The 57,345-nt window shown below is 46.1% G+C and carries 59 protein-coding genes, 1 tRNA gene and 1 pseudogene (1 of these 61 only partly in view); 38 read left to right on the top strand and 23 right to left on the bottom strand.

What is annotated here, in order from left to right:
• From KCO92_RS01290 to KCO92_RS07335, 8 genes are all read left to right on the top strand, one after another.
• Positions 1-241, top strand: the 3' end of a protein-coding gene (locus KCO92_RS01290; RefSeq protein ID WP_104695875.1) for a DNA repair protein RecN. 1,244 nt of this gene lie to the left of the window's left edge; only the last 241 of its 1,485 coding nucleotides appear in the window; its start codon lies off the left edge, out of view; its stop codon occupies positions 239-241.
• A complete protein-coding gene (locus tag KCO92_RS01285) occupies positions 234-1,559 on the top strand; it encodes an NFACT family protein (protein WP_104695874.1) in 1,326 nt (441 codons plus the stop codon). The genes KCO92_RS01290 and KCO92_RS01285 overlap by 8 nt, the downstream gene beginning before the upstream one ends.
• A 241-nt stretch (positions 1,560-1,800) precedes the next feature.
• Entirely contained in the window at positions 1,801-3,045 is a 1,245-nt protein-coding gene (purD, locus tag KCO92_RS01280; RefSeq protein WP_104695873.1) for a phosphoribosylamine--glycine ligase, read from the top strand.
• Between the two features lie 14 nt (positions 3,046-3,059).
• Positions 3,060-3,509: an RDD family protein gene (locus tag KCO92_RS01275; RefSeq protein ID WP_233710490.1), complete on the top strand. Its 450-nt coding sequence runs from the start codon at positions 3,060-3,062 to the stop codon at positions 3,507-3,509.
• On the top strand, positions 3,510-5,774 hold the full coding sequence (locus KCO92_RS01270; protein WP_104695871.1) for an LPS-assembly protein LptD: 2,265 nt from the start codon (positions 3,510-3,512) through the stop codon (positions 5,772-5,774).
• On the top strand, positions 5,771-6,451 hold the full coding sequence (locus KCO92_RS01265) for a phosphoribosyltransferase (RefSeq protein WP_104695870.1): 681 nt from the start codon (positions 5,771-5,773) through the stop codon (positions 6,449-6,451). The genes KCO92_RS01270 and KCO92_RS01265 overlap by 4 nt, the downstream gene beginning before the upstream one ends.
• Before the next feature lie 55 nt (positions 6,452-6,506).
• On the top strand, positions 6,507-8,309 hold the full coding sequence (locus tag KCO92_RS01260; protein WP_233710489.1) for an AAA family ATPase: 1,803 nt from the start codon (positions 6,507-6,509) through the stop codon (positions 8,307-8,309).
• Positions 8,306-9,868: a VWA domain-containing protein gene (locus KCO92_RS07335; RefSeq protein WP_233710488.1), complete on the top strand. Its 1,563-nt coding sequence runs from the start codon at positions 8,306-8,308 to the stop codon at positions 9,866-9,868. The genes KCO92_RS01260 and KCO92_RS07335 overlap by 4 nt, the downstream gene beginning before the upstream one ends.
• A gap of 9 nt (positions 9,869-9,877) precedes the next feature.
• Here the strand turns inward: KCO92_RS07335 and KCO92_RS01250 are convergent, their stop codons facing one another.
• From KCO92_RS01250 to KCO92_RS01235, 4 genes are all read right to left on the bottom strand, one after another.
• Positions 9,878-11,143: a peptidase U32 family protein gene (locus tag KCO92_RS01250; protein WP_104695869.1), complete on the bottom strand. Its 1,266-nt coding sequence runs from the start codon at positions 11,141-11,143 to the stop codon at positions 9,878-9,880.
• An 8-nt stretch (positions 11,144-11,151) separates the two neighbouring features.
• Positions 11,152-11,898 (bottom strand): protein phosphatase CheZ, encoded by a 747-nt coding sequence (gene cheZ / locus KCO92_RS01245; protein ID WP_104695868.1) that lies wholly within the window; start codon positions 11,896-11,898, stop codon positions 11,152-11,154.
• Between the two features lie 61 nt (positions 11,899-11,959).
• Entirely contained in the window at positions 11,960-13,051 is a 1,092-nt protein-coding gene (gene prfB, locus KCO92_RS01240) for a peptide chain release factor 2 (protein ID WP_104695867.1), read from the bottom strand.
• A 44-nt stretch (positions 13,052-13,095) separates the two neighbouring features.
• A tRNA-Arg gene (locus tag KCO92_RS01235) sits at positions 13,096-13,172 on the bottom strand.
• Positions 13,173-13,270: 98 nt separating this feature from the next.
• Here KCO92_RS01235 and rpsU point away from each other — a divergent pair.
• The 6 genes from rpsU to KCO92_RS01205 all read left to right on the top strand — a co-directional run bounded on the left by rpsU (position 13,271) and on the right by KCO92_RS01205 (position 18,532).
• Complete coding sequence (gene rpsU / locus KCO92_RS01230) at positions 13,271-13,483, top strand: 30S ribosomal protein S21 (RefSeq protein WP_006018650.1); 213 nt, start codon at positions 13,271-13,273, stop codon at positions 13,481-13,483.
• A gap of 9 nt (positions 13,484-13,492) precedes the next feature.
• Complete coding sequence (gene fabG / locus KCO92_RS01225; protein ID WP_104695866.1) at positions 13,493-14,254, top strand: 3-oxoacyl-ACP reductase FabG; 762 nt, start codon at positions 13,493-13,495, stop codon at positions 14,252-14,254.
• A 188-nt stretch (positions 14,255-14,442) separates the two neighbouring features.
• Complete coding sequence (gene acpP / locus KCO92_RS01220) at positions 14,443-14,679, top strand: acyl carrier protein (protein ID WP_104695865.1); 237 nt, start codon at positions 14,443-14,445, stop codon at positions 14,677-14,679.
• Positions 14,680-14,719: 40 nt separating this feature from the next.
• On the top strand, positions 14,720-15,964 hold the full coding sequence (locus KCO92_RS01215; RefSeq protein ID WP_104695864.1) for a beta-ketoacyl-ACP synthase II: 1,245 nt from the start codon (positions 14,720-14,722) through the stop codon (positions 15,962-15,964).
• 8 nt (positions 15,965-15,972) lie between these two features.
• Positions 15,973-16,896 (top strand): acetyl-CoA carboxylase carboxyl transferase subunit alpha, encoded by a 924-nt coding sequence (accA, locus tag KCO92_RS01210; RefSeq protein ID WP_104695863.1) that lies wholly within the window; start codon positions 15,973-15,975, stop codon positions 16,894-16,896.
• 94 nt (positions 16,897-16,990) lie between these two features.
• Positions 16,991-18,532, top strand: coding sequence for a flagellin A (locus KCO92_RS01205; protein WP_104695862.1), 1,542 nt, complete (start codon positions 16,991-16,993; stop codon positions 18,530-18,532).
• Positions 18,533-18,542: 10 nt separating this feature from the next.
• Here KCO92_RS01205 and hemW read toward each other — a convergent pair whose 3' ends face one another.
• Positions 18,543-19,604: a radical SAM family heme chaperone HemW gene (hemW, locus tag KCO92_RS01200; RefSeq protein WP_104695861.1), complete on the bottom strand. Its 1,062-nt coding sequence runs from the start codon at positions 19,602-19,604 to the stop codon at positions 18,543-18,545.
• A 54-nt stretch (positions 19,605-19,658) separates the two neighbouring features.
• On the opposite strand from hemW, the gene KCO92_RS01195 reads away from it, so the two are divergent.
• The 10 genes from KCO92_RS01195 to KCO92_RS01150 all read left to right on the top strand — a co-directional run bounded on the left by KCO92_RS01195 (position 19,659) and on the right by KCO92_RS01150 (position 29,747).
• Entirely contained in the window at positions 19,659-19,961 is a 303-nt protein-coding gene (locus tag KCO92_RS01195) for a c-type cytochrome (protein WP_104695860.1), read from the top strand.
• Between the two features lie 95 nt (positions 19,962-20,056).
• Positions 20,057-20,527: an RNA pyrophosphohydrolase gene (locus KCO92_RS01190; RefSeq protein ID WP_104695859.1), complete on the top strand. Its 471-nt coding sequence runs from the start codon at positions 20,057-20,059 to the stop codon at positions 20,525-20,527.
• Complete coding sequence (locus tag KCO92_RS01185; RefSeq protein WP_104695858.1) at positions 20,528-21,730, top strand: aspartate kinase; 1,203 nt, start codon at positions 20,528-20,530, stop codon at positions 21,728-21,730.
• Positions 21,730-22,242, top strand: coding sequence for a HobA family DNA replication regulator (locus KCO92_RS01180; protein ID WP_104695857.1), 513 nt, complete (start codon positions 21,730-21,732; stop codon positions 22,240-22,242). The genes KCO92_RS01185 and KCO92_RS01180 overlap by 1 nt, the downstream gene beginning before the upstream one ends.
• On the top strand, positions 22,239-22,862 hold the full coding sequence (locus KCO92_RS01175) for a DNA polymerase III subunit delta' (protein WP_104695856.1): 624 nt from the start codon (positions 22,239-22,241) through the stop codon (positions 22,860-22,862). Before KCO92_RS01180 ends, KCO92_RS01175 begins: the two co-directional genes overlap by 4 nt.
• The gene (folP, locus tag KCO92_RS01170) at positions 22,862-24,013 is read left to right on the top strand and encodes a dihydropteroate synthase (protein ID WP_104695904.1); all 1,152 of its coding nucleotides are present in this window, start codon (positions 22,862-22,864) and stop codon (positions 24,011-24,013) included. Before KCO92_RS01175 ends, folP begins: the two co-directional genes overlap by 1 nt.
• A 95-nt stretch (positions 24,014-24,108) precedes the next feature.
• Complete coding sequence (locus KCO92_RS01165) at positions 24,109-25,353, top strand: aromatic amino acid transport family protein (RefSeq protein WP_104695855.1); 1,245 nt, start codon at positions 24,109-24,111, stop codon at positions 25,351-25,353.
• Between the two features lie 2 nt (positions 25,354-25,355).
• On the top strand, positions 25,356-26,765 hold the full coding sequence (locus KCO92_RS01160) for an L-serine ammonia-lyase (protein WP_104695854.1): 1,410 nt from the start codon (positions 25,356-25,358) through the stop codon (positions 26,763-26,765).
• Positions 26,766-26,785: 20 nt separating this feature from the next.
• Positions 26,786-27,787, top strand: a complete 1,002-nt coding sequence (locus tag KCO92_RS01155; RefSeq protein ID WP_104695853.1) for an alginate lyase family protein — start codon at positions 26,786-26,788, stop codon at positions 27,785-27,787.
• Between the two features lie 1,366 nt (positions 27,788-29,153).
• Positions 29,154-29,747: a hypothetical protein gene (locus KCO92_RS01150; RefSeq protein WP_104695851.1), complete on the top strand. Its 594-nt coding sequence runs from the start codon at positions 29,154-29,156 to the stop codon at positions 29,745-29,747.
• A gap of 82 nt (positions 29,748-29,829) precedes the next feature.
• On the opposite strand, the gene pepE is transcribed toward KCO92_RS01150, so the two are convergent.
• The 11 genes from pepE to ribE form a co-directional block, all read right to left on the bottom strand.
• Positions 29,830-30,528, bottom strand: coding sequence for a dipeptidase PepE (gene pepE / locus KCO92_RS01145; protein ID WP_104695850.1), 699 nt, complete (start codon positions 30,526-30,528; stop codon positions 29,830-29,832).
• Positions 30,525-32,936 carry a pyruvate, water dikinase gene (ppsA, locus tag KCO92_RS01140; RefSeq protein ID WP_104695849.1) on the bottom strand — a complete coding sequence of 804 codons (2,412 nt, stop codon included), beginning with the start codon at positions 32,934-32,936 and terminating at the stop codon, positions 30,525-30,527. The genes pepE and ppsA overlap by 4 nt, the downstream gene beginning before the upstream one ends.
• A gap of 28 nt (positions 32,937-32,964) precedes the next feature.
• Positions 32,965-34,623 (bottom strand): bifunctional chorismate-binding protein/class IV aminotransferase, encoded by a 1,659-nt coding sequence (locus KCO92_RS01135; RefSeq protein WP_104695848.1) that lies wholly within the window; start codon positions 34,621-34,623, stop codon positions 32,965-32,967.
• 1 nt (position 34,624) lies between these two features.
• On the bottom strand, positions 34,625-35,500 hold the full coding sequence (locus tag KCO92_RS01130; protein ID WP_104695847.1) for a DUF2156 domain-containing protein: 876 nt from the start codon (positions 35,498-35,500) through the stop codon (positions 34,625-34,627).
• Positions 35,490-37,412, bottom strand: coding sequence for a diaminopimelate decarboxylase (gene lysA, locus KCO92_RS01125; RefSeq protein WP_104695846.1), 1,923 nt, complete (start codon positions 37,410-37,412; stop codon positions 35,490-35,492). The genes KCO92_RS01130 and lysA overlap by 11 nt, the downstream gene beginning before the upstream one ends.
• Positions 37,409-37,975: a 2-oxoacid:acceptor oxidoreductase family protein gene (locus tag KCO92_RS01120; protein ID WP_104695845.1), complete on the bottom strand. Its 567-nt coding sequence runs from the start codon at positions 37,973-37,975 to the stop codon at positions 37,409-37,411. The genes lysA and KCO92_RS01120 overlap by 4 nt, the downstream gene beginning before the upstream one ends.
• 2 nt (positions 37,976-37,977) lie before the next feature.
• A complete protein-coding gene (locus KCO92_RS01115) occupies positions 37,978-38,805 on the bottom strand; it encodes a 2-oxoglutarate ferredoxin oxidoreductase subunit beta (RefSeq protein WP_104695844.1) in 828 nt (275 codons plus the stop codon).
• On the bottom strand, positions 38,805-39,935 hold the full coding sequence (locus KCO92_RS01110) for a 2-oxoglutarate synthase subunit alpha (RefSeq protein WP_104695843.1): 1,131 nt from the start codon (positions 39,933-39,935) through the stop codon (positions 38,805-38,807). Before KCO92_RS01110 ends, KCO92_RS01115 begins: the two co-directional genes overlap by 1 nt.
• Entirely contained in the window at positions 39,932-40,273 is a 342-nt protein-coding gene (locus KCO92_RS01105) for a 4Fe-4S binding protein (RefSeq protein ID WP_104695842.1), read from the bottom strand. The genes KCO92_RS01110 and KCO92_RS01105 overlap by 4 nt, the downstream gene beginning before the upstream one ends.
• 96 nt (positions 40,274-40,369) lie before the next feature.
• A complete protein-coding gene (locus KCO92_RS01100; RefSeq protein ID WP_104695841.1) occupies positions 40,370-40,639 on the bottom strand; it encodes an EscU/YscU/HrcU family type III secretion system export apparatus switch protein in 270 nt (89 codons plus the stop codon).
• The gene (gene ribE, locus KCO92_RS01095; protein ID WP_104695840.1) at positions 40,639-41,259 is read right to left on the bottom strand and encodes a riboflavin synthase; all 621 of its coding nucleotides are present in this window, start codon (positions 41,257-41,259) and stop codon (positions 40,639-40,641) included. The genes KCO92_RS01100 and ribE overlap by 1 nt, the downstream gene beginning before the upstream one ends.
• A gap of 79 nt (positions 41,260-41,338) precedes the next feature.
• Here ribE and KCO92_RS01090 point away from each other — a divergent pair, with 79 nt between their 5' ends.
• From KCO92_RS01090 to rplT, 13 genes and pseudogenes are all read left to right on the top strand, one after another.
• Positions 41,339-42,121, top strand: coding sequence for a TatD family hydrolase (locus tag KCO92_RS01090; RefSeq protein WP_104695839.1), 783 nt, complete (start codon positions 41,339-41,341; stop codon positions 42,119-42,121).
• A complete protein-coding gene (locus KCO92_RS01085) occupies positions 42,121-43,221 on the top strand; it encodes a lytic transglycosylase domain-containing protein (protein ID WP_104695838.1) in 1,101 nt (366 codons plus the stop codon). The genes KCO92_RS01090 and KCO92_RS01085 overlap by 1 nt, the downstream gene beginning before the upstream one ends.
• Positions 43,208-44,212, top strand: a complete 1,005-nt coding sequence (locus KCO92_RS01080) for a septal ring lytic transglycosylase RlpA family protein (RefSeq protein WP_104695903.1) — start codon at positions 43,208-43,210, stop codon at positions 44,210-44,212. The genes KCO92_RS01085 and KCO92_RS01080 overlap by 14 nt, the downstream gene beginning before the upstream one ends.
• A gap of 30 nt (positions 44,213-44,242) precedes the next feature.
• A complete protein-coding gene (locus KCO92_RS01075) occupies positions 44,243-44,791 on the top strand; it encodes a hypothetical protein (protein ID WP_233709668.1) in 549 nt (182 codons plus the stop codon).
• Complete coding sequence (gene lptA, locus KCO92_RS01070; RefSeq protein ID WP_233709669.1) at positions 44,788-45,327, top strand: lipopolysaccharide transport periplasmic protein LptA; 540 nt, start codon at positions 44,788-44,790, stop codon at positions 45,325-45,327. The genes KCO92_RS01075 and lptA overlap by 4 nt, the downstream gene beginning before the upstream one ends.
• On the top strand, positions 45,314-45,940 hold the full coding sequence (gene yihA, locus KCO92_RS01065; RefSeq protein ID WP_199766189.1) for a ribosome biogenesis GTP-binding protein YihA/YsxC: 627 nt from the start codon (positions 45,314-45,316) through the stop codon (positions 45,938-45,940). Before lptA ends, yihA begins: the two co-directional genes overlap by 14 nt.
• The gene (locus tag KCO92_RS01060; protein ID WP_104695835.1) at positions 45,933-46,379 is read left to right on the top strand and encodes a hypothetical protein; all 447 of its coding nucleotides are present in this window, start codon (positions 45,933-45,935) and stop codon (positions 46,377-46,379) included. Before yihA ends, KCO92_RS01060 begins: the two co-directional genes overlap by 8 nt.
• Complete coding sequence (mrdA, locus tag KCO92_RS01055) at positions 46,366-48,144, top strand: penicillin-binding protein 2 (protein WP_104695834.1); 1,779 nt, start codon at positions 46,366-46,368, stop codon at positions 48,142-48,144. Before KCO92_RS01060 ends, mrdA begins: the two co-directional genes overlap by 14 nt.
• Positions 48,145-48,213: 69 nt before the next feature.
• Positions 48,214-48,837, top strand: a complete 624-nt coding sequence (locus tag KCO92_RS01050; protein WP_247598889.1) for a LysE family translocator — start codon at positions 48,214-48,216, stop codon at positions 48,835-48,837.
• 262 nt (positions 48,838-49,099) lie between these two features.
• Positions 49,100-50,935, top strand: coding sequence for a threonine--tRNA ligase (thrS, locus tag KCO92_RS01045; RefSeq protein WP_104695833.1), 1,836 nt, complete (start codon positions 49,100-49,102; stop codon positions 50,933-50,935).
• Positions 50,936-50,946: 11 nt separating this feature from the next.
• A pseudogene (gene infC / locus KCO92_RS01040) lies at positions 50,947-51,441 on the top strand (translation initiation factor IF-3); the annotation flags it as partial.
• A gap of 24 nt (positions 51,442-51,465) precedes the next feature.
• Positions 51,466-51,660 carry a 50S ribosomal protein L35 gene (gene rpmI, locus KCO92_RS01035; protein WP_104695831.1) on the top strand — a complete coding sequence of 65 codons (195 nt, stop codon included), beginning with the start codon at positions 51,466-51,468 and terminating at the stop codon, positions 51,658-51,660.
• Positions 51,661-51,735: 75 nt separating this feature from the next.
• Positions 51,736-52,086 (top strand): 50S ribosomal protein L20, encoded by a 351-nt coding sequence (rplT, locus tag KCO92_RS01030; protein WP_104695830.1) that lies wholly within the window; start codon positions 51,736-51,738, stop codon positions 52,084-52,086.
• Positions 52,087-52,173: 87 nt separating this feature from the next.
• On the opposite strand, the gene efp is transcribed toward rplT, so the two are convergent.
• The 3 genes from efp to KCO92_RS01015 are packed head-to-tail and all read right to left on the bottom strand — an operon-like array spanning position 52,174 to position 54,592.
• On the bottom strand, positions 52,174-52,740 hold the full coding sequence (efp, locus tag KCO92_RS01025; protein ID WP_104695829.1) for an elongation factor P: 567 nt from the start codon (positions 52,738-52,740) through the stop codon (positions 52,174-52,176).
• A 9-nt stretch (positions 52,741-52,749) separates the two neighbouring features.
• Positions 52,750-53,673: a class II fructose-bisphosphate aldolase gene (locus KCO92_RS01020; protein ID WP_104695828.1), complete on the bottom strand. Its 924-nt coding sequence runs from the start codon at positions 53,671-53,673 to the stop codon at positions 52,750-52,752.
• Between the two features lie 28 nt (positions 53,674-53,701).
• Positions 53,702-54,592: a peptidylprolyl isomerase gene (locus tag KCO92_RS01015; RefSeq protein ID WP_104695827.1), complete on the bottom strand. Its 891-nt coding sequence runs from the start codon at positions 54,590-54,592 to the stop codon at positions 53,702-53,704.
• 103 nt (positions 54,593-54,695) lie between these two features.
• Here KCO92_RS01015 and KCO92_RS01010 point away from each other — a divergent pair, with 103 nt between their 5' ends.
• Positions 54,696-55,424 carry an EI24 domain-containing protein gene (locus tag KCO92_RS01010; RefSeq protein WP_104695826.1) on the top strand — a complete coding sequence of 243 codons (729 nt, stop codon included), beginning with the start codon at positions 54,696-54,698 and terminating at the stop codon, positions 55,422-55,424.
• On the opposite strand, the gene crcB is transcribed toward KCO92_RS01010, so the two are convergent.
• The 4 genes from crcB to KCO92_RS07650 all read right to left on the bottom strand — a co-directional run bounded on the left by crcB (position 55,413) and on the right by KCO92_RS07650 (position 57,345).
• Positions 55,413-55,796: a fluoride efflux transporter CrcB gene (gene crcB / locus KCO92_RS01005; RefSeq protein WP_104695825.1), complete on the bottom strand. Its 384-nt coding sequence runs from the start codon at positions 55,794-55,796 to the stop codon at positions 55,413-55,415. The genes KCO92_RS01010 and crcB overlap by 12 nt on opposite strands.
• 11 nt (positions 55,797-55,807) lie before the next feature.
• Positions 55,808-56,500, bottom strand: a complete 693-nt coding sequence (locus KCO92_RS01000) for a uroporphyrinogen-III synthase (RefSeq protein ID WP_104695824.1) — start codon at positions 56,498-56,500, stop codon at positions 55,808-55,810.
• Entirely contained in the window at positions 56,500-56,820 is a 321-nt protein-coding gene (locus KCO92_RS00995; RefSeq protein ID WP_233710485.1) for a rhodanese-like domain-containing protein, read from the bottom strand. Before KCO92_RS00995 ends, KCO92_RS01000 begins: the two co-directional genes overlap by 1 nt.
• 234 nt (positions 56,821-57,054) lie before the next feature.
• Entirely contained in the window at positions 57,055-57,345 is a 291-nt protein-coding gene (locus tag KCO92_RS07650) for a zinc ribbon domain-containing protein (RefSeq protein WP_411710208.1), read from the bottom strand.

Below are 57,345 nucleotides of genomic sequence, written 5' to 3'. Positions count from 1 at the left end.
CGCGAATGTAGCGCAAATTCTCAAAGAATTGAGCGCGCATTACCAGGTTATCGCCATTTCACACGCACCGCATCTCCCCGGTCTAGCAGATCGACATTTTTTGGTCTACCAAAATAACCACCACGCCCACATCAAATTACTCAATAAAGACGAGCAAGTGCTCGAAATTGCCCGCATGGTAGACGCTAACTTGGGGCAGGAAGCCCTAGCTTACGCTAGAATGAAGTTGAATTATGATTAGCTACGCGCTTTTGTACCATAGTGCTTTACTCTTAAAAAAACAATCTAAAATCACCATCCGCGCCCACCAACATGTACTCGTGTTAGACACCCCTCATTATTGCTTCAAGGCATGCATGCACAGAGCGCAGAGTTATCTCTACATCGATCTTTGCGCACATGCTAGCTACTCCAAAACCCCTTTCAATCTTGCCTTAGAAAAATATGCCTCCAATGCTAGAATTGTGGACGCTTCTTTAGAAAATGACGATCGAATCTTAAAGATCGCGCTAGAATGTGCGCATAGCTACAAGAGAACCCATGCCTTTTTGCAATTGGAATTCACGGGCAAGCATAGCAATGCGATCTTATTAGATGCGCAGGGGCGCGTGTTAGAAGCCTTGCGCTTTGTGAGCGCACAGCAGAGTTATCGCCCCGTCATCAAAGCCCAAATCCTAACTCCTCTAGCTAAACCTGCTTTTACACGCCCTCCCTTAGAACCTATGTTGGAACAGGACCTTTTTGAGGCACTCCATGCCCTGCATACCCGCGTGAGCATGCAAACCTTAGAGAGTCAAAAGGCAGGCTTGAAACGCAATTGGAAGAAAAAAGAACAGACTTTGCAGGCACGCTTAGAAAGCTTACCCAGCGCGCCACAACTCCTCCAGGAATCTGCACAACAGCGTGTCCATGCTAATTTGATCTTGGCACATTTACACCATTTAGACCCCAGTTTGGTGTATGCAAAAACACTAGTTTTGGAAGAGCAACACATCACTTTGCCCCCACAAGCGCGCACCCTAAGCGATGCGGCCAATAAACTCTTTAAAATGGCTAAGAAAAGCCAGCAAAAAGCCACACATATCGCATTACAAGTAGAAAATATTCGCTCCAAGATCGCCTTTTTGCAGGCCAAACAGGCTTTTTTAGCCACAGCGCGCCTAGAAGATTTGACCCTTTTGCGTGCCAAAACCACACGACGCAGCGTGCCAAACGCCCATTTGGAAAGTTTTGATATCGAGGGGACACGGGTGATGATTGGACGCAACCAACAGGAAAACCGCGAAATTCTCAAAATGGCGCGCGCACGCGACATTTGGGCACATGTCAAAGACAAACCCGGGGCACACATGGTCATTTTCTCCCACCCCCATGCACCCTCAGAGAGTCTTTTACACAAGGCCTGCACTCTACTGGCCAAACTCACTTGCTCTAATCCCAGCGCGCAAGCTTTAAAAATCAACATCGACTACACGCAGAAGAAACATGTGCGCTTTGCCTCCCAAGCAGGCACACAAGTTTTCTACACCCATTTTAATACAATCACTATTACGATCTAAGTTAAATTGAAGTATAATGACATGCCAAATTTAGCCTGGACGACGCGTGTTTCTACTTTTGGTAAGTTCTTTTATACACAACTAGTAAGGCTGGTTGTAGTGGCTTTTGTGTGATTTGGTATTTTTGCATGGCTTTGGATGTGCAAATCTGCCACCTAAGAGAGTCCTCCTAGTCAATCCGTAGCTCTGCTGAACTACGCAACATAGTAACGCTCGTCTGGGTGACTAAAATAGGGTTTAAATGAAGAAGAAGATTTTGATTGTCGGAGAGGGCGCTAGAGAATACGCGCTGGGACGCAAGTTTAGAGAAGACACACGCGTAGGCGATATTTATTTTTGTCCCGGGAATGGGGGAACACAGAATATCGGGGTGAATGTGCCCTACCACGATCACGCCCAATTGGTGGCTTTTGCGCTGGATAAAAAGGTGGATTTAGTGGTGATTGGACCAGAAACCCTTTTAGTAGAGGGTCTGAGCGATGCCTTTGCGCATACACAAATCAAAGTTTTTGGACCTAGCCAACAAGCTAGTCTGTTAGAGAGCTCCAAGAGCTTTGCCAAAGAATTAGCCCAAAGCTATGGTGTACCCACCGCGCCCTATGTGGTGCTCTCCAGTTACGATCAAGCCCGTTTACACTTAGAACAAAGTCATTATCCCCTCGTGATCAAAGCAGATGGGCTATGTCAAGGCAAGGGAGTGGTCATTGCGCAAAATCAAGAAGAAGGGTTGCGGGCACTAGAATACCTATTTGGCAACAAACAGCAGCAAAAAGTTTTATTAGAGCAATTTTTGCCCGGTTTTGAACTCTCCATCTGTGCGCTAGTTCATCACCAAAACTACCTTCTCTTACCCCCTTCTCAATCTTACAAGCAGATCTCGGGCAATGGACCTAATACGGGGGGGATGGGGGCGTTCGCGCCTACGAATTTGTGTAACCAAGTCCTACAGCACGCCATCGCCACCAAAATCATCGAGCCTATTTTAAAAGCCATGGTAGAGCAAAACAAGCCCCTTGTAGGAGTGCTCTATACGGGAGTGATGGTGGTAGAAACACAGGGGGGGTTAGAGCCCTACTTGCTCGAATACAATGTGCGCTTTGGCGATCCGGAGTGCGGTGTGCTCTTACCTCTGCTCAAAACCCCCCTTTTAGACCTCTGTTTAGCAACTTTGGACGATACACTCCAAGATTTGTCCCTAGAGTTATACTCTCAACATTGCTTAGGTGTGGTGCTTGCCTCCAAAGATTACCCCTATAAGATTTCTGGGGGACAGAGTGTTTACATCGACCCTATCGACGAAAAAAAAGGGCATTTGGATTTGGGGGGCATTGCCCAAGAAAATGGAGTCTTTTTGGTGTCTGGAGGGCGTGTGGGAGTATGTGTTGGCGTGGGAAAATCTCTACTGGAGGCTAGAGAACATGCCTATGAACTCGTCAATAAGGTGCAATTTGAGGGCATGCAGTTTAGAGAAGATATTGGATACTAGCACGGATAATAGTTTTGGAGCCTTATAAGCTAGAGGAAATTCTTTATAAGGAGCGCTTGGTTTTGCCTCCTTGGTGGTGTCGGGTGGGGGCTTATGGTGTGGATATGCTTCTGGTGAGCCTACTAGCATGGGATTTTAACACGCGTTGGCTCGATGTCTTGCATGTGGGCTTCATTCTCAAAACCCACGCCGTGCTGCGCTATGTCTTACTCTATGTATTCTTACACATTTTCTATGAAGGGCTGTGCATGGGGGGCTTTGGGGTGAGCATTGGAAAAATTGTCTTCCATTTGCGCGTGGTGAGTTTGAAGAGTTTAGACAATCCTACTTGGATAGAACGATTAAAGCGCTGCGCCTTCAAGGAAATGGCTCTCTTATGCCCCTTCATCTATCTTTCTAAGGACAAATTTCAGCGTGTTTTTCACGATCGCTATGCCAAGACTTTGGTTATCATGACTAAATGAATGCGCTGGTGGTTATTCCTATTAGGATGGCTATTTGCCATAGTGGCGCAAGCCAAGCAGCAAATCGCCGTGCAGAAATTTGACAAAAAAAATCACAAGATTTTTGAGCTTTTAGCTGATCGCGTAGACGCTCAAAACCACATTGTAACGGCTAGCGGGCATGCGATCTTGCTCAATTACGATGTGTATATCTTAGCCGATAAGGCGATTTACGATACCCAGAAAAAGGAAGCCATTTTAGAGGGGCATGTCAAGATCTATCGCGGAGAGGGCCTCTTGGTGCGCGCGGAGCATATTAAGGTAAAACTCAATGAGAAGTACGAGCTCATCTTTCCCTTTTATGTGCAAGATAGCGTTAGCGGAATGTGGATCAGCGCAGACATCGCCCATGCCAAGCAAAACCAATACTACATCAAAAATCTCACCGCTTCTGGCTGCAGTATTGACAACCCCATTTGGCATGTTAACGCGACTTCAGGGCGCTTCAACGCAGATAAGTCCCATCTTTCGCTTTGGAATCCTAAAATTTACTTGGGCAATATTCCCATTCTCTACTTGCCCTATGTGTTCACCTCAACGAGTACCAAACGCTCCAGCGGACTTCTATACCCTGAATTTGGCACTTCCAATCTGGCGGGTTTCATTTACCTGCAACCTCTCTACATTGCACCTAGGGATTCATGGGACATGACTCTAACGCCTCAAATCCGCTCCAAAAGGGGCTTGGGACTCAATTTTGATTTTAGAATGATCAATTCCCACCAAGATAAATTCATCTTCAACATGCGTTATTTCCGCAACTACAATCACTATACAGAGCTTTATCATCTGCGCAACCAAAATGTCTTTGGGTTTGAGACACTGAGTGCTAGCCGTCAGGCATTCCAAAAATACTTTGGACTCAAATCCAAGCTAGACAACGCCTATTACCTAGATTTCCTCTACATGAACGACCTAGATTATGTACGCTTTGAAAAGGTCAACCAACGCATTACCGATGCCACCCACATGTCGCGAGGCAATTACTATATCCAAACCAATAATCATTACTATGGTTTAAATCTCAAATACTTCCTCAACCTCAATAAAATTAATAACGATCGCACCTTTCAATCCCTCCCCAGTTTGCAATACCACAAGTACCTAGCACCTCTGGGGTGGAAACACCTTCTCTACTCTTTAGACTACCAATTCCACGACATCGTGCGTGAAGTGGGTTATGGTTATGTGCAAAACACCATTCAAATTCCTTTGGGCATGCAATTCTCGCTTTTTAAAAAATACCTTTCTGTGGGCTTGTGGAATAATATTAACTTGAGCAATGTCGTCATAGGCAACACCAAAAATAGCTATGTTCCTAATATTCCGGGAGTCTCTAGGGTGTATGGGAATTATTTCTCCAGCGCTTACACCCTCTATCTTAACACAGACCTGGCACGCGAATACAATAAACTGCTCCACACCGTCCAACTAGAAGCGGTGTTACAAGGCACTTACTACAACTTTGCTAATGGCTTGTTCAACGATCAAATGTATGTGCTCAGTGCGCAGGCACGCAATGACTTCACTTCCAATACACTGAGCGACTACGATTACCGCGGTCAAATTTACGATTCGGTGTGGAACCCTTCGGCAATTATTGAGCGCAATCCCTCCAGTCGGCAACTCAGTTTAAACCTCACCCAATACCTCTATGGTATCAATGGACAGGAACTTTTCTATTGGCGCATCGCCCAGTCGATGGATTTTGATGATAAAATTTCTTTGTTGCGCATGCCCATGGAAACCAAGCTGGGCTTTTCACCCCTCAAGGGTTTGAATATTTATGGCACACTTTTCTACTCATGGTATTACAATAGCTTAGATGAGGTGTCTATCAACGCCAATTACAATTACAAATTTCTTGTGGCTAACATTTCCTACTATCTTAAATCCAATTTTAACGACAATGGGATCAATAAAATTGTAGAAAACAACTCTAACTACCTCAAAGCTGGTTTCAGTAATGATTTTAGATGGTTTTCGCTAACTGGCTCTATTGGTTATGACATTAGCAAGAATGTGATCCTAAACTGGGATGTAGGCATCTTCAAGAAAATCCGCTGTTTTGGTATTGGCCTCAAATTTGTCAACCGCCGCCGCCCTGTGCTCACAGACAACCCCAATGATCCGCTTAAAATCTATGAAAATAGTTATATCAAATTAGAATTAGACTTCTCTCCCATCACCAAAACCAACCTAACCTACCGCCGCCTAAAACAATGACTCAAACCCTCTTTAAAGACTACCAAGACGCTCTACACAAGCTCATCAATGAAGTGCTTGTGCGCCATTTAGATACCAGCGATGCGATCATGCTTGCCACCAGCCTTAAGGGTCTGCAATTTGCCCATGCACTCGCCATGAAATTGCGCGTGGATTTAGATTTTCTCTTTAGCGGTTCTATTTACGCCCCACTAAATCGCGAATGCGAAATCGCCTTAGTCAGCGAGACCATGGGAATTATCATGCACGAAAACCTTATCCAGGCTTTTGAGATCAGCTTAGATTATGTCTATGGCGAAGCTAAGAGAATTTACGAGGAAGAAATTCTCTCTAAAATTTACAAATTCCGCAAGGGCAACATGCTCAAATCCCTGGCTCATAAAAATGTCTTCATCGTGGATCAAGGCATCGAAACGGGGATCACGGCAGGTTTAGCCATCCAAACTTGTATGGACAAACGCGCTAGAAGCATTATTGTGCTCACTCCCATTATTCCCAAAGCTATAGAAGAGAGTTTAAATCATATCTGCGATGGCGTGGTGAGCGTATACCACCCAGAACACTTTGTCAGCATCGCACATTACTACCAATGCCCCTTAGAGCTCGATCTCTCCCAGATTGAACGCATTTTTGAAGCCATCGTGAATTACCCCTCCCTTAAAGACTGCAAGCAGTGAACACAGCATGAGCACTTAAAATCTGCGCTATAATAGCCCTTTTTTAGGAGGTCCCATGTCTTACAAAAGCAGAGTTAAAAACCTCATCGCCGAGCTAGAAAAAGATTTATACGAGCGTGAGGAGTGCGTGCGCTTGGTGTTGCTCGCCATGTTCGCCGGTAAAGCCATTTTTTTATACGGACCCCCCGGCACGGCAAAATCCATGATCGCTAGAAAAGTCAGCCTTGCCTTTGGTGAGCCTAAAGATTTCTTTAGCGCGCTGATGCACCGCTTTTCCACCCCTGAAGATATTTTTGGTCCTATTGACATCGGGCAACTCAAACAAAACCGCCTAGTCAGAAACACTAAAGGCTACTTACCCACCGCCAGCTTTGCCTTTTTGGATGAGATTTGGAAAAGCTCGCCAGCGATCTTAAACACTCTACTAACCATCATCAACGAAAGGCTTTTTAAAGAGGGAGACACGGACATTAAAGTCCCCCTAAAGGGCATTGTGTGCGCGAGCAATGAGTTCCCTCCCACCAATCAAGGGCTAGAAGCCCTTTACGATCGCATGCTTTTGCGCTACTTTGTAGAACCCCTAAGATCTAAAGAGAATTTTCTCAAACTGATTACCAGCCAAGAGGGCAAGAGTTCTAGCCAACACGCCTTTAGCCTAGAGGAGCTAGAGAGTATCCACCAGCAAGCCGCCCAAATCCCCTTTAGCCCAGAAGCCCTAGAGAGTTTGCACACCATTAAGGCGACCTTAGAACAACTCAAACACAACCCCGCTTTAGTGGCAAAATTCTTAGGCGAGAGCGCGCCCACACAAGAGGAGCAAGAAACTACAGAGTCCGATTCTAACTTGATTGCCACCCCCTCCGATCGGCGTTTTAAACAATGCGCCCAACTCTTACAAGTCGCCGCCCTCCTTAGCGACCAGCCCCAAGTTACCACCCCCGATCTCGCCTTGCTTAGGCATTGTCTGTGGGATAGCCTAGAGCAAATCCCCTTAGTCAATGCGATCTTAGCCCAATGCTTGAAAAGTAGCCACACAAGGGCTAAAGACTTAGAAAAGGCGCAAGAAAACTTTTTACACCTTGAAAAGATGACAACGGATTTTTTAGAAACTTTTACCAATGCCTACCAAGACTTGCACCAACAAACCACTGCCCACGCCCAAACTTTGAGGCAAGAGTTACAAGAGGCAAGCCAAAAGGCTAATGTGTTTTTATCCTCTACCGATCAGAAAGTTGCCTTTTCAGGCACGCAGGGGCTATTAGAAGAGTTTAAGGTTTTATCATTGAAATTAGAGGAGCTGTATAGAAACACCCGCCTAGAACACGCCCAACAACAGCTAGAAAACTTAAAACAGGTGTTTCTTAATGAGCCTTTGGAGGAAAAACAACAACGCATGTATGATGATCTACACATCTACTTTGACAACACCATTGATGATCTCAAAAAAGACCCTAAAGAGGCAGGTCTTTTGGAGGCTTTTCAAACCCTACGCTTGAGATTACAAGAACTCTTGCGGGACGCACAAGCGGGTGTGCTTGAAAAACAAAGACAAGAACAACAACTTCAAACACTTACGCAGAGCATCACAGAAATTATTCAAAAACACGGGCGTATGGATAATAAAAAAGTCATCAACACTAAAGAATTTAAAAAGGCTATTACAGATATTGCAAGGGCTTTAGAAAACTATATCAGGGGCAAGCAAAAATTAAATCAATTAGAAGAAGTGCTAGATGACATTGATTACCCATGTGGGGATGGTCATACAGAGTGTCTATCTAATTACAGCCGTAATTGTGTTCCCCACCTTTTAGGGCTTGCTAAAAGAATAAAGCAAACTTATAAAAACACCAAATGAACGACCTCCAAACCTACGATCTCTTAGACGACCCCCAGATTGCCGCGCAATTTGAGCTAGCCTGCCAAGAAAAAGATAGCCAAATTAAAGAGGCTTTAAAAAACCACCCCTTTTTTGAGGAGAGCCTAGCCCACTACCAGCGCAAACACACCCACCCAGAACAAAAAGATTTGGTGGCAAATACCCGCGCCCAGTTTCACACCCACAACCCCCAAGAGGATTTAAGTTTTATACACGCCCAAGAAAAGGGGCTTAAAACCCTCGAAGATCACGCCACCTTGCATCGCTTTATTTTAGGTAAGTGGCAAGGGGTTTTAGATCACAAGATCACCACATGGAAACAAGCCACACAAGCCAAAATGGAGCAGGATTTTTTAGAGCGCATGCGTGCGTGGTTTAAAGCCCTATGGCAGGCAAAACAGCTAGCAAAACTTGCCCCCGAACTCTTTGGCACAAGTGGGTTATTTATGGACGCTAAGGGGCTAGCCCTAGAATCTTTAGATTTAGAGGGCTTAGGCGATTTAGAGGCACAAAAACGCGCGTTAGAGAGTTTGGAGGGACTGGATACGGGGCTAGAGCTAGAGCAGGGGGGCAAGGGTGGCAAGAGAGAACAAGAGGGGAGTAGGGGCTTTTCTTTGCAGGGGGCTAACCCCACGCGTTTAAATCTTGCTCAAATCCTTGCCCTCTTTGCCCAAATCAAAAACAATAAAGCCTTAATGCAAATTTGCGATCTGCTGGGGCGGATGAAAGAAATGCAGCAAGAAATGATCAAGGAAATGATCAAGGAGCTTAAAAGCTATTCTTACACAGAACGCCACCCCACTAGGGATTATAAAGAGGAGATTTGTGGGATTCATTTGAGTAATGATTTAGAAAACTTGATCCCCCAAGAGTTAGCCCTGCTGGATGACCCCGATTTGGAGGTGTTGTTTTACCTGAAATTCACAGAAAAACGCCTCTTTTGCTTTGAAAAGCAAGGCTATATTGACCACCATTTGGAGGGGATAGAGGAAGTGGAGGTAGAAGTAGAAAAGGAACAGGAAAAAGAGGGGGAAAAAGGGCCTATCATTATTTGCGTAGATACTAGCGGGTCGATGAGTGGCACGCCTGAGCTCATCGCTAAAGCCCTCACACTCTTTTTAGCCTCCCATGCCAAAAAGAGCAAACGATCTTGCTTTTTAATTAACTTTAGCTCCCAAACGAGTGCGATGGATTTAAGCAAGGGCGGAGGGCTTGCTAGATTGAATGAATTTTTGAGCCTGAGTTTTGGGGGCGGGACAGATGTCGGGCTTGCCTTAAAAGAGGGCTTAAGGGCGATGCAAGCAGAGAATTACAAAAAGGCAGATTTGCTAGTGATCTCAGATGGAGATTTTGGCGAGCTTGATTCAAACCTTGCCCAACAAATGCAACACAAACGCCAAGATAAAAACCGCTTTTATTTGCTCGATGTCAATGGCAACTCGGGAGCAAAACATGCCTTTGACAAGCATTGGGTGTATGACAGCCACAGCCAAAACATTAGGGTTTTGTGTGAGCTCAGTCATGATTTGGGAGCGTGAGTTATGCGCTCAAGAGGCACTTTTAGTGCGCAAAAAACTATGAGGAGGGAGCTTGGTAGGGAGTCTAACCGGGTGCGTGTTGCCGCTGTGAATGGCTTCTAGCTCTCGCCCATCTTGGAGTAAAATTTTATACAAACAGAGATAGTATTTTCCCTCAAAGGTGTAAATTTTTCCAATGTCATTGAGCATGGGGGTTAAGTCTGCCTTGTAAGGCAGCACGATTTCATAATCAACATGGGGTTTTGTAGTAAATTTGCACAAAAAATATTGCCCGTCTGCAAGCACCTCGCCATTGACTTGAAAATCCCCCTCACTGATCGCACTCTTAAAGTTTTGGGTGTCTAGGCGTTGGTGAGGGCGTTGGATGAGGTAACCTTGCGTGAAACCGCGGTTTTTGAGCGTGGCTAACTCGGCTTGATAAAGTACTGGGCGGTGTTGGTTATTGTAATAGTCTTCGATGGCGGTGCGATAGGTCTTAGTAGTGATAGCAGCGTAATAACTGGATTTGGTGCGCCCTTCAATTTTGAGTGCGCTAATAGCCTTGCTCTCTAAAATAGGGGCGATATGGCTAGCTAGATTTAAATCCTTGGCATTGAGGATATGCGTCCCCACACCCTCCTCTTCTTCAAGGCGCATCATCACGCCAGTATCGGGGTTTTTAATGTAATATTCGTAATCAAAACGGCAATCATTGGCACAGCTCCCTCGATTAGGCACGCGTCCATGCTGCAAGGCTGAGATTAGGCAGCGTCCCGAAAAGGCAAAGCACATGCTCCCATGCACAAAGATTTCCAACTCTAAATCGGGTAATGCCTTTTTAATCTCCACCACATCACTTAAACTCATCTCTCTAGCTACGACAATGCGTTTGACCCCCATTTCATAGAAAGCCTGTGCGTCTAGGACATTCATCACATTGGCTTGGGTGGAGAGATGGATAGGAATGTGTGGGGTAAGTTTTTGGGCGAGTTTAAGCACACCGATCGTAGCAATAATGAGCGCATCTACCTTACAATCGGCGAGCTTGTATAAATGCTCTTCTAAGAGCTTGATTTGAGAATTAAAGGGGAAAGCGTTCAGCGTGGCATAAAACTTCTTACCCCGTGCGTGGGCGAGCGCCACCCCCTGCTTAAAACTCTCTAAATCAAAATTCTTAGAGGCACGATTACGCAGAGAAAACTGCCCTAAACCTCCATACAGCGCGTCTGCGCCATAATCTAGGGCGATTTTGAGTTTATGGAGATTACCCGCAGGAGCTAATAATTCCACAGACATACAAGAGCTTACCTCTTTCCAAAAGCTGCGATCAAGGCTTCGATATCGCTTTCACTCGCTACACTCTCGCTATCATCACCGATGATGTAAGAGGCAGAGCTCACCCGTTTGGAATCTTCGATATTGCCCTCAAAGAGAGAATTCATATACTGTGTGAGGGCGCGCATGACATTGATCACCCGCTCGATCTTCTGGCGGTGGATGTCTTGGAATTGCATGATGTCCATTGCCTGCATCGCGCTATCTGAACACCCCTCCGCACTCTCCTGAATACGATCGATCCCCTTTAAAATCTCTCGAGTTTCTTCTAGTGAGGTTTGAAAAGTATTGATAAGTGGGAAAGCTTGCGCCAAAGTTTCAAAGATTTCTAGGTGTTTTTGCAAGGGAATCTTGATCTTTTTGAGGGTTTTGATAATGTTTTCTGAACTCGCGCTAATGTAGTCCAACTGGTCAAAAACCTGAGTCGCCTTGACCTCTGAATCGCGTGTAACATCATCAAGCTGGTGTACCACTTTATGCTCTTCTGTAGGGGGGGGAGGAGGCCACTCCTCAGAATCCACCTTGCCGTATTTCTCGGCCTTTTTCTTGTCTACCTTCATGTAATGCTCATAGGCATCATTCCAGTCCTTTTCCTTTTGCTCGTCCTTGGATAGAGATGCCTCCCGCTCTTTTTCGCGCTCCATCTCTTGATCCAAGGGCTCTATCGCCTCTAAACCACCCCCATTGATCAAGGCATCTAACTCTTCTTGCGTCATTCATTCTCCTTACCACCCCAAATTTGGCCTGGATTATAGCTAAAGACTTTTTGCGTCTAGCTTATTGCGCCTTCGACACAAGCACAGCTTCCATGATGGCATCTAAATCCCCATCTAAGATCGCCTCCACATTGCTGTAAGCGACCTCGGAGCGCACATCTTTGATTTGCTGGTAGGGGGCGAGTACATAGCTTCTGATTTGGTGTCCCCAACCAATTTCGCTCTTTTCCTCTGTATTGCCTTGCTCCCTTTGCTTGTGTAGCTCCAATTCATAGAGACGGGATTTGAGCATTTTGAGCGCCATTGCTTTATTTTTGTGCTGACTGCGATCATTTTGGCATTGCACCACAATTCCGGTGGCAAAATGAGTGATTCGAATGGCCGATTCAGTCTTATTAACATGCTGTCCGCCCGCTCCGCTGGCACGGTAGGTATCAATTCTAATGTCTTTATCCTCAATTACAATATCAATGTCATCGTCCACTTCTGGGCTCACTTGCACACTGGCAAAACTGGTGTGTCTTTTACCATTGGCATTGAAGGGCGACATTCTAACCAGGCGGTGCACCCCATTCTCATTTTTCATGTAGCCATAAACATTGATCCCTCTAATGATGAAGGCCACCCCTTTAATGCCCGCCTCCTCGCCCTCCTGATAATCTAATAACTCCACCTTAAAACCCTTGCGTTCCGCCCAACGCAAATACATGCGATAGAGCATACTCCCCCAGTCTTGGCTCTCCACGCCCCCTACCCCCGGCTGGATACTCACAATCGCATCGCGCCCGTCATGGGCATTGGTCAACATCACCCCTACCTCTAAGCGCTGCACGCACGCTTGTAAATGGGGAGCGTCTTCAAAGAGTTGGGTCAGCGTCTCTGGATCGTCATTTTGCACAAGTTCAAAGAGTTCATGCGCCTCATCTAAAGCGTTTTTAGCACTCTGGTACGCGCTTAAAAGCCGTTCTATCTTGACTTTTTCTTGGTTCTTAGAGGCGGCGCGTTCCTTATCTTGCCAAAAGAGGGGATCGGCTTGTTCGCGCTCCAAAAGGGCAAGCGTATCCTGCAAACCCTGAGGCTTGATGATTTGGGCAATATTTTGACACTTACTCTCTAATTCCTTAAGCAGTTCACTATACTGATAGGCATCCATAGCATTCCAAAAAAAAAGGACTTTTACATCGTGTTGAAGCAGCATGGTGTGCTCAGAGGGATTCAAACCCCCGACCTACAGGACCGCAACCTGTTGCTCTATTCAGCTGAGCTATGAGCACCCAAAGAAACCATTATAGCAGAATTTATGCTGATTTTAGGTTAAATTTACAAAATTTCGTTAAAATCGGCGCATTTGAGCAAGAAAGTAGGTGATGTTATGCCTGGAATCAAGGTCAGAGAGAGTGATAGCTTCGATGAAGCGTATCGGCGTTTTAAAAAGCAGACCGATCGCAATTTAGTCGTCACAGAGTGTCGTGCGCGACGCTTTTTTGAATCTAAAACAGAGAAGCGCAAAAAGCAAAAAATTAATGCTAAGAAGAAAATTCTTAAGCGCCTTTATATGTTGCGTCGCTACGAATCCAAGTTGTAGGGAGGGCGGATGGAGTTTAGCGGGCATAATGTCTTAGTCACGGGGGCAAGTCGGGGTATTGGGCGCGCTATCGCGCTTTTGCTGGGAGGTTATCGTAACAAAGAGGGTCAGCCTCTGAAAGTATGGCTCAATTATCGGAGTAATCCGCAGGCAGTTGATGGTCTTAAGCAGGAAATTGAATCCTTAGGAGGGCGCGCTGCTCTAGTGAAATTTGATGTTTCTCATGAGGCAGATTTCATGGAAGGGTTTAAAACGATTGTGGATGCAGATGGGGGCTTGAGCTATTTGGTCAACAATGCCGGAATTGTGCTAGATAAGTTGGCTGTGCGCATGAAAACCGAGGATTTCATGCATGTGCTCGAGGTCAATCTTCGCTCTACTTTCATAGGTTGTCGTGAAGCGCTCAAGGTGATGGGCAAGCAGAAGTTTGGGAGTGTTGTCAACCTCTCTTCTGTCATTGCTGAACGGGGTAATATAGGACAGACTAATTACGCTGCAAGCAAGGGGGGAGTGATTTCTATGAGTAAGTCCTTTGCTTATGAAGGGGCTCTGCGCAATATCCGTTTTAATTGTGTCACCCCCGGGTTTATCGCAACTGACATGAATGCCGGACTCAAGGAGGATGTAAAAGAGGAATATCTTAAAAACATTCCCCTAGGTCGCCTTGGTGAGGCAAAAGAAGTTGCTGGGGCGGTGGCTTTTTTATTGAGCGATTTAGCCAGTTACATCACGGGGGAAACGCTTAAGGTGAATGGCGGATTGTATATGTAGGAGCAAGAGGGGGTGTGTGTTGCTAAAGGAGAGAGCATGAATTTTGTATTTCTGATTTTGTTGTTGGTTATCATCTACTTCTTGTATCGAATCGTAGATGTGTTGGAGCGCAAGTAGCCATTTAAGGTTGCTGAAGTGATTTTAGGTTAGAATTCGAGCTTAGTTGCAAAATTCGAGTAGGAGATTTTATGGCGTTGTTTGAGGATATCCAAGCGGTGATTGTAGAGCAGTTGAATGTGAGTGCTTCGCAGGTAACAGAGGAAGCGGATTTCATTAAGGATTTGAATGCAGATTCCTTAGATGTGGTGGAGCTCATCATGGCTTTGGAAGAAAAGTTCGGAATTGATATTCCCGATGAAGAGGCGGAGAAAATCAAAACTGTTGGTGATGTGATCAAGTTTATCGAAGAGCGCAAGCTAACATAGCGATTGTTGGTTCCTAGGCACTTGGCTGAAAGGAGAGTTGTTGCGTAGGGTTGTGGTAACGGGCATGGGCATGGTGAATGCCCTGGGATTAAACAAAGAGGTTGCTTTCGATGCCATTGTGCGTGGGAAGTGCGGAGTCAAGAAGATTTCCTGTTTTGATACAACGGGTTTTCCTGTGCAAATCGCGGCTGAGATCACAGATTTTGATCCCAACTCTGTGATGAACCTCAAGGATGTCAAAAAAGCGGGGCGTTTTATCCAGTTGGGCTTACTTGCTAGCAGAGAAGCGATGTTGGAGAGCCAAATTTTGGTGGAGGGTAAATGTCCAGAGGCACTTGCCAATAGGATGGGCATTAGCTCGGGTTCTGGAATCGGAGGTTTAGGCAATATCGAGGCCAACTCCATCTACTGTTATGATAAAGGTCCTAGAAAGGTTAATCCTTTTTTTATTACATCAGCACTTGTAAATATGATAGGAGGCTTCGTATCCATCGAGTATGGCATCAAAGGCCCCAATGTTTCCAGCGTAACTGCCTGCGCAGCGGGGACGCATGCCATCATTGAAGCCCACAAGACGATTCTTTTAGGGGGTGCGGAGTGTATGTTGGTCGTAGGGGCAGAGTCTACAATTTGTCCTGTGGGTATTGGGGGATTTGCCTCCATTCGCGCTCTCTCTAACCGTAATGACGAGCCCTTAAAAGCGTCCAGACCTTTTGACAAGGAACGCAATGGTTTTGTAATGGGTGAGGGTGCAGGGGCTTTAGTGCTTGAGGAATATGAGAGTGCTAAACGACGGGGAGCACATATTATCGCCGAGTTAGTAGGTTATGGGGAAAGTGGAGATGCCAGCCACATCACCGCTCCTGCTCCCAATGGTGAAGGAGCTTACCGCGCCATGAGAGGCGCTTTAGAAATGGCCGGCAAACATGGGGTTAAGGTGGGCTATATCAATGCGCATGGCACTAGCACCAGCTACAATGATCTTTACGAAACAATTGCCTTGAAAAATGTTTTCAATGGTAAAGAGAATGTCCCACCTGTAAGCTCCACTAAAGGGCAGATTGGGCACTGTTTGGGTGCGGCTGGAGCTATTGAGGCGGTGATCTCTGTCATGGCATTACAAAAAGGCGTGCTGCCTCCCACAATTAATCAGGAAGTCAAGGATCCAGGTTGTGATCTGGACTATATTCCCAACGAAGCGCGTAGTGCTAGACTACAGGCGGTCATGAGTAACTCTTTTGGGTTTGGGGGCACCAACGCGGTGGTGATCTTCAAAGCTATCTAGGGCCTAGAGTGGCAGTCTATTTGGACTTTGAAACCCGCATTAAGGGTCTTCAGGATGATATTGAGATGGCATCTATTCGAGGGGATGTCGATGCTCAAGAAATTCTTGAAAAGCGTTTGGCCAAAGAGATCAAGAATGTATACACCAATCTAACGGATTACCAGCGCCTACAACTCGCCCGTCATCCTGATAGACCCTATGCGATGGACTATATCGAACTCATTCTGCAGGATCGCTACGAAATTTTCGGAGATCGTCATTTCAGCGATGATAAGGCCATTGTAAGTTTTATAGGTAGGATTGAAGGCGTGCCGGTCGTGGTTATTGCCGAAGAAAAGGGGCGAGGCACCAAAAATAAATTGCAGCGTAATTTTGGGATGCCCAATCCTGAAGGCTATCGCAAAGCCCTCAAGAGTGCAAAATTTGCTGAAAAATTCAACTTACCTATTCTGATGTTAGTCGATACAGCAGGGGCTTACCCGGGTCTTGGCGCAGAAGAGAGGGGGCAGAGTGAGGCGATCGCCAAGAATTTGCAGGAATTTGCCGCCCTCAAAGTTCCCACGATTTCTATCATCATCGGCGAGGGGGGAAGTGGGGGTGCACTAGCAATTGCGATTGCCGACCGTTTAGCCATGATGGAATATTCCATTTTCAGTGTAATTTCTCCAGAGGGCTGTGCAGCAATCTTATGGAACGATCCAAGCAAAGCCGAGGTGGCCGTAAAAGCCATGAAAATCACTCCTACGGACCTCAAACAAGCGAAGTTAATCGATGACATCATTTTAGAGCCTCAAAGAGGGGCACACCGTGATAAGATTGAGGCAAGTCATGCCATTAAAAATTATTTCCTCACTCAACTTCCTTTGATCCAAGCAGGCGATTTTTTGACTTTGCGCTACCAAAAATTGATGCGCTGTGGAGCGTTTGCCTAAAAGTTCAGGTGGGGGAGTTTACAATTCAAAATTATGGCCGATATTAGAAAAACTAGAGCAAGGATGCTTTAGGTTAAAATAACAAGGAGTTAGTATGGCATTTCAGGTCAATACGAACATCAATGCGTTGAACGCCCACGCCGTGGGATTGGTTACACAACGCGACTTGAAAGAGTCGCTTGAACGCTTGAGTTCGGGTTTGCGTATCAACAAGGCAGCCGACGACGCATCAGGGATGACTATCGCGGATTCTTTACGCTCACAAGCAAAGAGTTTGGGACAGGCTATTTCGAACACCAATGATGGTATGGGGATTATCCAGATCGCAGATAAAGCAATGGATGAACAAATCAAAATCCTAGATACTATTAAGGTGAAAGCGACTCAGGCAGCTCAGGATGGGCAGAATACCCAGTCTAGGAAAGCACTCCAAGCGGATATCGTGCGCTTGATCCAAAGCTTGGACAATATCGGCAATACAACATCCTATAACGGACAGGCGTTGTTATCCGGTTCATTTTCTAATAAAGAATTCCAAGTGGGTGCGTATTCTAACGAAACCATTAAGGCTAGTATCGGAGCTGCTACTTCAGACAAAATTGGTCAGGTTAAGATTGCCACCGGACAGAATATCACTGCATCAGGTGAGGTGGCTCTCACTTTCAAGCAAGTTGATGGGGTGCATGATGTCTCTTTGGAGAGTGTGAAAATCTCAACAAGTGCGGGCACCGGGCTTGGTGTGTTGGCAGAGGTTATCAATAAGAATTCCAATGCTACTGGGGTGCGTGCGACTGCCAATGTGATCACAACTTCTGATGGTGCGATCAAATCAGGGAGTTTGAGTAGCCTGTCCGTGAATGGGGTTCAGATTGGGAATATTCTTGGTATCAAGAAGAACGATAGCGATGGGCGTTTGGTCGCTGCTTTGAATGCAGTAACAGCTCAGACAGGTGTGGAAGCTTACACCGATTCTGTGGGTCGCTTGAATTTGCGCAGCATTGATGGACGCGGAATCGATATCAAGGCAAATGCTACCAATGTAGACGCTCAGGGCTTGGCTTTGAGCACCCTTAATGGCGGACAAAATATCACTCAGGGTTCTGTAAACTTCGGTCGTCTCTCTTTAGTGCGTCAAGATGCTAGAGATATCTTGGTGGTTTCCGGGGCCAATGTAAGTGCATCCGCGGGCTATGCCGCCATCGGTTTTGCCAAAGGAACAGCGGCGAGCACCACTGTTAACCTTAGAGATGTGTTGGGCGAATTTAACCAGGCGGTGCGTTCAGCTTCTGGGGCCAACTATAACAAAACCCTAGCCTCTGAGAACCTCACTTTGGGCTCTGGAGTAACCACTTTGCGTGGAGCAATGGTTGTTATGGATATTGCCGAGTCTGCACAAAAAATGCTCGATAAAGTGCGCTCTGACTTGGGTTCTGTGCAAAACCAAATGGTGAGCACCGTGAACAATATCACAATCACTCAAGTGAATGTGAAAGCGGCTGAGTCACAAATCAGAGATGTAGATTTCGCTCAAGAAAGTGCCAACTTCAGCAAAAATAACATCTTGGCACAATCTGGTAGCTATGCGATGAGCCAAGCTAACACCGTACAACAGAACATCCTCCGTCTTTTAACTTAGAGACATTGTCCTAGTGGCTCAGCCACAGGGCAATCTCATCGGCTAGGAAAAAATCCTTGGCTACGAGGCGGTCGCCTCTTTGGTAGCATATGCTTTCGTTCAACATTGTTTCCATTTTTTCAGCCTTTAAGAGACTTGTCGACACTCCCAATATGCACCGCAAACCTAAAAATACCGCTTCAAAGTCCAAGTCTTTGTTGCTCAGTTGTTCCGTGCGTGCGTGCAAAGGATTGGCAATATAGGCTTTTACATCTTTAAGCTTGTAAAGACGCGCCTTTCCCACGCGTCCCACGGCTCCTGCCCCGCACCCAATGTATTCTAAGCCACTCCAATAATGTAAATTATGCTTAACTTTGTAGTTACGGGCATAATTGGAAACTTCATATTGTTCAAAACCCTGTGCGTGCAACATGGCGCGCATGGAGATATCCAATTCAGGGAGAACCTTAGGGGATGTTTTTGCCAGTCTGGTATTGTCTTCCAAAGTCAAACTATAAGCCGAGAGATGATCAATAGGTAATGTACTAGCCAACGCCACTTCTTTTTCTAAACTTTGAGGTGTATCTAAGGGTGTATTGTAAATGAGATCGACACTTAAATGTTCGATCGCACTTTTCTGGGCGTACTCTAGGGCTGTATAGACATTTTTAGGTGTGTGATCGCGTTGCAGGAAGTGTAATTTAGGTTCAAAGAAACTTTGCACCCCAACAGATAGGCGATTCATGCCTAGACTTTTGAGTGCAGCACACCACTCCAACGAGACCAAATCAGGATTAGCCTCCAATGTGATTTCAATGTGAGGACTTAAATGCGCACAATCTACAATAGTGTTAAAAATTTTTTCATAACACCTGGCATCGAGCATATTGGGTGTGCCTCCTCCTATGAAAATTGATTGTAGACAATCCCCTTTTAGCGAGGCTCTTAGGTCTTGACAAAGCGCTTCCACATAGGATTCTCTTAAGGTTTCCAACCCGCTGAAAGAATTAAAGGCACAATAACCGCATTTACTTTGACAGAAAGGAATGTGGATATATAGACTTCTAGGGAAAATGGAGCTAGTTTTAAGCATAGCTTAATCCTTGAAATAATACCATTATGGCATATTTTTGGTAAGGAGCTGGCTATGAAAAGGGCGATTCTGTTGGGGGCGGTTACTGGATTGAGTTTACTTTGGGCGGCTGACCCGGCGGTGCTAGTCAAGAAGTGTGCTGGTTGTCACGGGGCTGCCATGGATAGAAAGGCATTTGGAAAAGGGCATGTGGTCAATACCCTGGATAGTGCACAGATTAAAGAGGATTTGATGGGCTACAAGGCGGGCTCTCTCAATCGTTATGGTTCAGGGGCAATCATGCATAGCCAGGCCAAGAATCTCAGTGATGCAGACATCGATGCGTTGGCGAAATACATCCCCACTCTCAAAAAATAGATAGCCTTGTCGGGAGGTGGTTTTATGTACGCTTTAGGGCTGTGTGCTATAATTCCTTAGCTTAGTGCCCTTGTGGCATATGGAAAGGACTGCACATGGAGGCTCAAAAGAGCTATCGTCCCAATGTGGCCGCTGTCGTGCTTTCATCTTGCTATCCTAGGGATTGTGAGTTTTTTATCGCGCAGCGCATTGATATACAAGGGGCCTGGCAGTTCCCTCAAGGGGGGATTGATCAGGGTGAGACCCCAATAAAGGCTTTGTATCGTGAGTTGTTGGAGGAAATCGGTACAGATGCGGTAGAGGTTATCGCCGAATACCCTAAGTGGATCGCTTACGATTTTCCCCCTACGATGACCAAGAAACTTTATCCCTTTGATGGGCAGAAGCAGCGTTATTTTTTGGTGCGCCTTAAGAACAACACTTTGGTGAATGTCAAAACGCCTTCTCCAGAGTTTGATCGCTACGAATTCGTCAAGCCTAGGGAGCTTTTCTCTAAGGTGGTTCACTTCAAACGGCAAGTTTATCGCCAGGTTATCGGTTATTTTAAGCAGCAAGGGTATTTGTAGGTGCTGGTAGTGCAGAAATTTGGGGGCACAAGTGTGGGGAATTGTGCTCGTATTCAAGCTGTAGCTCAAAGAGTGATAGCCAGCAAGGCTCTTTTTGAAGATGTGGTGGTGGTGGTTTCAGCTATGGGGGACACCACGGACGATTTGTTGGAGCTGGCCCATTGTTTTGGCAATAGACTCAATCGGCGTGAGATGGATCGGCTATTGAGCAGCGGGGAACAAATTTCCAGCGCTCTCTTAGCCATTGCCTTAGAGTCTCTTGGGCAAAAGGCTTATTCACTGAGTGGTAGAGATGCAGGGATTTTAACCGACACGCACTTCATGTGCGCACAAATTTTAGAGATTGACACCGCCCGTATCCAGGACCTCTTGGCACAGAATTTTGTCGTTGTTGTGGCGGGTTTTCAAGGGGTAAGCAAGAGCGGAGAAATCACCACCCTGGGCAGGGGCGGGAGCGACTTAAGTGCGGTGGCGTTGGCGGGAGCCTTACGCGCCCAACTTTGTGAGATTTACACCGATGTAGATGGCATTTATACCACCGACCCGCGCATTGTGCCTCAAGCCCGCAAAATCGCCCAAATCAGCTATGATGAAATGTTAGAATTAGCCTCCATGGGGGCTAAGGTACTTTTTAACCGCTCTGTGGAGTTAGCCAAAAAGTATAGTATCCCCTTGATCACACGCAATTCCTTTAATGATAACCCTGGAACTCTCATCACCTCAGAGGAGCAAATTGTGGAAAAACCCATTGTGAGCGGGATCGCCCTAGATAAAGATCAGGCACGCGTGAATATCATCGATGCCTGTGATTATCCGGGTATTGCTGGAGAAATTTTTGGATTGCTAGCAGAGGCTAAACTCAATATTGACATGATCGTGCAGACCATTGGCAAAAATGGTAAGACCAATATTAATTTCACTTTGCCCGAAGGGGATGTAGAGATTTGTCAGCAAGTTCTTAAGAATGTGCGTGATATTGGCTCAGTCGAATGCGATCGCCAGGTAGCCAAGGTATCTGTGGTGGGTGTGGGCATGCGCTCGCATTCAGGCATCGCCAGTGCTGCCTTTAAAGCCTTAGCTAAAGAAAATATCAATATTTTGATGATCAGCACGAGCGAAATCAAAATTTCGGTGATCGTAGAGGTTTCTCTAGCGGAGCTCGCCCTCAAAACCTTGCACGAAGCGTTTAAATTGGCTTTGTGATGGAGCTAGTGCGTCGAGCACACCAAATTCTTCAAGAGCAACATGCTATGTTAGACTGCCCATGGCTAGAGTCTTATGATTGGGCTAATTTTAGCCATAGTATCCGCCATGTGTTAGAGGGTGGCAGTGTGCTTCTATGTGTGGATACAGAGCGCTTGTGGTTTAAACACTATGTTTTTGCCCACTTGAACGCGCAAAAGTTACGCCCTCTAGTGCCTATTGTGGATGGGTTGTCTGGATTTGCATCCCTCTTACAGGATACACAAGAATTTTCCTTGATTCGCCATCTCTTGGATTTGACCTATCAAAACTATATATTTTGGTATGTGGGCAAAGAAGGAGTATTAAGCGAACTCATTTCTAGCAAGGACCACTTTTTGTGGTTGCTTGATGGTCCAGGGGCACTTCTAAGCTCGTTGGATCCCATGTGCGATCTCAAGTTACTGCAATTTTATAAAGTCTTTGAAAATATCCTCTTTGAAAGTTTGTTAGGGAAATTAGCGCTCAAATGAGTAATCTTTTAATTCTTGCCAACGCTCCCAAACAAGAAGCTCTAGTGTATCAAAAAACACTGGACACACACACGCAACCTCCCATTTTTGTAGAGTTATTTGTGGAAGATGAGCTCAAGATAGAGCATGCCCACGAGATCAAGCGTCGTTGCGTGCTCACTTATGCGGGGGAGAAAATTTACATCATCGCCGCGCACCACTTCAATGTCTTTGCCCAGAACGCCTTACTCAAAATTTTAGAAGAGCCCCCTATTAATACGCGCTTTGTTTTAATTGCCAAGCACAAACACGCCTTGTTGAGCACCCTTCTCTCACGCCTTACCTGTGAGGATCGACGCACCCAGATCGCCCGTGAGCGTTTTCCCCTAAACTTGCACACATGCACTTTAGCCGATGTGTACACTTACTTACAAAACCTAGATAAAACCCCTCTCAATCTTGAAGAAGGCAAAGCGCAAATTCAGGCCTTTTTATACGCTTTGCAAGAAAGCACCATCTCCTTACCCTTGGATATGCTCGAGGATATAGATCGGGCCATGCGCGCAAATTCTTTGTATTACCGCGCCAGTTATAATCTCTTGCCCCTACTCTTGAGGGTGTTAGAACTAAGAGAAACATGATGTTTTTAGAGCGCATGTCTCCATCTAGTTTTGCCTTAGAATTAGAGCGCATCACCCCCCACCCTGTTGGCCAGGCTATCATGAGCCAAAAAGCCCGTCTCTTGGCTTTTAAAATCACTGATTTGCCTTTAAGTGCTGCTCTGACCCTCAAGCAGGAAGCTTTGCGTGTAGGGGCTGAATTAGCCACACCCAAGGATTGCATTTTAGCCAAGAAACCCGCCTATACATGCCTTTTAGTAGGCACTTACGACCAACTAGAACGCCTGCGTGTGAAGTGCACTTCTCAAGCCTTTGGGCTAAAACGATTGGCAAAGATGTTAGAATCCCATCTTCAATCTCCCGTTTTTGGCAACCCAACTCTGATGGGTATTATCAACATCACTCCAGATAGTTTTTACCCCCAGAGTCGCCACAATACCCAACAGGCTTTGGAGAAGATTTATCACTATTTAGAACAAAAAACCGCTTACATCGACATTGGCGCGGCCAGCTCGCGCCCTTTTAGCGCACGCCTTGAGTCACAAGAAGAAATCGTGCGTCTTAAAGATATTTGCCTAGAAATCAAAGCTAACAACCTAACCCGACACACCATTTTTAGCATAGATACCTATAATCCTAAGACGGCTGATTTTGCCCTACAACATGGCTTTCAATTACTCAACGATGTTAATGGTTTTAGAGACGAGCAAATGTGCCAAGTGGCTAGGGCCTATAGAGCTCAAGTGGTGCTGATGCATTCTAACGGGGTGCCTATGGACATGGAGCATTTTGCGCCCCATAAGCAACTCTTTTTGGAAATGGATCGCTTTTTTAGCGCACAACTAGAGCGCTTAGGCACATATGGGATTGACAGTATTCTTTTGGACATCGGTCTAGGCTTTAACAAAACCACTGCACAAAACTTAGCCCTTATCCAGCATTTAGAGCATTTTTTGCATTTTGGTTACCCTCTACTTGTGGGCGCAAGTCGTAAGAAATGTATCGGTGAGATTTGTGATAGAGAGGTGCAAGATCGCCTAAGTGGCACCTTGGCTTTACACTTAATCGCTTTACAAAGAGGGGCAAGTATTTTGCGCGTGCACGATATTGCTCCCCATCAAGACTTGTTGAAAATTTACGAGACTCTTTGTAGAGTGGAGTTACCATACTAAGCACTCAACCCATTGGTGGTGGAGCGTCTTTGATTTATGCTGTGAGGCTGGGGGAAAATCTGTTAGCATGAAAAAATCTCGTTAAAAGGGTGGTGATGGAGAAGGATAAGAGGATAAATCTCTTTGACATCCGCTGGATGTGGTCCATGTTTGGCACGGCGATTGGGGCAGGAATTTTGTTCTTACCCATCAAGGCTGGGGCGCAAGGCTTTTGGCCTGTGGTAGTGATGGCAATCTTGAGCTTTCCTATGACCTGGCTTAGTCACCGAGCTCTAGCGCGCTTTGTGAACGCGATTGGCAACCATGACATCACCCATGCAGCGACTTATTTTGGCAAAAGTGCCGGTTTTTTCATCACCTTTATCTACTTCTTTACCTTTTATCCCATTTGTCTTGCCTATGGAGTAGGGATTACCAACACCGCAGAATCCTTTTTTGCCCACCAACTCGGCCTCAACTATTTCGAACATAATCGCTTTTTTTTAGCGGAACACTTAGTCAGCGGCATGATCTTTGTGATGATCTTCAACACGACTATTGTTACGCGTGTTGCCAATGCTTTAGTCTACCCTATGGCGTTGATCCTATTTGTCTTTTCACTCTACCTCATACCCTACTGGAAAACTTCCATGCTTACGGAAATTCCAAGCTTTGGGGGCTTCTTTTCAGCACTTTGGTTCACACTTCCCGTTTTAGTTTTCTCTTTCAATCATAGTGCTATTATCTCTACCTTTGCTCAAGCGATCGAGAGGCGTTATGGGGAACTCAAGCACTTTAAAACTAATCAGATCGAGTTACTCAACACTTCCCTCTTACTCCTATTCGTTATGTTTTTTGTTTTCTCCTGCATTCTGTGCCTTGAACCCGCTGACTTTATCAAAGCGCGAGAACAAAATATCCCTATTTTAAGCTATTTTGCTAACACATTGGGCAATCCCATTATCGGTTATACGGGTCCCATTGTAGCGTTCTTGGCCATTAGCACTTCTTTTTTCGGGCACTACTATGGTGCTAAAGAGGGCTTAAAGGGATTGGTTGTGCAAACCTTGGTGAAAGATAAGCTCTCGCCTAGTTGTCACAGGAAGATTGATATTGCCGTAACCCTGTTTTTATGGATTAGCATCATTTTAGTTTCCTACTACAATCCAAGTATTTTGGGCTTCATTGAGAGTTTGGGTGGGCCTGCTCTAGCCACCATCACTTTTATTCTGCCCATCGTGGCAATGTATGTAATCCCTTCGATGAAAGTTTTTAGAAACTTTTGGGTAGATGTCTTTATCTTAGCTGTAGGCGTGTTAACTGTACTCAACGCCGTAATTGATCTCTTTGTCAAAGGATGAACATGGATATTAAAACCCAACAGGAAGTTTATACACAATCCATGACTTCTATTTTTAAAATCGGCATTGGACCTAGCTCTTCACACACTATAGGTCCTATGGATGCCTGCGTGCGCTTCTGTGCCTTACTTGCAGAAGAAGGGGTTTTAGAACGCACAGCTCGCGCATGCGTAACCTTGCACGGCTCTCTAGCTCTCACGGGCAAGGGACACTTGACAGATTTGGCATGTTTAGTGGGTTTAAGTGGGATTAGTGCCAAAAAAGTGAGCGTTGCCCAACGCCAAGAAATTGTGCAACGGGCTCTCAAAGAAGGGCATATTTTTTTGGCCCAGCACCATGATATTGCCTTTGATTTCCACAAAGATATTCTATTTGACAACAAAGCTTTAGAATTGCACGAGAATGGCATGGTGGTGCGAGCTTTTGATGCCCAGGGGAATTTACTGGCTGAGAAAACTTATTATTCTACGGGTGGGGGCTTTATTTACACACAAGAGGAGCTCAAGCACAAAAAGACAACCCCTACTCACGCCAAACATACTCCCTTTGACTTCAATAGTGCTAAAGAGCTAGAAGGGCTGTGTGCAGAGCACCATTGCCATATCCCCCACATCGTAGCCAGGCATGAAAGCGCGCTTTTTGGCGAGGATTATGCTAGAAACTATTGTTTGGAAGTGTATGAGGCGATGTTGGCCTGCTTTGAGAGTGGGGTGCACGCCCAGGAAAAACGCCTGCCCGGTTGCATCGGCATGGATCGCCTAGCCCCCAGTATTCAAGAGCGCATGAGCAAACACTCCAACCCACAAGACCCTTTAGCCGTGATGGACTACATCACCATGTATGCGCGTGCTGTGAGTGAGGAGAATGCCTGCGGTAACAAGGTAGTTACAGCCCCTACGAATGGCTCTTGTGGGGTAGTGCCCGCCGTGCTTCTTTACTGCCATAGGCATATTAAACCCCTTACTCAAGAGCAAATTGTGGATTTTCTGCTTACATGTTGTGCCATCGGCTATCTCTATAAAAAGAACGGCTCGATCAGCGGGGCAGAAGCGGGGTGTCAAGCGGAAGTGGGAGCGGCTTCTTCCATGGCAGCAGCGGGTTTTGCCTTTGTGATGGGCGGGAACGTGCACCAAGTTTTGAGCGCGGCTGAAATTGCGATGGAGCACCATTTGGGCTTAACCTGCGATCCTGTGGGCGGGTTAGTGCAAATTCCATGTATTGAGAGAAATGTCGTGGGCTCAATCAAAGCCGTTGCTGCGGCGCGTTTGGCTCTTGAAGATGGTTATCAGGCAAAGGTAGGCCTTGATGAGGTGATTTTAACCATGCTCCAAGTAGGTAAGTCCATTGATGCCAAGTACCGCGAAACCTCGCTGGGAGGTCTAGCGGTCAATGTCCATATTCCTAGGTGTTAAACGTAACATGAAGGAACGCGATGGCAAAAATGCTACTCTTAGGGCTATGTTTTTTAAGTGCTCTGCAGGCCACGCAATATTTTTTTAGAGACTTTCGCTCTGCTAATTTGGAGCACACTCTCCATTTGCATCGAAAACTTCAAAAGGAGATTCACGCATGCACACAACTCAACACACTGCCCCACTATACCCCAACGGGTGAGAGAAAAGCCGATCCATGTAGTGCAGAGTTCAAACGATCGGCCACTCTATCCTATGATTTGGCTTTGGGTTTTTTGACAAGTGGGAAACAAGAATACGCTCAAAGGGCTAGAGAGATTTTAGAGCAATGGGCGCAAAATCTTGGAGTGGTGGGCTCAAAGGAAGCCAAAAACCTGATCAATTTCTACATGCCTTATATGAATATGGCCTATCTCTTTATTCGCTCAAAATTTGCTAGTCCTCTATTTGAGCAATTTGCGCGTCGCATGCTAACCTACGCACGCTATGAGAAAACTAATAATATCGGAGCTTGGGCTATTCTTTTAGGCGTGAGCAGCGCACTTGTTTTAAATGATCCCGATCTGCTTTCGAGTATGGCGCATAAATGGCAAGAGTGGATTTTAAATGCCATTGATGAGAGTGGCGTGATGGCAAAAGAGATTGTGCGTAGCAACACTGCTAATTACAATGGCGGACCCACTAAGGGTATTAAAGGCATTGCCTACACACATTTTGCACTTACTCCCATCAGTGTGGCAGGGCAACTGCTTGCGGAAAATGGCTTTGATCTATGGCATAGCAGCGCTGCGCAAAAACTTTTTAAAGCCTATAACAAAGCCGCAGAATGGGTGCTCAACCCGAAGAGCTTTCCCTACTACCAACCAAACTTAACTGGTGTCTATCATGACGCCTATTTTCTGCTGTTAAACCAATACTTTAAAAGTATGGCAGGACAACAAGCAATCGAGCAGGGTCACTTTAAAGGTGACCATTTTAGACTGCAGTTCAACGATGACTTACATCATACACCAAGAACATAGTGCAAGAACGGCAGTAGAAGTAGCGCCTAATGATTTCTCTATCTTGCTATAGCGCTCGAGAACACTGCATGATAATGTTTAAGACACCCCCACGCTCTCCTCAATGCGGTTCATGCTCTCATTAAAGCGTTGGGTGATCACTGCGGTGTTGACTTGGCGCAATTCCGCATGATGGCCTGCACCTGCGTGCTAACCACTTCTCATAAGCGCAAAGAAGAGTTCAAATTATTGCGCAAGGAGCACATGGAGGCTTGCACGCCTTCTACTACGCCATTAGAAGTTTTTCTAAAGAAAGGGCATGCCGTGCTGCACCCATGCTCTCCCTAAAGGCATCTAATTGGGGTCTAATTCTAATACTGAGTTCGCTTTGCATGGGGAATAACCCTGAAAAAAATAATTAGAAGTTAGACACAAGAAAAAGTAAGACAAGACTAAATAGGCTAGAACAGAGATGCCTCCTGCTGCCAGGGGGTAAACCAGTTCAGGAGGACTGCCATGGGCGAGCATAGCAAGAAACCTTTGCGTGCATTTTGCCTCAAAATTTCTTTTTGGGGTTAAGTTCGTCTTGAAATTCAAGCGATAGCGCGCCACAGGTTCCCCGCTTTTGCGGGGAATTCCTCAAACAAGCTGGCTTTCTCAAACTTAATCCTATCTGTTTCTCCTACTTGATCCCGTGCGTCTTCTCTAACATCTCTTTAGTCAGTTGCGCGTAGGCCAAAGATTCGCTCACTTGCATGTGCATCACCTCATGGTAGTCAAAGTGTGGGTCATAGCCTAGTAAAAGCTATATCCCTCTTAAGTTTTTTATCCAAATTGCGCGTAAAACTCCGTCCTTTGGGGTGGAGATGTAAGCGCACTCTAAGAAAAGAAAGGCTAACCTTGCAATAGGTAAGTGAGGTTAGTGAAAGCCTGATGTGGCAGAGTTGGATGCGCTCATTCTAGCCACTAAAAACTAGCACGATGACAGGTTGGCAACTAATCTCCGCCCATATCAGTGGGTCTGTAAGTCTTTTGGGTTAGGGACTAGCCTTGCGGACTATAAACAGCAAAGCCTTTCGAGCTCAGAAACGCTGGTTTCTGTTAGTTAGGAAGCTCCTCCCTTTAGGGAGGAGCGGTTCACCCACACCTCTGAATTTGGCAATGGTCTTGGCTAGTTTCTCAAACTCTTCTAGGGGTAGTTGGTGAGTAAAAGCGCGCGATCAGATTCTCTATCAAATCCCACTAACTCGTTTTCAAAGTCTCTTCATGCTTTTTTAAAAGCCTTATGCCTATACTTAGACTACTCGCAGACTAATATTGGTCTAATTATGCTAGACTTCGAGGACACATATTAAGAAGGGCTTCAGATGCCGCTCGTCCCCCTTTGATGGAAAACTTTGTTAGTTCTGATTTATTCTTAGTGTTGGGAGCGGGGGGGTTAGTCTTTGCACGCACGCACGCGTACGCTGTGTTAAAGGCAGGCTTAGTGATGGGGGTGCTACTCTACCCTTGGGCTTTTTTGCACTTGTTGAATGGGAGTGCGTTAAATCTAAGTATGCTGTTTGTGGGCTTATTTGGCAAGCTTAGTCCTCTAGGTTTACTCGTGGCGCTGTGGATGGGGGGGATTAAACTAGGATTACGGCCGTACTCGCGCGCTGTGGCATTTTTTTTGGTGTTCTTTGGGGGTGTGGTTTTTGCGGACGCGCTGGGGTTTTTGCCCTTTAGTCTAGCTTACCCGCCCTTTGCTTGGATTAGTTTGGCTCTATGGAATGTGCTTGCTTACCGCGTGCATAGGGTTTTGGGTATACTATTTGCACTCGTACTCAGTTTCCAACTCTGGCACCCTGCCCCAGCACCCTACACCATGTTTATGGATATTTATCTATGGTTAGGGGCATTGTGGAGTCTGTTAGTATGTTTTTACTGCCGTGCTAAACACCCTTGCGTTCCAAAGCCCACAAGTTTAAAGCTACAGGGATAGACTGCAAGCATAAAAGGCCAATGCGTAAGGGTTGGGGTATTAACCCTATGGCTTTCAGCTATGGGGAGCGTGTCAATGGTTCCTAGCCAGAGATAGCGGGTCTTGTTTTGACGAGTTGGGGGGGTTGGTGGTGCTCGAATTTATAAAAGGGTTGGTTAGCCACATGCAAGGGGGTGTGTTGTTCCCCTTGCACCCAAAACGCCCCACCATCGGGTATACCATAGACGATTGCTTGAGGATTGAGGGCCAAAAACTCGATCAATCTCTCCTGCCGACTCTCCCCCTCATGATTAGCCGAGCCAGTAGGAAAGTGCGGGTTAATCTGATAGGGCACTAGGTTCAAAGCCTGCAAACTGTGGGGATAAGTAATGGGCATGTCATTAGTGGTGTGGATACTAGGAGTCGCTACATTAGAGCCAGCCGACCAGCCTAGATAAGGCGTGCCGACTTTAACGCGTTCTCTAATGGTCTCTAGTAAATTATGTCGATACAAACCCTCTAGGAGCTTAAAACTATTCCCCCCATTCATAATAAGCCCTGCGCAGGTGTGGATAATCTCCAACCCTCTATGCGCACCCACCACTTCTATGCCAAAATCTTCTAAGAGCGCGCGCATGTTGGTTTCGCATTCCTCTTGACTTCTAAGCACGCTTCCATAGGCGATCAAAGCGAGTTGTTTTCCTTTAAGCTGGTACACCTCTATAAACTTTTCAATCCAAGGCAGAGCGTAGGTTAAAAACTTGCCCTGGTAGAGCGCGCCTGAGAGCAAGAGTAAATTCACGCTTGCCCTTCCAACTGCACGACTCTATTCCAAGTGGCGATGACCGAGTCGGGGTTGAGCGAGAGGGAGCTAATGCCCTGCTTGACTAGAAACTCTGCTACTTCGATGTAATCGCTGGGGGCTTGCCCGCAAATTCCGCAATACTTGCCATGCCTTTGGCAGGCCTCAATGGCGCGCTTAAACATCTCCAGCATCACCGGGTTGCGCTCATCAAAGACATGGCTGACTAATTGTCCATCCCTATCCACGCCCAAAGTGAGTTGGGTTAAGTCATTCGAGCCGATCGAAAAGCCATCAAAGAGATTGAGGAAATCATCAGCCAAGATCACATTTACGGGCAATTCGCACATAATGTAGAGTTCTAGCCCGTTTTTGCCCGATTCTAGCCCATTTTTACGCAGAATCTCCAAGACCTTTTTAGCCTCCTCAATGGTGCGCAAGAAGGGGATCATAATCTTCATATTGGTCAGCCCCATTTTTTCACGCACCATGCATAAGGCCTCACACTCCCAAGCAAAAGCTTCTTTATAAAGGTCCGAATAGTAGCGACTTGCCCCCCTGAAACCTAGCATGGGGTTTTCCTCATGGGGTTCATACGCGCCTCCCCCTAGCATGCGCATGTATTCGTTGGACTTAAAATCGCTAGTGCGCACAATCACCGGTTTTGGATAAAAGGCCGCACTGATCATCCCCATTCCCTCAGCGATCTTTTTGACAAAGAAATCTTTAGGGCTCTCGTATCCCGCGATTAAATTTTCTAACTGATCGCGCTCAGGCACGCTTTTATTGTGGTGTAAATCTACTAAGGCTAGGGGATGAGCTTTGATCTGGTTGAGCATGATAAGCTCCATGCGCGCCAGCCCCACGCCGTGATTGGGCAATTGTGAGAATTTAAAGGCTTTCTCCGGGTTGCCAATATTGAGATAAATTTTGGTTTTGGGCTCTTGCATGGAATCTAGGGCGATGCGCTCCACTTCAAAGGCGTGCGCACCCGCATAGATATAGCCCGTTTCCCCCTGCGCGCACGAGATCGTAACCTCCATGCCCGTGTAGAGCGATTCGGTTGCCCCAATCGCTCCTACGATGGTGGGCACGCCAATTTCTCTAGCCACAATGGCAGCATGGCAGGTGCGCCCACCCCGATTGGTAACCACCGCGCTGGCCTTTTTCATAATGGGCTCCCAATCTGGGTCGGTGTTATCTGTAACTAAAATTTCCCCCTCCTTAAAGATATTCATGTGATCTAAGCTGTTGATCACGCGCACCTTGCCTATGCCAATCTTGCCCCCGATCGCCTTACCTGTAAGCAACGCCTCTTTAGGGGGCGCGCTCTTGAAATGATATTTTTCATACACCTTAGCATTCTGCTTAAGGCTTTGACTCTGCACGGTCTCTGGGCGTGCCTGCACGATGAAAATCTCCCCATTATCCCCATCCTTAGCCCATTCAATGTCCATCGGGCGGTATTGCCCCGCTTCTTTGGTATAATGTTCTTCAATAATGGCTGCATCGCGTGCCAAGTTTAAAATATCGCTATCACTTAAAGAAAAACTATGTTGTTCCTTGGGTGTAGTGGGAATGGTTTTAGTGGGGTGTTCGCTCCCCCGACTCGCATATACAATTTTATTACTCTTATCGCCCAATTGGCGTTTGATAATGGGTTCTTTGCCCTGGGCTAGAGTGGGCTTAAAGACATAAAACTCATCGGGATTTACTAACCCCCCCACCACACTCTCCCCCAAGCCCCAGCTAGAAGTGATAAAGACTGCGTTTTTAAAGCCCGTTTCCGTGTCAATAGAGAACATCACCCCCGCACTGGCTTTGTCTGCACGCACCATTTTCTGCACCCCCACGCTTAAAGCTACTTTTAAATGATCAAAACCCCTAGAAGCGCGGTAACTGATAGCGCGATCGGTGAAGAGCGAGGCTAAACACGCCTTGATGTAGTGAATGAGTTCGGTTTTTCCCTTGATATTCAAATAGGTGTCTTGTTGTCCAGCAAAAGAGGCATCTGGGAGGTCTTCAGCGGTAGCAGAGCTACGCACGGCTACATCCGCCTCACGCATGTGATATTCATCACTGAGTATCTGATAGGCTTGTAGGATTTCATCGCGTAAATCAGCAGGCAGAGGCGTGCCAAAGATGAGGTCGCGAATCTGCTTGGAGCGCATTTTTAAAACATCTAATTCGGTCGCATCCACACCTTCTAATAGGTCTACAATTTGGGCTTTAATGCCCCCTTTTTCCAAGAGATACCAATAGGCATCGCTGGTAATGGCAAAGCCATTAGGCACTTTGATCCCACTAGGCACGAGTTCTTGAAACATCTCCCCAATGCTCGCATTCTTACCTCCAACTAGGTTAACATCTCTGTTGTTGATCTCTTTGTAAAACTTGATGTAGCGCATAAAACCCCTTTATGGTATGGTGTGCAAATTATAACATGGGCTCTTCTAGCCTGACCTCCACCACGCCCCTAATGGCGTTGGTGGCATAAATCTTATCTGCCCGCCTCAAGTCCTCTAAGCTCAATGTCTTAGGAGTGCAACGCCCCGCCTCGATCAAACGGGTAACCCCCACTCCTTTTAAAAGCCCTGTGCCAAATGCTGGGGTGTAGAGTTGTCCCTCTATCTCTAACATGAGATTACTGCGTGCTCCTTCGCTAAGTTGCCCCTCAGGAGTGTAGTGCAACACATCAAAACAACCCCCCCTTTGGATCTGCGTGCGTGCCTCTTCATACCACGGGGTGTAGGTGGTCTTGTGGATTAAAAAATCATTACAGGGGTCTAGGGGCTTTTTGGCTAAAAGCAATTTCGTGCTCTTGGGGGGTTCTAGGGGGCTGTATTCTAGGCTATAGCTTCCGTCTTTATGCCATAAGAGGCGTAAAATGCCATCTTGGGTGGGCTGGTAATGTTCTAGCCAGTCTTCATAGACAAAGTTAAAATAACGCGCACTTGTCTTTAGACGCTGGGCGTGCAAATCTCTATGGCAAATCTCCAAATGGCGCACTAGCATAGTTTCAATCAGGCTAAACTCGATCTTAGGCAAGATAAAGAAACTCTTTAAATAGCACTCTTGGTATTCCGATTCGAGCTGGCTGGCCTGAGTTACTCCACTGCCCACGCACAAAGTGTAGGTTTGACTCTGCGTAGGCGCGCACATGGTGCGGATGGGCACATTAAAAAAGGCTCGCTCAGAGTCAATAATCCCAATCGCTCCGCAATACACGCCCCGCTCATGTTGCTCTAAATCTTGTATGAGTTGCATGCTTTTCTTTTTAGGTTCGCCTGTTACCGAGCTAGAGGGGAAGATTGCCTCTAAAATGGGGAAAAGTCGGGGGCTTTTGAGCGTGCCCACTAAAGTAGAAGTCATTTGAAAGAGAGTTGGGTGGGCTTCCACTTCGCACAGCTTAGTAACCTCCACCTTGTGGGCGATTTGGGCGAGCTCCTGGGTGAATAAATCCACCACCATGGTGTTTTCATTACGATTTTTAGGATCGTTTTGCAAAAATGTTTTATTGTGTGCGTCTTGCTCTGGGGTTGCTCCCCGTGCGATCGTGCCCTTCATGGGCTTGACTCGTATGGTCTGCGCGGCATAATCCAAATCAAAAAACAATTCGGGCGAAAAACTTAAAATAGTTTCAAAGGGGCTTGGCAAAAAAGCGCAATAGGGGGTGTGTTGGTTGATCAAGACTTGCTCAAAAGTGGCGCGGGGTGTGGCGTGGGTTTTGAGATGCAAGGGCAAAGTTAAATTCACCTGCGCGCATTCCCCCTTGTCAAATGTCTCTTGAATTGCCTTAAATTGATGGGCATAGGTGTTAAAATCTATGGGCGTGCTGATTTGGGGGTAAAAAGCCATGTTTGCTGGAGGTTGAGGGGTGTAGGCCTCTTTGCTAGCGAACTGGGTAAAGTAGGCAATGGGGATTTTAGAGGTGGTCGCACTTAGGGCATTGTAGTGAATATAACCCACAAAGTAGCCCGTATGGCGTTGTTCATCGATGCGCTCACACAAATCTTGCAATTGGGCATGGTGAAATGCCTGAAAACTCTGCAGGGGCTGGGTGTAGTGAAACGCGCCAAAGATGGCTTCTTGCATGTCAATCCTTATAGTTAGCGTGGAATTTTTGTAGTAAAAAGGCAGGGTGATAGCCCATTTTGGCTTGGCGCAAGCCCTCAATGCCTAAATCCTCTTCGCGATTGACTAGGGGGCAGTCTTTAAAGGCGTGGGCTAAGAGTTGTTGGTTGATCATCTGGTAAGCTCCGCGTACACGGGGGTCTGCCTTTTCGATGTGTATCACTGCCATATCCGTATTAATTCTCTCCCCAAAACTCATCGCCACCACGCGCTCCCTTATGCGGATAACCCCCCCTTGTAATTGCAACTCTTCGAAGACAGCTAGCGTGTCCAAAATGCCCCGATGCTCGTCATCTAAGGCCTGATCTTCCTGCCTTAAGGTGCGCCATTCTGTGAGAGCACTGGCAATTTGATCGCGATTGTGCGCGCCGATGGGTTCGTAAGTGAAGTGGGGGTATTGTTTTAAAAAGGCGTTGAGGTGATTTTTCTTTTTATGGTATTTCTTGCCCTGCAGGGCAACGAGTTCGGCAGTGCGGTAGATATAGTCAAAGCGATCTCGCCTTGCCTCAAACGCAAAAACATTGGGAAAGTACACCTCTAGTTCTTGCTTATGTTGTTCCTCTAGGGCGCGTAGCTCTAGTTTGGGTTCTAATTCTAATAGGGCTTGAATAACCGCCCTTTTATTCCCCGCCCCGATGGGGTAAAAATAAAAAGGGGTTTGCTTAGGGTATTGTGTGCGGATCACTACACAGCCACACACAAGGGCTAGACGAATGTCCCTAGCATTTTTCCACAAATACAAATTGGTAAAATTCACATCCGCCACGCTAAAATTATCCGCTTGCAAATGCGCGTCTAACAGCCCTTTTAGCTCTAAACTCAGGGGTTTAAACTCCACTTGTTCTCCGTGTGGTGGAATAAGTGCCTAGACATAGGGGCTCTAAATGGGTGGGTAATTCTAGGTCTGCATTGGCTTCTAGCAAGCACCCTAGTGGTGTGGCTAAAAAGTAGGGGTCTGTGCACGCGCTCAAAAGGACTTGCACTTCTTTTCCCTCTGTGGGAGCAAACCACCACGCGCGCCGTGTAGGGTTTTCCTGTGCCAAGAAGCCAAAACGCCCCACGAGCAAACACCATGTGCTCGCGATTTTAAAGCTATGCGCGATCTCTAGGCATTGGTGCTCAATATGCACACTCAAGGCTTTGAGCCCTTGTGCGTAGGCATTACTACCCCGCACCTCAAAAAGCCCGTAATCCACACCTTTAAGCAAAATCGCCTCAAAAAGCGTCAGAGGGTTGTAGAGTTTTAACTTAAATTGTTGCCCCAAAAGCCTTCTAGCTGTGCTTGTGTGGGTGCTGATCCCCACTTTTTCAGGGCCTACCAATGCCCTTGATACGCTTAAAATCTCTGTGTAGATGCTCTCTAGTTGAGCGCCTACTTTCTTAAAAATTTGGGCCTCTCGCACAGGGTTATACATGCTCAAAGCGCTCTTTTGCTTGTCTTGGGCGATTTCTTGACTTAAAGCTAAACGGGTATTTAACAGCTTGCTCAATGCCTCATCAATGCGATCGATCTGTGCCCTCTTAGCATGGATACCTATACTCTCCAAATGCCCGATCTCATGGGCGATGTTGTCGAAAAAGTTTTCTCGATCTCTTAAAATATGTACACGACTCTGCTCTAAACCTAGCTCTAAAATCTTAGGACGGCTGTTGTAACGACTAGCCATGCTCGCCCCATAAGCTCCCGCCTGCTTAAACACCAGCAAATCCCCCCTAGCCACCCCTCTTAAAGCTACCCCTTTTAAAAAGCAATCTGCGCTCTCACACACCGGGCCCACAATGTCAAAAAGAGCTTGCTCGCCCTCTTGGGCGTTAAGCACCTCTACTTGATGGCGCGCCCCATACAACGCGGGGCGCACAAAGTCATTCATCCCCGCATCAACTACCACAAAATTCTTCTGCGCGCTAGACTTGACATATTGCACGCGACTAACTAGCACTCCGCTATCAGCCACAATTCTGCGCCCCGGCTCACAGATTAAAGTCAAGTCTAATTTTTGCGCCACGCTTTTAAGGGGTTTAGCGTAGTCCACAATGCTAATACACCCCTTGCCCTCGTCCACGCCAAGCCCTCCGCCCATATCTAAAAACTTGAGTTCTACCCCACTGGCTATTAGAAAGCGCGCGAGCGCGCTCATTTTTTCGCTCGCTTCTTTGATGGGTTCTAGCTCGATGAGTTGGGAGCCAATATGACAATGCAAGCCTACCGGTTCTAAGAAGGGGGATTGTTTGGCAAACATAAACATCTGCACCGCCTCTTTTTCCTCTACCCCAAATTTATTTTCCCATAGACCCGTAGAGATATGGGGGTGGGTTTGTGCATCAATGTTGGGGTTAACCCGCACACTGATACGCGCGGGGGTGTTTAAATTTGTAGCGATGCGCTCAATCAGCTGGAGTTCTTCAAAAGATTCCACATTTAAAAATAAAATTTTGCTCTTTAGGGCTTCTTGAATCTCGCTCTCTAGCTTGCCCACCCCGCTAAAGATGATTTTATAAGGGGGGATGCCCGCTAGCAGGGCACGGCGCACTTCATAAATGGAGACACAATCCCCCCCCGCTCCCAAACGCGCTAGATGGGCTAATAAACTTAAATTAGAATTGGCTTTCAAGGCATAACAAATCAGGGATTTACCCCCGCTAAAGGCGTTTTTAAACTCTAAAAAGGCCTCCTCGATTTGATCAAAGTTATAGAGATAAAAGGGGGTGGGATGCGTGGCAGCAATGCCCGCAATAATGTCTAAATTCAAGAGATTTTCTTTGCTTCCAACGCTTTGAGCGCGTGCGCTTCTCCAATCTCAAAGGCTTTTTTATTGAGTTCTGCCACTTTAGCTGGCACTTTGGAAATCATCGTTTCGATCACCTGGGCGCGTTCCACGCACTCCATTAAGGTGATGGTAATAGCCAGCGCAACCACAGATTGGGTGATGATATTGCCCACCTCATCTTTGGCAATACTAATAATGGGGATTTTGTAGAGTTGAAACTTGGCCTCATCCTCTGGAGTGGGATGGACTAAGTTGGGGTCAACTACCACCACACCCCCGGGCTTGACATCGCTCTTAAAAATGCTGTAACTGCTTTGGGCTACTGAGAGCATAAAATCGATCTCGCCCCGTTTGGCATAAGGGTAGATGATTTCTTCGGAGCTCAAAATAATGTCCACTTTGGTAGGCCCACCCCTCACTTGGCTGGTGTAAGTAGAAGTTTTAGTGCCAAACCCGCCCGTGGCGATCTTGGCTTCGGCTAAAATCTCTCCAGCTAGCAAGACCCCTTGTCCGCCTACGCCCGTAAAACGCAATTCTAAACTCATGGCTAGTTCCTCTCTTTCTTAGAGGCTTTCTCAATCACACCCTCGTAAGCCTCGCAATACTCCACCTTAGAAGTGTCATGTTTGAGCACACCGGTGGGATACTTGCCCTCCCTCTCCTCAGGGCTTAAGGCTTCGTATTGGCGTTTGCTCAGTAAACGAGATTGAATCCACGCTAAGGTCTGTGCCGCCTCGCCCATTTTGTTTTTGCGCCCCAAATTGATATGGCAATTACTATGCACATCCACAAAGCTAAAGCCCTTATGACTAAAGCCTTCCGCTAGAGTGCGCTCCAATCTCTTGGGGTCTAATACACTCTCGCGCGCGACAAAACTCGCTCCCGCGGCCATGGTGATCTCGCATGGGTCAAAGTGATTGTCAATATTGCCACTTTGGGCGGTAACTGTCCACATGCCATTAGGCGTAGTGGGGGAGGTTTGTGAATTGGTGAGCCCATAGATGAAGTTATTGACCAACACCAAGTTAAGATCGATATTGCGTCTGCAAGCATGGATGGTGTGATTCCCTCCAATAGCAAAGCTATCTCCATCGCCGGACACCACAATCACATGTTTTTTGGAGTTGGCTAACTTAATCCCGGTGGCGTAAGCCAGTGCGCGCCCGTGTGTGGTGTGTACAGTATTGCAATTCACATACGAACTCATGCGCCCGCTGCACCCAATCCCACTCACCAAGCACACATCGTCCATATTCCAGCCCAAGCTATCGATGGCGCGGATAATGCACTTTAAGATCACCCCATCACCACAGCCCCAACACCAGAGCGTGGGGGTTTTATCTACGCGTAAATATTCATCATAATCAAATGCCATTAGAGCTCCTTTATTTTTAGCGCAATCTGCCTAGGGGTAAAGGGTCGTCCATCGGCTTGTAACAACGCCTCCACTTTGCGCCCCATGACATGTTCAATCTCGTGCACATACTGCCCCTTATTGAGCTCTACCACAAGGATTTTTTCGAAGCGTTCACCTAAAACCTTGAAGCGTTCTTGGGGGCTGGGCCAAAGTGTGAGGGGGCGGAAAAAGCCAATTCTCTTAGGATGATTTTGCGCTTTTAAATCTTTTAAAGCCTCTTTGATCGCGAGCGAACTCGAACCATAGCCAATCACGAGCACATCCGCATCTTCTAAATCCATCTCTTCATTCTTGCAGACAATGTCGCTTTTAGAGTCAATTTTATGAAAGAGTCGATCGATGAGTGCACCTCCAATTTGCGCATCCTCTGTGGGGAAGCCAATGGGGCCATGGTGCAAGCCCGTGATATGGTAACGATAGCCTTTAAAGAAGGGATTGAGAATAGCCGACTCATCTTGGGGCACGCCGTAAGGCTGGTAATCCTTAGGATCGCCCTCAAAAACGCGCCGATTGATCACGCTCTCCTGGACTGCCTGCAAATCGGGTAATTGCACCCGACCATACATGTGTCCGATGGTTTCATCTAGGAGCAAAAAGACAGGAGTCATGAGCATTTCAGCCAGATTAAAAGCGCGCAAAGTTTCGCTATAAATCTCCTCTAAATTGCCCGGAGCCAAAGTTACGGATTTAAAATCTCCGTGCGAGGGGTGTTTTAGAAAACTCACATCCCCCTGAGCTACACGGGTGGGCATCCCTGTGGAGGGACCTGAGCGCATGACATCTACAATCACAAGGGGGGTTTCTGTCATAAAGGCATAACCAATCTGCTCTACTTTAAGAGAAATCCCCGGCCCCGAACTAGCTGTCATGGATTTTACTCCACTCATGCTAGCCCCCAGTGCCACACACACCCCTCCAATCTCATCCTCCATTTGGATGAAATGCCCTCCATGTGCAGGCAAGAGTTTGCTCATCGCATGCATGATGTCCGAGCTAGGCGTGATCGGATAGCCCCCAAAGAAACGACAACCCGCATCGATTGCCGCTTTAGCGACTAAATCATTGCCATCAGAAATCACTTCTCTCATTGACCCCTCCCCTGCGCGACACTCTCTTCTAAGAGCATGTAATGGTTAGCCCGCACTCTAGCACCTCTCTCTTCGGCATCCTTAGACACCTTAGCAAATTTGAACTCTTTTTTTTCAGCGACATAAATGGCAAAATCTGGGCAACCCAGTTCGCATTTACAGCATCCTATACAGCTCTCCGGATAAGCCACCTTAGCCACTTTGCCTAAAATATGATCCAAGCGCACACCCATGCCTAGCACTCCGGCCGGACACACAGATACACATAAATCACAACCTTTACAACGCGCCTCATTCACCCAAACGGGCACACCCTGAGGAGCTACCATCTTGGACATCAAAACTCCTTGATTGACACGACTAAATTTGGAGGCTCGATTTTAGCATTTAAATATTAAATTGAAAATAACATGCACAAGATGGGTACAAAAATATTAAGAACTCAATTCGGATTGGCTTTCAACATTCTGCAACCAAATAAAGACCTCTACCACGCTCGAATAGAGCTCGGGTGGAATGGGCGTATCCAAGCGCACATCTAAGAGCGATTCCACCAAGGCCTCATTACAAAAAAGGGGTACATCAAAGGCCTTAGCCTTTTCCACAATCGCGCGCGCGATCACCCCCACTCCACTAGCTACTACCTTGGGCGCACTGTCTTGCCCGACATTGTAGGCGAGGGCTACGGCTTTGGGTAATGCCATTAATACCCCATCGCGATGCGATCAATATCCTGCCAGCTCAACTGCGAGCGAGGGGTTTGTTTGAGCAAATGCGCTACAGAACGCACTAGCAAATCGCTCTCTAAATTGACTCGCCGCCCTTTTTTATAAGTAGCAAAGAGAGTATTTTCGAAGGTATAGGGAATAATGGTCAGAGTAAAGCTATTTGCATGTACTTCACTTAGGGTCAAGCTCACCCCATCAAGTGCCACCGAGCCATGAGGGATGCAAAGCTGGAGAAAATCGCTAGGGGCTTGAACTTGCAGGCATACCTGATTAGCCAAAGGCTTAATTTCCATGACGACTCCAATCCCATCGATATGCCCCTGCACAAAATGCCCATCGAGGCGATCGTTTACTTTTAGTGCGGGTTCTATATGCGCATGCGCCCCGGGGATGTAGTTCTCTAGGGCGATTGACTCCTGTGTGTGTGCACTTAACTCCAAAGCAAATCCCCCTGTAAAAAGCCTAATCACGGTCAAGCATGCTCCATTGACCGCAATACTATCGCCCAACTTAGGACGATAGGTGCTACCAACTTCTAACACATTGCGATCAAAGGCTTTAATGGCAGCGATCTGATGGATAACCCCGCTAAACATCCCAAACTCCCTTAAGGCAAATTTAAACCATATCCTCTAGGATTATAATATAATTAGGCCAAATTATGCGGAGGACTTGATGTTAGAGTGGATAGATACGCATTGTCATTTGGATCACCATCTTTATAACACAGATGCAGAACAAGTTATCAAGGAGGCTAGGGGCGCGGGGATGTTGCATGCAATTATTCCCGGAGCCGACCCTAGAGATTTACCCAGGGCACTGGCTTTGTGTTCTTCCCACGAGGGACTTTATTTTGCCGTAGGGGCACATCCCCTAGATTGCCAGCACTTTGATCTTGCAGAGCTGCAACGCTATATCCAGCACCCCCAATGCGTAGCAGTGGGCGAATGCGGTTTGGACTACCACCGCCTAGACCCCAACGATGAGGACACAAAAGCCCATCAAAAAGAAGTTTTTAAAGCCCAGATAGAACTCGCTCTCGAGTATCAAAAACCTTTAATTGTGCACATTCGAGAGGCCAGCCAAGATGCTTATGACATTCTCAAGGCCTACCCACACTTACGTGGAGTGTTGCATTGCTTTAATGGAGATGCGATCTTGCTTAATCTCTGCGAAAACTTTTATTATGGCATTGGAGGTGTAGCGACCTTTAAAAATGCCAAATATCTCCAAAATATTCTGCCTCAAATTCCCCTAGATCGTTTGCTTTTAGAAACCGATGCCCCCTATCTCACTCCTCACCCTTTCAGAGGCACGCGCAATGAGCCCAGGCATATTCCTCTAGTGCTCCAAAAACTCTCTGAAATTTTAAAGATAAGCCCTATAGATTTAGCACGCATCACTAATGCCAACGCCACTGCACTTTTCAGTCTAATGCCCCATGTTAAGGTCTCTTAATGAGACGCATGCTCATAGTCGCCGCTTTGTTGGCATGGCAGAGTTTTACCCACGCTCAGCCCATGAATACCGCTCTCAATCTCAAGCCTCTCAATGGCTTTGGAGTGGATGCGCGTTTTCTAGCCAGCGTGGATAATTCCCAAACCCTACAAGGCGTGCAGGAGGCTTGGAATCAGTTTGTTAAACGCTATGACAGCAATGGGGTTTTTATCCCCACCATAAAAAGCATGCTCATTCAGGCAGATATTCCTGTGGAATTTTTGTTTCTGGCGATGGCCGAATCTAATTTCTCTACTAGTGCTTATAGTGTTAAAAAGGCGGTGGGCATTTGGCAACTCATGCCCGATACGGCTAGAATGTTAGGTTTAGAAGTCAATGCCTTTGTGGATGAGAGGCGCGATCCTATTAAAAGTACCCAAGCTGCGATCAAATATTTACAGATGCTCCACAAACAAACTAAAGAGTGGTATCTAGTTGCCATGGCCTACAATTACGGCCCTAGAAGGGTGCTAGAAGCCATTCAGCAGGCTGGGAGCAATGACATTAATGTCTTACTGGACGATGAGAAGAAATTCATTCCTAGGGAAACGCGTGGTTATATCCGCTCGATTTTGAGTTTAGCCATTGCCTTTAACAATTTGGACGCGTTGCGGCATAAAGAATACCTATTAAATCGGGGGGCACGGAGTGCGCTTGCCAGCCTGAAAATACCAGGAGGCACTCTACTCTCCCATATCGCCCAAAGTGCACAGCTCTCTTTAAGTGAACTCAAATCCTATAACCACCAGTTTCACTACAACTTCCTCCCCCCAGATAAAGCCTACATGGTATATATCCCCTATGAAAACCTAGCGCATTTTAGGCAGCACTACAAGCCGGGTAATCCTCTCCAAGCTTTTGTAACCCATAAGGTCAAGCCCAAAGAAACCCTCTATTCCATCGCGCGCAAATTTCACACCAGTGTGGCGATGTTGAAAGCTATGAACAATTTAAAGGGCTCTTTCTTGAGTGCACACCAGCAACTTTTCATTCCCATTCTCAAACAAAATTCCTCATCTAAGAACCTCAAAAAAGTCGCCCGTAATGATGCTAAATTCTAGGACTTTAGGGCAGAGTATAGTGCTTTTATGTGTGCTATGGGGCTGTTCGCAGAATCGCAATTCTCCCACTCCTAATAAGAATACACGCCCTTTCTTTGCCAAACACGAGAGTTTACGCGCCTATGACGATGCTAGAGATTTTGGGGCACCAGCACCTCGCAAACATTCTTTTTGGCATAAGCATCAAAAGTCTAGGGCACAAAATACCTCCCCCAATCCCTCTCAAGCTCCCGAGTCGATGGCTAATGTGCCCGCTGGCAGTCTGACAGCGGGCATGCGTGACTCTGAAGCTATTCAGAGGGCTACCATGCGCCCCTATCGTGTGGGAAATAAAACATACTACCCCACCAAAGTAGATGTTGGGCAGACTTTTGATGGGTATGCCAGCTGGTATGGGCCTAATTTTCATGCCAAACGCACCAGCAATGGGGAAACTTATAACATGTATGCCCACACGGCAGCTAATAAAACTCTGCCCATGAATACGATTGTCAAGGTTACTAATAAGGACAACAATAAGAGCACTATTGTGCGCATCAACGATCGCGGCCCCTTTGTAGCTAATCGTATTATTGACTTATCCAATGTTGCAGCGCGTGATATTGACATGGTGGGCAAGGGAATTGCGCCTGTCAAATTGGAAGTATTAGGTTTTGGAGGAGTGATTTCTAAACAATATGAAAAAACTTTAGATAAAGCCCCCCAGGCTAGCGCGCTCAAACAAGAATTCAAGGTGGGCGAGAGTCAAAAGAGTGTCAGCGGGGGGAATTTTTCTCTGCAAATGGGTGCATTTAGAAGTCAAGAGGGCGCGCAAAAGGCTGAGGAAAATTTCAAGGCAACTCTCAAAAAACCCTATCATGTCCAGATTGTGTCCGGCAGTAAAGATAACCAGCCGATTTATCGGGTTTTTATCAAGGGTTTTCAAAGCGAGGCAGAAGCGAACGATTTTGCCAAAAGCATAGGAAAACCTGCTTTTTTGGTGCGAGAATAAGTGCGCTTCCACGCGTTATGGGTATTTTTTATGAGTGTCAGCGTTGCCATGGGAGGACTCATTGTATTCTTCCTGCGGCCGCGTGTTGTTCCTATCTGGGATGCAAAGGATTTTGCCAAAATTGAAGTGCGTGGCTTTGAGGCATTTCAGACAAGCCCTAATGGAACAGATTTGAATATACGCGGAGCTAGGGCATTGCAGTATAGCGATCGGGAAGTGCTCTATGATTTTACCTTGAGCAAGTATGATTCTGACGATCAAGTGCAAGAGCACGCTAAAGGAGAGATGATGGTGCACCAAAAGGACCTCTACACTTTTCCTAAAGGAGTGCTCTACACCACCAGTGGGGGACATAGTTTTTGGAGTCAAACCGGGGTTTACGACCACAGCAAACAAGTCTTTCAAGGAAAGGGGTCTTTTACTCTGAGTGGTCCAGAGGGGGATGTCAAGGGCGAGGATATCTCCTACAACCACCTGAAAGGTCTATTACAAGCCAAGCGCGTGCACGCGCGCATCGATTTGGAGAGTGCAAAGCAATCTAAGCCTCATGTTCCCAATGCAAAGGGCTTGAAATTTTGAAATGGCTCATTGTGCTGGGAATGTGTGCGTTCTTGACAAGCGCGCCTATCAAAGAAACCTTAGAAGTCAGTGCAGATAAGTTTATCGCTAATGACAAAAAACACATCACCACCATTGAGGGCAATGTGCATATCAAAAAGGGCACAGACACCTTACAAGCCAATAAAGTCATCATCTACACCAATGCCAAGCGCAAACCCATCAAATATGAAGCGATCGGGGCAGTGCAATTTCATTTAGTTACTCAAGATGGACGCAAAATAGAGGGGCATTCCGATCGGCTTATTTACGATGCCATTACCCAGGAATACCGCCTATTACAAAATGCGGTGGTGAATGAGGTAGGCAAGATCAATTCGATCAAGGGTGAGGAAATTATTTTGAGCAAGGAGCGCGGGTATGCCGATGTGCTAGGGGGTAAAGACAAGCCGGCTAAATTCATCTTCGATATGGATGATATTCAAGAAGAACAGAAAAAACAAAAGCAAAAAAAATCCACAAATTCCCCAACGCAAGAAAGTCATGAAACTCATTAAGATTTTGGAGAGCACTTTTTTACGATCGGCAAATAATCTAGCGCAATGCCCTCCAGAGCATGTGCCCGAAGTGGTGTTTGTGGGGCGTAGCAATGTGGGGAAAAGCACACTTATCAATACGCTTTTAGAGCGCAAGATTGCTAAGAGTTCAGCCACGCCTGGAAAAACCCAGAGTGCAAATTTCTTTCACACGCGGTGGCAAATTTCCTCCGCAGAAACTTTCAATTTTAATTGTATCGACCTGCCCGGATTTGGATACGCCAAGGTCTCTAAGACGATCAAGCAACAATGGGAGGGTTTTTTAACCGATCTCTTGGTCCAGCGCAGCTCTATCAAGTTAATCTTACACCTCATTGACGCTAGACACCCTAACCTCCCCCTAGATGCAGAAGTGCATGACTTACTAAAAAGTTTTTTGCATCCTGATCAAAGCCTCAAGCGCATTTATACGAAATTCGACAAACTCTCCAAAAATGCCCAACACACCCTTTATCAACAGCAGAACGCTCCTCTCATTAGCGCACAAGGGGCATTCAATCCTAAATTCGGATCCGTATTGCATTTGCAAAAAACCATCCTAGAAGTTTTATTTAATGCGAGAATCCATGCTTAAAGTCCGCTTTCCAGTTTTGCTTTTCTTAGCGTGGCTAGGGTTCTATCTTTATAGTAATTTGAGAGATATCTATGCATGGTTGCCCCCCATGCTAGGTTTTCTCTTTGCACTTTATCGACACACTCTTGTCCAAGAACAACCTTCTACGCGCCTTTTGGTGTGGGTTTTTAGCTGTTTACTCTGTGTGGAACTCATCCACACGCAACCCTTGGGGGTATTGATTCTTCTCTTCGTGCTCTATGAAAAATTTGTCGTGCAATCTCTCTTGCGCGTGTTCCAAGATAATATCTTGGGGGATTTTATCCATGCATTCTTGATTTACCTCATCTACTTTGCAATTTTGGCTTTCTTGAATGACTATTCCCCTGATATGTGGGGCAATGCCCTGCACTATAGTGTTTTGGAATTTCTACTCTGGAGAATCTATGCTAGGATTTAGAATGCGCCTTGTATTGGGCTTATTGGGTCTAGTATGGGCAATCTTAGTGTTTAAAATTTTCATTCTCACTATCAAAACTAATGATTATTTCGAACAACTCGCTCTGCGTAACATGACCAAGAAAGAAATTTTAGTGCCTACGCGTGGGATTATCATGGATCGCAACCATGAATTGCTCGCCATCAACCAACTGGGTTTCAGTGTTGCACTCTCCCCGGGACTGAAAAGTAAAGTGCTAGAAAGCAGGCTAGAACTCTTAGCACATTATTTCCCAGACCTAGACAAACATGAAGCCCTAGTCAATTACCAAAAACAGAACTCTCGCTACAACCACAATGACATCTCCATTTTAGACTTTGTGCCCTATGCCACCATGCAAACTCTCTATGCAAAACTCCTCCAAATCCCAGATTTGAGCATTAGCGCAGCTAACAAACGCTACTACCCAAACAACGCTCTAGCCTCTCATGTCATTGGTTACTTAGGAGCGGCTGATGCTAAGGACATTGCCACCAACCCCACTAGTCAGTATACCCATACCATTGGTAAAACGGGATTAGAAAAAGAGTATAACAATCTGCTGCAAGGAGAGCTGGGCTACAAACTTGTGAGTGTGAACGCGCTTAATCAAGAACTCGAAGTGCTTGAAACTAAAGAGCCCAAAACCAATAACGATTTAGTATTGAGTCTGGATAAACGCCTCCAACTCAAGGCGGACATGCTTTTTGCAGATAAAAGAGGGGCGTTGATTGTCATGGATGTGCGCAATGGAGAGATTTTAGTGGCTGGCAGTTACCCAGAATACAATCTCAACCATTTTATTGGAGGTATTAGCCTAACTGAGTGGAAAAGTTTGCAGGATAACCCCGGTAATCCTTTGCTCAACCGACTTATTAATGGGCTTTACCCTCCTGGCTCCGTGGTTAAAATGGGCACAGGACTAAGCTTTTTAGAGAATTTGCCCATAAATGAAAATACCACCATCCCCACCCCCGGCTATATTGAAGTGGGCAAGCGCAAGTTTCGGGATTGGAAACCGGGTGGACATGGGCAAAGCGATTTGTTCAAGGCAATCAAAGAATCCGTGGATGTGTATTTTTACAAATACGCCCTCGATTTGCCCATCGAAAAACTTGCTAAAACCTTTGGGCAGATGGGTTTTGGCAAAAAGAGCGGTGTGGATTTGCCTAACGAATTTGTGGGTATTCTGCCCGATCCTAGTTGGAAGATGAAACGCTTTGGGACAATTTGGAATGTAGGAGATACTCTCATCACTGCCATCGGGCAGGGCTCTTTTTTAACCACTCCCCTGCAAGTAGCCAATTACACCGCTCTGATTGCCTCAGGCAAACTCCCTACCCCTCATTTTTATCGTAATGGAGATTTCAAGTCAAAAGATGTGCTCGATTCCTTCCAAAAGTCCAAATTACCAGTCCTACGAGAGGGTATGCACGAAGCCTGCAGCGAGCAAGGAGGCACAGCCTACAAACACATGCAGGGAGTAAAAGTGAGCGTGGCATGTAAAACAGGCACGGCACAAGTGGTGGCTATCGATCAAAATGCTCTAACACGCATTAAAGAGAGTGAGATGGAATACGCCCAGCGCTCGCATGCCTGGATCACCGCCTTTTTACCTTATGAAAAACCCCAATACGCCATCACCATTTTAGTCGAGCACGGCGAAGGGGGGAGTAAGAATGGTCCTATTCTTAAGGAGATGGCCAACATGCTCGTGGATTTGGGCTATGTTCGAGACAAACTGTAAGCGCCGAATACTAAAATTGTGTTACGATGCCCCCGTGTTCTTGTCTAGGTACACCTGGAGATCGCACACATGCAGGCACTTTTGGAGTTAGGTGTGGATATATTGCTAGTCCTATCAATTCATTTTGTTGCGCTGCTAACCCCAGGTCCTGATTTTGTATTAGTTAGTACCTACGCGCTCAAGACAGATTTCCAACACACTTTTAGGGCTGTATTAGGAATCGTGCTGGGGGTCTTCATCTGGATCATGCTCTCCATCTTTGGGCTTAAGCTATTTTTTGAAACATTTCCTCTAATGCGTACACTCATCACTCTTTTAGGGGCGTGTTACTTGCTTTATTTGGCATTTTTATGTCTCAAATCGGCTGCTAAACCGATGGTATGGAGTGCCCAAAATTCTCAAAATGCATTTTTAAGTGGCTTTTTTACCAATATCCTCAACCCCAAAGCCGCGCTTTACTTTGGAAGCATTTTTTCTGGTTTAGATTTTTTCTACAACAACCATCTCTTGGTCCTGGCCATCTTAGCACTTAGTGTAGAAAGTTTGGGATTTTTTACCTGCATTGCTATTTTGTTTTCTAAACCTCAAATGAAGGGCTGGTATAGTAAACACCATCGGTATATGGATTATGGCTGTGCCTTGATCTTTGCTCTCTTTGCTTGCTTTATCTTTGTGGAATTCTTGACTCGCTAGAGGTGGAAGTTTCTTTGGTCGTATCTCGCATTTGGATTTGCGAAGATTTTCTGCCAGTAAGGTTAAACAAAAGTTTAACTCAAAATTGATAGAATCAAAGCAGTTTTTTGTGTTTTTTGGAGCGAAATGGGCAGGTATTGGATATGGTTGTGCGCTCTCTGTTTAGCGGGGTGTTTGCAACCCATGAAAGACCCCGATGCTGAAAAAGTTGACTCGCAGGTGCAGTGCGGTTTTGGTTCGGGTGATTGTTAGAAGGATGGAATTGGGAGAATTAATTGGTATCAAACAGGGGGGGGTGATTTACGATGTGCAGAGCGCACAGGAGTTAGGTTTACTACAAGGAGATCAGCCCAGCGCGGACGGGCAGGCTATTTACCTAGATGAGAGCAAAGAAGCTTTAGATATTTTGCGCCATTCTTGTGCACATTTGATGGCACAGGCTATTACACAACTCTACCCAGATGCGCAATTCTTTGTGGGACCCGTGGTGCAGGAGGGGTTTTATTACGACTTTAAAACCCAAAGCAAAGTCTCTGAGGAAGATTTAGCGCGCATTGAAGCCAAAATGCGCGAGATTGCCGCGCATGCTCACCCCATTTGTAAGTATAAACTCAGTAGAGAAGAGGCTAAGGCGCGTTTTGCCCACGACAGGCTTAAGCAGGCGGTGATGACCAATATTGAGGGTGATGTGCTCAGTATTTACACGCAGGGGGATTTTGAAGACCTGTGCAGGGGACCGCATTTACCCAATACAGGACTACTCAAGCATTTCAAGCTCACTAAATTAGCCGGGGCGTATCTGGGAGGTGATGCCAGCCAAGAGATGTTACAGCGCATTTATGGGATCGCCTTTAGCACTAAGGAGAGTCTAAAGGCTTATTTAACTCAGCTTGAAGAGGCTAAAAAACGTGATCACCGCAAGTTAGGGCAAGAGCTTGGGCTATTCCGCTTTGATGAGGAAGTGGGGGCTGGCCTGCCTATTTGGCTACCCAATGGTATGCGTTTGCGTAAGCGCATTGAAGATTTACTCAGTGTAGCGTTGTTAAGAGATGGTTACGAGCCCGTGCGCGGCCCCGAAATTTTAAAAAGCAGTTTGTGGAAAATCAGCGGGCATTATGATAATTATAAAGAAAATATGTATTTCACGACCATTGATGAGGTGGAATACGGCATTAAACCCATGAATTGCGTGGGACATATCAAGGTTTATCAACACGCTCTGCGATCTTATCGCGATCTCCCTCTGCGTTTTTATGAATACGGGGTGGTGCACAGGCACGAGCAAAGTGGAGTTTTGCATGGACTTTTGAGGGTGCGTGAATTCACCCAAGACGACGCGCATATTTTCTGTCGTTTTGATCAAATTAGGGAAGAAGTGCAGGCTATTTTACAATTCACCAAAAGAGTTATGGAGGCTTTTGGCTTTGATTATGAAATGGAACTCTCTACCAAACCAGAAAAATACATCGGGAGCGATAGTGTATGGGAACAGGCCACTGATGCGCTCAAAGCAGCCCTAGAGGATCAGGGCGTGCCCTTTAGTATTGATGAGGGGGGCGGAGCGTTTTATGGACCTAAAATCGATATCAAGATTACAGATGCAATCAGGCGCAAATGGCAGTGTGGCACTGTGCAAGTAGACATGAATTTGCCAGCGCGTTTCCATTTGAGCTATGCGAGCGAACAGGATAGCCAAGAGATGCCTGTGATGATTCATCGCGCTATCTTAGGTTCGTTTGAGCGTTTTATCGCCGTGCTCACCGAACACTACGGCGGGAATTTTCCCTTTTTTATTGCGCCTGTGCAGGTCGCGCTCGTGCCCATTTCAGCCGATCAACACAATTATGCACAAAACATCTGTGAGCAATTACGCCATGCGGGTATTTTTGTAGAAATAGCGAGTAAAAATGAGAGTTTGGCCAAGCGCATCCGCACCCTAGAGAAGCAAAAAGTGCCCTTGATTGCAGTAATGGGGGCTCAGGAAATGACACAGAATAGTTTAGCGATCCGTGATCGCGCCAAAGGACAGCAATACGACATGGAATCAAAGGAGTTTATCAAGATGTGTCAAGAAAGAATGCAAGAGGTTAGCTTTTGAGTAAGGATGTGTTGTTAAACGACGCAATCTCCTTTAAAGAGGTGCGTTGTGTGGGTGATGGAGGCGAACAATTTGGCATTATCAGCGCGGCAGAAGCTTTAAAAATTGCGCGTAGTAAAGGCTTGGACTTAGTGCTCATCAGCGCGCAAGCCAAGCCTCCCGTGTGCAAGGTCATGGATTATGGCAAGTTTTGCTATCAGGCAGAAAAAAAACTCAAAGAGGCCAAAAAAAAGCAAAAGCAGGTTGAAATCAAAGAGATCAAGCTCTCCACTCAAATTGCCCAAAATGACATCAATTACAAGGTTAAACACGCCAGAGAGTTTATAGAGGAAGGTAAGCATGTTAAGTTTAAGGTGGTCTTGCGCGGCCGAGAGAGCCACGATCCTAGAGCCGGCTTAGATGTCTTGCAACGCATACACGCGATGATGAATGATATCGCCGATGCGCAAAAAGAACCTAAGACAGAGGGGCGTTTTGTGATGTGGCTCTTCGTGCCTCAGAAAAAGTAAATTCAACAGAAAGGAGAGAACATGCCCAAGATGAAGACCAACCGCGGGGCAGCTAAACGCTTCAAGGTAAAAAAGAGCTTGATCAAGCGCGGCAGTGCTTTTAAAAGCCATATTCTGACCAAAAAAAGTCCCCAGCGCAAAGCCAACCTCAATGCCCCCCACTATGTGCACCCTACTAATCTGCACTCTGTGGCGAGCATGTTGTGTAAGGCATAATAAATCCCCCTTGCGTGCGTCTGCACAAACAGGGAAAGCTTGATTTAGATCACACCTATTAGGTAAAGGAAACCCATGAGAGTAAAAACCGGAGTGGTGCGCCGTCGCCGCCATAAAAAAGTTTTAAAGCTTGCCCGCGGATTCTACAGCGGAAGGCATAAGCATTTTAGAAAGGCTAAAGAACAATTAGAGCGCAGCTTGTGCTACGCTTTCAGAGATCGCAAACAGAAGAAACGCGATTTTAGAAGTCTGTGGATTGTGCGTATCAATGCAGCTTGCCGTATGCATGATACCAGCTATTCCAGGTTCATGCATGCGCTTAAGAGTTCACATATTGAACTCGATCGTAAGGTTCTGGCCGATATGGCTATGCATGACATGAACGCCTTCAGCGCTCTACTAGAGCAAGTCAAAATACATCTTTAAGATAAGAGCGCGCTTCTTAGCGCGCCAGCACAAACACACCCGAAAAATTTTTATTAGTTTTCTGAGGTTTTTACGCAGAAGTAGGCCTTAGGCCTTGAGTTTTTCTAAATACTCTCCAGTCTGGGTATTGACCTTGATCACTTCACCCTCGAGCACATGAAAGGGCACTTGCACTACTGCGCCCGTTTCTAAAGTGGCAGGTTTTTTGCTACCGCTAGAGGTGTCGCCTTTGAAATTGGGAGGAGTTTCTGTAATTTTCAGCGCCACGACTTGGGCAACCTCCACAGAAATTGCCTTTTCATTGTGAAAGAGGACTTGCACTTGTGAGCCCTCTAACATCCATTTGGACGCTTCTCCAACTTGATCCTCACTCAGGGCAATCTGCTCGTAGCTTTCTACATCCATGAATTGGTAAGACGCGCCATCGTGGTAGAGAAACTGCATGGGTTTTTGCAATAAGTTTGGCTCTTCGCATTTGTCTCCTGCGTGAAAAGTCTTTTCAATCACCTTGCCATCTAGGAAAGACTTGATCTTAGCGCGCACAAAGGCTGCACCTTTGCCTGGCTTGACATGCTGGTATTCCACAATGCGATAGGGCACGCCCTGAATCTCAATCTTGAGATTTTTTTTGAGTTCGCTCATTCCAATGGCCATGGATATCCCTTAAATTTTACCTGCGCTGCCTAAAACTTGCATGCGCTCGACAATGACAGATTTGACCGCCTCAATGCCCGGGTTAAAATACTTGCGCAAATCAAATTCAGAAGGGCTCTCTTGTGCCATTTTACGCACTTGTGCTATGAAGGCTAGGCGCAAATCTGTATCGATATTGATTTTATTAATCCCGCCCTTAATGGACTCCTCGATGAAGCTGAAGGGCACGCCCTTGCCTCCCTTTAAATCCCCACCTGTGGATAAGAAAGCTTCGCGGACATTTTCGGGGATGGAGCTAGCTCCATGCAAGACAAGCGGGATATTGGTGCGCTTTTTGACTTCGACAAGTCTTTCAAAGTCTAGCTTAGGCTCGCCCTTGAATTTAAACGCTCCGTGGCTCGTTCCAATAGCAGGAGCGAGATAATCCACCTTACTCACTTTGACAAATTCCTCGGCTTCATCAGGGTTGACCAAAACCGCATCTTTTTCATCTACAGAGATATTGTCCTCAATGCCCATTAGACGACCTAATTCAGCTTCTACGCTCACATTTTTAGAATGGGCGTAATCCACCACTTGTTTGGTGAGCTCCAAGTTTTCCTTGTAGGGATGGTGAGATGCGTCGATCATCACAGAGGTAAAGCCCGCATCCACAGCCTTTTTACAGCTCTCAAAAGTGGTGCCGTGATCCAAGTGTAAAGCCACGGGAATATGGGGATAACGCTTAGACATAGTGTGCACCAGACCTAGAACCATATCAATACCTAAATATTTGATTGCCCCCTCGCTGGCTTGCACGATTAAAGGGGATTTTGCGCTGTCCGCGGCCTCAAAAATGGCTCGCAACATTTCTACATTTACAAAGTTAAATGCGCCCACACCATAATTTTCCTCGTGGGCCTTATTGAGGATTTCACTTCCTTTGACTAACATAATGGTCCTTAAAATTTATGATAGAGATTCAGGGATTTTTGATATCGATCTTAACCCGTTTACGCAATTTATCCAGCTCATTTTTAACATACTCTTGGAATTGGTGTTCCTTCAAAATTCCAATGATCGTCTGCTTCGCTTGCGCATAGGTAGGGGTGATGGGTTCATTTTTCTTTATCAAATAGATGATGTGATAACCAAATTCCGTTTTGACAGGCTTTTTGGTATAAGTGCCAGGCCTGAGAGCAAACACTGCGTTGGAGAATTCAGGTGCCATCTGGTTTTTTTGAAATTTGCCTAGATCACCCCCATTTTTCGTATTCTTAGTGTTAGGATCGATTGAATCACGGTTGGCAATTTTGATAAACTCGTGCTCTAACTTATTCTTGGGCACCTTGTTGAGTTCGGAGATAACACGCTTGGCATCGGCTTCCGTCTTGACTAAGATATGTCTAGCTTGCGCTTCTTGTTGCACAAATTTTGATTTGTTCGCCTCGTAGTATTCCTTGAGTCTGCTCTCAGGAATTTCTTCCTTGCCGATAGCTTCCGCCTTACGCTTGGCCCAAATCTCGACCAGAAGTTGTTTTTTATAGCTTGCCATGCTATGCCTAAACTCTTCGCTATCCTCCAAGTTTTCCTTTTTGGCTTCCCGTTCAATCAAGAGATTATTAATCGCTTGCTCCAGCAAGCCCCGTTTTTGCTCTTCCTTGAGCTTATCAAAGTCGAAGTTCGGGTTTCTCTGCTTAATCACATCAAAGTCGTTTTCTGTGATGCTCACCACATCGGGCTGACTACTTTTTTTACTTTTTTTGCTCGTCTGTGTGTCCGGGAAAGTGACGGTCGCCAGGGTGGTCGCCCCTACCATGCCCACGCCAAGCACACTGGCCAAAACCACACTCAACACGCTTCTTTTAACCATAAAATTCTCCAAAGTATTGTAAAATGAGAGCCTGCTATGACAAGCACACATAAGCTTGCATTTTAGCATGCAAAGCTTAAATATACGATAGAGAGAGAATCCTATGAAGAGTCCGTTGCGCACTATCCAAGAGAGTTGGAAAGATTTTTTGAGTTGGAAAATGCTGTTTGTAAATTTAGGTCCCGTCCTCATCGGGTTGCTATTTTGGGGGATTTTGTTGTTTTATTTTGGGGATAACATGGTGCGCATTTTAGAGGGTTTTTTGCCCACGAGTTGGTATCGTTACGCTCATAGTGGAGGGTTTATGCCCGCCCTTTTCTTGCTAGTCTTTAAGTTTTTCGTCTACATGTTGCTAGGCTTATCTGTGCTGATTTTGAGTTTAATTGGCAATGTTTTGGTAGCAATCTTTTACACCCCCATTGTGGTTGCTTATGTGCACAAGAGAGATTATTCTAATTTACCCCTAGAGAGTTTTGGTGACATGGGGCTTTGCCTACAGCACTTCCTCAAACAACTCGCCTATTTGTGCATGTTCTTACTGGTGTGCTCCCCACTCTACTTTATTCCTTTTATTGGGGTTTTTGTTTCCTTGATTCCGCACTATTTCTTTTTTAAGAACACACTCTCCTTTGATATCGCTACCTCTGTTTTTAATCAAGAGCGCTACGCAGAGGTGCTCAGAACGCACAAGATCAGCCACCATAAAATCTCCATTTTAGCCTATCTTTTCTCTCTGATCCCCGTGTTTAATTTCTTTGCTACTTTATTGCAGACCATTGTTCTCACGCGTTACTTCTTAGAGCTCAAGGCACAGGAAAAATTAGCCCACTAGTTTGGCTAAACCCCAGCCAAGTGCCACGCATACCAACCCTAGAATATTTGTACTTAGTACATAGGCGAGGGCTTCGCCGATGGCTTGCTTTTGTAAAAGCTTGAAGGTGTCTAGCCCAAAGGAAGAAAAGGTTGTAAAGCCTCCCAAAACCCCCGTGATAAAAAATACACCTGCCTTATCGCTCAACATGGATTTAAGAGCTAAATGCCCCACAAAGCCGATCACAAAACACCCGATCAAATTCACGCTAAAAGTGCCCAAAGGAAAACTCTCCCAGATTAAGAACCTAGAGGGCATGATCTTGCCCACAAAATAGCGCAAAGAACTCCCAACAGCCCCGCCCAAAGCAGCCCATAAAAACGTGAAGTGCATACAAGCCCTTTTTAGGATATCTTAATACAAGAGGAAAGGGTTTTGGCTAATGTGATGCAGGCTTCTAGGCTGGGTTTAGGGCTTTGATAGGCACAAATGGCGGGATCAAAAGCCTTAAAAGTGCTCGCACCAATAGCAATCGCCTTATAACTCTCCTCCCAAGAAAAATTAGCCAAAAAAGCATGGTAGGTGCTAGGAGCGGTAAAAATGAGAATAGAGTGGGGTTTGGGCTTATACTCTTGGGACAATATAAGAGGTCTATTTTCATAAACAATCAAAGAGGACAAATGATCTAAGCTATTTGAGGCGGTGGTCTTAGCCCGCACAAAGAGCGCACGGGGGGGTAATTGAGACTGGATTTCTTGAGCAAAGGTAGGTGCTTGAGCGCTTTTTCCCGTAAACACAACGTGAAAACCTAAAGAACGAGCAGTCTGCGCACTTTTAGCCGCCAACACAAAAACAGGCAGGGTTTTCAAAAAGGCCAAAGCGGGTGTGTTTTCTAAGGAGTACTCCAAGGCTAGGGGGGCATGTTTGGAAGTAAAAATGAGAGCCTGGAGAGGTTTTAGGGCTATGGGTGCGCTCAAAGGGGAACTAAGTGTGTAGTTGGCATGTCGTAGAGGTAAATAGATAATCTCATTGCACACTAAAGAGGTGGCTAAATCCCCCTTATAGGGGGTGGGGCTCACCACCACGACAGAGATCACTAACTCCCCACTAACTCTAAGCCTAAGTCTTTAAACTCTTCAAAATTGCCCTTGAGAAAATAGACATTGTTCACCCCTGCACTGTGCAAGGCGCTCGCGTAATGCGATGCTGTATTGCCATGCCAACACTGCAACAAGATTTTTTTCTCTGAGTGGGCTAGGGCAAAATCTCTAATGGCATTCAGATCGTCCATATGACAAGCTTCTTTTAAATGTGCTTCGCGGTAGGATTTGGCATCTCTAATGTCAATGATATGGTAATCCCTAGGATTGAAGTCCTGCACATCTACAAGTTGATGTGTGTAATCGCTTTTAAACACGACACTCCCTTTTTTAAGTTTGGATTTTAACACGCTAGAGGCGCTAAAATGTCTCATCATGCACGAAGGCTCACGATGACATCTAATTATACCGACTTTTGCCAAGAAGCTCTGGTTTTGAAGCTATCAGGCGTTCCACACATCTGTTAAACTAGTATCGGTAGTGATTCTGCCTACCAAAAGCGATGACTACTCTAACAAAAGTTTTAGACATGTTTTAACAACTCCCCTAGCTTAGTTGCTTGGCTTAGTGGCTTGCAAGATTACCAGAGACTTGCATGCTAGGCATGTCTTAGCTCCTCTACTCCAAGAGTTAAGCCCTCTCTCTATGAATATTATACTGGCATTTAAATTTCTATCCAAAGAAAAGCTACAGCCTAAGCATTTAAATACTCTATCCTTTAGGCTCAAATCCTCTTTGAGTGTCCTACAACTAGAGCAGACCTTAGAGCTAGGAACAAAAGCATCGCTTTTGATGAAAGCTAGTTTTAACCACTTGAGTTTTTCTCTCCAACAAGCCAGCAC

Origin of the sequence: Helicobacter salomonis, from assembly GCF_017979425.1 — a bacterium.
GTDB classification, from domain to species: Bacteria; Campylobacterota; Campylobacteria; order Campylobacterales; family Helicobacteraceae; genus Helicobacter; species Helicobacter salomonis.
This window is presented reverse-complemented; position numbering and strand designations above follow the sequence as displayed.

Excerpts from the sequence above, each read along its gene's own strand:
- KCO92_RS01285 (WP_104695874.1), top strand. The coding sequence starts at position 234 with ATGATTAGCTACGCGCTTTTGTACCATAGTGCTTTACTCTTAAAAAAA.
- purD (WP_104695873.1), top strand. The coding sequence starts at position 1,801 with ATGAAGAAGAAGATTTTGATTGTCGGAGAGGGCGCTAGAGAATACGCG.
- KCO92_RS01270 (WP_104695871.1), top strand. The coding sequence starts at position 3,510 with ATGCGCTGGTGGTTATTCCTATTAGGATGGCTATTTGCCATAGTGGCG.
- KCO92_RS01265 (WP_104695870.1), top strand. The coding sequence starts at position 5,771 with ATGACTCAAACCCTCTTTAAAGACTACCAAGACGCTCTACACAAGCTC.
- KCO92_RS01260 (WP_233710489.1), top strand. The coding sequence starts at position 6,507 with ATGTCTTACAAAAGCAGAGTTAAAAACCTCATCGCCGAGCTAGAAAAA.
- KCO92_RS07335 (WP_233710488.1), top strand. The coding sequence starts at position 8,306 with ATGAACGACCTCCAAACCTACGATCTCTTAGACGACCCCCAGATTGCC.
- KCO92_RS01250 (WP_104695869.1), bottom strand. The coding sequence starts at position 11,143 with ATGTCTGTGGAATTATTAGCTCCTGCGGGTAATCTCCATAAACTCAAA.
- cheZ (WP_104695868.1), bottom strand. The coding sequence starts at position 11,898 with ATGACGCAAGAAGAGTTAGATGCCTTGATCAATGGGGGTGGTTTAGAG.
- prfB (WP_104695867.1), bottom strand. The coding sequence starts at position 13,051 with ATGGATGCCTATCAGTATAGTGAACTGCTTAAGGAATTAGAGAGTAAG.
- rpsU (WP_006018650.1), top strand. The coding sequence starts at position 13,271 with ATGCCTGGAATCAAGGTCAGAGAGAGTGATAGCTTCGATGAAGCGTAT.
- fabG (WP_104695866.1), top strand. The coding sequence starts at position 13,493 with ATGGAGTTTAGCGGGCATAATGTCTTAGTCACGGGGGCAAGTCGGGGT.
- acpP (WP_104695865.1), top strand. The coding sequence starts at position 14,443 with ATGGCGTTGTTTGAGGATATCCAAGCGGTGATTGTAGAGCAGTTGAAT.
- KCO92_RS01205 (WP_104695862.1), top strand. The coding sequence starts at position 16,991 with ATGGCATTTCAGGTCAATACGAACATCAATGCGTTGAACGCCCACGCC.
- hemW (WP_104695861.1), bottom strand. The coding sequence starts at position 19,604 with ATGCTTAAAACTAGCTCCATTTTCCCTAGAAGTCTATATATCCACATT.
- KCO92_RS01195 (WP_104695860.1), top strand. The coding sequence starts at position 19,659 with ATGAAAAGGGCGATTCTGTTGGGGGCGGTTACTGGATTGAGTTTACTT.
- KCO92_RS01190 (WP_104695859.1), top strand. The coding sequence starts at position 20,057 with ATGGAGGCTCAAAAGAGCTATCGTCCCAATGTGGCCGCTGTCGTGCTT.
- KCO92_RS01180 (WP_104695857.1), top strand. The coding sequence starts at position 21,730 with ATGGAGCTAGTGCGTCGAGCACACCAAATTCTTCAAGAGCAACATGCT.
- KCO92_RS01175 (WP_104695856.1), top strand. The coding sequence starts at position 22,239 with ATGAGTAATCTTTTAATTCTTGCCAACGCTCCCAAACAAGAAGCTCTA.
- folP (WP_104695904.1), top strand. The coding sequence starts at position 22,862 with ATGTTTTTAGAGCGCATGTCTCCATCTAGTTTTGCCTTAGAATTAGAG.
- KCO92_RS01165 (WP_104695855.1), top strand. The coding sequence starts at position 24,109 with ATGGAGAAGGATAAGAGGATAAATCTCTTTGACATCCGCTGGATGTGG.
- KCO92_RS01160 (WP_104695854.1), top strand. The coding sequence starts at position 25,356 with ATGGATATTAAAACCCAACAGGAAGTTTATACACAATCCATGACTTCT.
- KCO92_RS01155 (WP_104695853.1), top strand. The coding sequence starts at position 26,786 with ATGGCAAAAATGCTACTCTTAGGGCTATGTTTTTTAAGTGCTCTGCAG.
- KCO92_RS01150 (WP_104695851.1), top strand. The coding sequence starts at position 29,154 with ATGGAAAACTTTGTTAGTTCTGATTTATTCTTAGTGTTGGGAGCGGGG.
- ppsA (WP_104695849.1), bottom strand. The coding sequence starts at position 32,936 with ATGCGCTACATCAAGTTTTACAAAGAGATCAACAACAGAGATGTTAAC.
- KCO92_RS01135 (WP_104695848.1), bottom strand. The coding sequence starts at position 34,623 with ATGCAAGAAGCCATCTTTGGCGCGTTTCACTACACCCAGCCCCTGCAG.
- KCO92_RS01120 (WP_104695845.1), bottom strand. The coding sequence starts at position 37,975 with ATGAGTTTAGAATTGCGTTTTACGGGCGTAGGCGGACAAGGGGTCTTG.
- KCO92_RS01115 (WP_104695844.1), bottom strand. The coding sequence starts at position 38,805 with ATGGCATTTGATTATGATGAATATTTACGCGTAGATAAAACCCCCACG.
- KCO92_RS01110 (WP_104695843.1), bottom strand. The coding sequence starts at position 39,935 with ATGAGAGAAGTGATTTCTGATGGCAATGATTTAGTCGCTAAAGCGGCA.
- KCO92_RS01105 (WP_104695842.1), bottom strand. The coding sequence starts at position 40,273 with ATGTCCAAGATGGTAGCTCCTCAGGGTGTGCCCGTTTGGGTGAATGAG.
- KCO92_RS01100 (WP_104695841.1), bottom strand. The coding sequence starts at position 40,639 with ATGGCATTACCCAAAGCCGTAGCCCTCGCCTACAATGTCGGGCAAGAC.
- ribE (WP_104695840.1), bottom strand. The coding sequence starts at position 41,259 with ATGTTTAGCGGGGTTATCCATCAGATCGCTGCCATTAAAGCCTTTGAT.
- KCO92_RS01090 (WP_104695839.1), top strand. The coding sequence starts at position 41,339 with ATGTTAGAGTGGATAGATACGCATTGTCATTTGGATCACCATCTTTAT.
- KCO92_RS01085 (WP_104695838.1), top strand. The coding sequence starts at position 42,121 with ATGAGACGCATGCTCATAGTCGCCGCTTTGTTGGCATGGCAGAGTTTT.
- KCO92_RS01080 (WP_104695903.1), top strand. The coding sequence starts at position 43,208 with ATGCTAAATTCTAGGACTTTAGGGCAGAGTATAGTGCTTTTATGTGTG.
- KCO92_RS01075 (WP_233709668.1), top strand. The coding sequence starts at position 44,243 with ATGAGTGTCAGCGTTGCCATGGGAGGACTCATTGTATTCTTCCTGCGG.
- yihA (WP_199766189.1), top strand. The coding sequence starts at position 45,314 with ATGAAACTCATTAAGATTTTGGAGAGCACTTTTTTACGATCGGCAAAT.
- KCO92_RS01060 (WP_104695835.1), top strand. The coding sequence starts at position 45,933 with ATGCTTAAAGTCCGCTTTCCAGTTTTGCTTTTCTTAGCGTGGCTAGGG.
- mrdA (WP_104695834.1), top strand. The coding sequence starts at position 46,366 with ATGCTAGGATTTAGAATGCGCCTTGTATTGGGCTTATTGGGTCTAGTA.
- KCO92_RS01050 (WP_247598889.1), top strand. The coding sequence starts at position 48,214 with ATGCAGGCACTTTTGGAGTTAGGTGTGGATATATTGCTAGTCCTATCA.
- rpmI (WP_104695831.1), top strand. The coding sequence starts at position 51,466 with ATGCCCAAGATGAAGACCAACCGCGGGGCAGCTAAACGCTTCAAGGTA.
- rplT (WP_104695830.1), top strand. The coding sequence starts at position 51,736 with ATGAGAGTAAAAACCGGAGTGGTGCGCCGTCGCCGCCATAAAAAAGTT.
- efp (WP_104695829.1), bottom strand. The coding sequence starts at position 52,740 with ATGGCCATTGGAATGAGCGAACTCAAAAAAAATCTCAAGATTGAGATT.
- KCO92_RS01020 (WP_104695828.1), bottom strand. The coding sequence starts at position 53,673 with ATGTTAGTCAAAGGAAGTGAAATCCTCAATAAGGCCCACGAGGAAAAT.
- KCO92_RS01015 (WP_104695827.1), bottom strand. The coding sequence starts at position 54,592 with ATGGTTAAAAGAAGCGTGTTGAGTGTGGTTTTGGCCAGTGTGCTTGGC.
- KCO92_RS01010 (WP_104695826.1), top strand. The coding sequence starts at position 54,696 with ATGAAGAGTCCGTTGCGCACTATCCAAGAGAGTTGGAAAGATTTTTTG.
- crcB (WP_104695825.1), bottom strand. The coding sequence starts at position 55,796 with ATGCACTTCACGTTTTTATGGGCTGCTTTGGGCGGGGCTGTTGGGAGT.